The organism is Capnocytophaga sp. oral taxon 902, from assembly GCF_013394735.1.
In the GTDB taxonomy this organism is placed as follows: domain Bacteria; phylum Bacteroidota; class Bacteroidia; order Flavobacteriales; family Flavobacteriaceae; genus Capnocytophaga; species Capnocytophaga ochracea.
The window spans coordinates 1,406,541-1,464,211 of record NZ_CP058261.1 but is presented as its reverse complement, the minus strand read 5'-3'; the positions used below and the strand labels follow the sequence as shown (position 1 = coordinate 1,464,211).

Annotated in this window: 58 protein-coding genes (2 of these 58 cut by a window edge); 36 read left to right on the top strand and 22 right to left on the bottom strand. The window is 41.7% G+C overall.

Features of this window, described 5'->3' with window-relative positions; all coding sequences use genetic code 11:
- From HW278_RS06275 to HW278_RS06255, 5 genes are all read left to right on the top strand, one after another.
- A protein-coding gene (locus HW278_RS06275) for a SusC/RagA family TonB-linked outer membrane protein (RefSeq protein WP_178977286.1) crosses the window boundary here: on the top strand, positions 1-2,456 show its 3' portion. It extends 583 nt beyond the left edge of the window; the window shows 2,456 of its 3,039 coding nt (coding positions 584-3,039); the start codon falls outside the window, past its left edge; the stop codon is at positions 2,454-2,456.
- A gap of 129 nt (positions 2,457-2,585) precedes the next feature.
- Positions 2,586-4,070, top strand: coding sequence for a RagB/SusD family nutrient uptake outer membrane protein (locus HW278_RS06270; RefSeq protein WP_009411426.1), 1,485 nt, complete (start codon positions 2,586-2,588; stop codon positions 4,068-4,070).
- Positions 4,071-4,229: 159 nt separating this feature from the next.
- Positions 4,230-5,669: a SusF/SusE family outer membrane protein gene (locus HW278_RS06265; RefSeq protein WP_178977285.1), complete on the top strand. Its 1,440-nt coding sequence runs from the start codon at positions 4,230-4,232 to the stop codon at positions 5,667-5,669.
- Positions 5,670-5,877: 208 nt separating this feature from the next.
- Positions 5,878-7,617, top strand: coding sequence for a glycoside hydrolase family 66 protein (locus tag HW278_RS06260; RefSeq protein WP_178977284.1), 1,740 nt, complete (start codon positions 5,878-5,880; stop codon positions 7,615-7,617).
- Between the two features lie 141 nt (positions 7,618-7,758).
- Positions 7,759-9,945, top strand: a complete 2,187-nt coding sequence (locus HW278_RS06255; RefSeq protein WP_178977283.1) for a glycoside hydrolase family 97 protein — start codon at positions 7,759-7,761, stop codon at positions 9,943-9,945.
- Between the two features lie 81 nt (positions 9,946-10,026).
- Here HW278_RS06255 and HW278_RS06250 read toward each other — a convergent pair whose 3' ends face one another.
- On the bottom strand, positions 10,027-10,437 hold the full coding sequence (locus HW278_RS06250) for a type II toxin-antitoxin system HicB family antitoxin (protein WP_178977282.1): 411 nt from the start codon (positions 10,435-10,437) through the stop codon (positions 10,027-10,029).
- A gap of 44 nt (positions 10,438-10,481) precedes the next feature.
- Positions 10,482-10,664, bottom strand: a complete 183-nt coding sequence (locus HW278_RS06245; RefSeq protein ID WP_178977281.1) for a type II toxin-antitoxin system HicA family toxin — start codon at positions 10,662-10,664, stop codon at positions 10,482-10,484.
- A 135-nt stretch (positions 10,665-10,799) separates the two neighbouring features.
- Between HW278_RS06245 and HW278_RS06240 the strand changes: the two genes are divergently transcribed.
- The 8 genes from HW278_RS06240 (at position 10,800) to HW278_RS06205 (ending at position 19,307) form a co-directional block, all read left to right on the top strand.
- On the top strand, positions 10,800-12,416 hold the full coding sequence (locus HW278_RS06240) for a DUF6377 domain-containing protein (protein ID WP_178977280.1): 1,617 nt from the start codon (positions 10,800-10,802) through the stop codon (positions 12,414-12,416).
- A 166-nt stretch (positions 12,417-12,582) separates the two neighbouring features.
- On the top strand, positions 12,583-13,542 hold the full coding sequence (locus tag HW278_RS06235) for an IS30 family transposase (RefSeq protein WP_255493530.1): 960 nt from the start codon (positions 12,583-12,585) through the stop codon (positions 13,540-13,542).
- A 103-nt stretch (positions 13,543-13,645) separates the two neighbouring features.
- On the top strand, positions 13,646-13,885 hold the full coding sequence (locus tag HW278_RS06230) for a hypothetical protein (protein ID WP_178977279.1): 240 nt from the start codon (positions 13,646-13,648) through the stop codon (positions 13,883-13,885).
- Positions 13,875-14,252, top strand: a complete 378-nt coding sequence (locus HW278_RS06225) for a hypothetical protein (RefSeq protein ID WP_048747837.1) — start codon at positions 13,875-13,877, stop codon at positions 14,250-14,252. The genes HW278_RS06230 and HW278_RS06225 overlap by 11 nt, the downstream gene beginning before the upstream one ends.
- A gap of 122 nt (positions 14,253-14,374) precedes the next feature.
- A complete protein-coding gene (galE, locus tag HW278_RS06220) occupies positions 14,375-15,436 on the top strand; it encodes a UDP-glucose 4-epimerase GalE (RefSeq protein WP_178977278.1) in 1,062 nt (353 codons plus the stop codon).
- Between the two features lie 598 nt (positions 15,437-16,034).
- Positions 16,035-17,261 carry an IS4 family transposase gene (locus tag HW278_RS06215; RefSeq protein WP_178977050.1) on the top strand — a complete coding sequence of 409 codons (1,227 nt, stop codon included), beginning with the start codon at positions 16,035-16,037 and terminating at the stop codon, positions 17,259-17,261.
- Positions 17,262-17,495: 234 nt separating this feature from the next.
- Complete coding sequence (locus HW278_RS06210) at positions 17,496-18,242, top strand: MgtC/SapB family protein (protein WP_178977277.1); 747 nt, start codon at positions 17,496-17,498, stop codon at positions 18,240-18,242.
- A gap of 12 nt (positions 18,243-18,254) precedes the next feature.
- Positions 18,255-19,307: an NAD(P)/FAD-dependent oxidoreductase gene (locus HW278_RS06205; RefSeq protein ID WP_178977276.1), complete on the top strand. Its 1,053-nt coding sequence runs from the start codon at positions 18,255-18,257 to the stop codon at positions 19,305-19,307.
- Positions 19,308-19,367: 60 nt separating this feature from the next.
- On the opposite strand, the gene purD is transcribed toward HW278_RS06205, so the two are convergent.
- From purD to HW278_RS06170, 7 genes are all read right to left on the bottom strand, one after another.
- Entirely contained in the window at positions 19,368-20,639 is a 1,272-nt protein-coding gene (gene purD, locus HW278_RS06200) for a phosphoribosylamine--glycine ligase (RefSeq protein WP_178977275.1), read from the bottom strand.
- Between the two features lie 100 nt (positions 20,640-20,739).
- Positions 20,740-21,510, bottom strand: a complete 771-nt coding sequence (gene nadE / locus HW278_RS06195) for an NAD(+) synthase (protein WP_178977274.1) — start codon at positions 21,508-21,510, stop codon at positions 20,740-20,742.
- Positions 21,511-21,585: 75 nt separating this feature from the next.
- A complete protein-coding gene (gene radC / locus HW278_RS06190) occupies positions 21,586-22,263 on the bottom strand; it encodes a RadC family protein (RefSeq protein ID WP_178977273.1) in 678 nt (225 codons plus the stop codon).
- Between the two features lie 25 nt (positions 22,264-22,288).
- On the bottom strand, positions 22,289-23,056 hold the full coding sequence (locus tag HW278_RS06185) for a hypothetical protein (protein ID WP_178977272.1): 768 nt from the start codon (positions 23,054-23,056) through the stop codon (positions 22,289-22,291).
- Between the two features lie 137 nt (positions 23,057-23,193).
- Positions 23,194-24,171, bottom strand: coding sequence for a bile acid:sodium symporter family protein (locus HW278_RS06180; protein WP_178977271.1), 978 nt, complete (start codon positions 24,169-24,171; stop codon positions 23,194-23,196).
- Between the two features lie 235 nt (positions 24,172-24,406).
- Positions 24,407-25,579, bottom strand: a complete 1,173-nt coding sequence (locus HW278_RS06175) for a dicarboxylate/amino acid:cation symporter (RefSeq protein ID WP_178977270.1) — start codon at positions 25,577-25,579, stop codon at positions 24,407-24,409.
- Between the two features lie 108 nt (positions 25,580-25,687).
- Positions 25,688-26,425 carry a Fic family protein gene (locus HW278_RS06170; RefSeq protein ID WP_178977269.1) on the bottom strand — a complete coding sequence of 246 codons (738 nt, stop codon included), beginning with the start codon at positions 26,423-26,425 and terminating at the stop codon, positions 25,688-25,690.
- 315 nt (positions 26,426-26,740) lie between these two features.
- Between HW278_RS06170 and atpD the strand changes: the two genes are divergently transcribed.
- The 9 genes from atpD to HW278_RS06125 all read left to right on the top strand — a co-directional run bounded on the left by atpD (position 26,741) and on the right by HW278_RS06125 (position 36,597).
- A complete protein-coding gene (gene atpD, locus HW278_RS06165; protein WP_178977268.1) occupies positions 26,741-28,255 on the top strand; it encodes a F0F1 ATP synthase subunit beta in 1,515 nt (504 codons plus the stop codon).
- 55 nt (positions 28,256-28,310) lie between these two features.
- On the top strand, positions 28,311-28,547 hold the full coding sequence (atpC, locus tag HW278_RS06160) for an ATP synthase F1 subunit epsilon (protein ID WP_002675806.1): 237 nt from the start codon (positions 28,311-28,313) through the stop codon (positions 28,545-28,547).
- 199 nt (positions 28,548-28,746) lie between these two features.
- Positions 28,747-29,559 (top strand): DUF2262 domain-containing protein, encoded by an 813-nt coding sequence (locus HW278_RS06155; protein WP_178977267.1) that lies wholly within the window; start codon positions 28,747-28,749, stop codon positions 29,557-29,559.
- Position 29,560: 1 nt separating this feature from the next.
- Positions 29,561-30,571 carry a virulence RhuM family protein gene (locus tag HW278_RS06150; RefSeq protein WP_178977266.1) on the top strand — a complete coding sequence of 337 codons (1,011 nt, stop codon included), beginning with the start codon at positions 29,561-29,563 and terminating at the stop codon, positions 30,569-30,571.
- A 26-nt stretch (positions 30,572-30,597) separates the two neighbouring features.
- Complete coding sequence (dnaG, locus tag HW278_RS06145; protein ID WP_178977265.1) at positions 30,598-32,568, top strand: DNA primase; 1,971 nt, start codon at positions 30,598-30,600, stop codon at positions 32,566-32,568.
- 224 nt (positions 32,569-32,792) lie between these two features.
- Complete coding sequence (locus tag HW278_RS06140; RefSeq protein WP_002674442.1) at positions 32,793-33,563, top strand: threonine/serine exporter ThrE family protein; 771 nt, start codon at positions 32,793-32,795, stop codon at positions 33,561-33,563.
- On the top strand, positions 33,550-34,131 hold the full coding sequence (locus HW278_RS06135; RefSeq protein ID WP_178977264.1) for a threonine/serine exporter family protein: 582 nt from the start codon (positions 33,550-33,552) through the stop codon (positions 34,129-34,131). Before HW278_RS06140 ends, HW278_RS06135 begins: the two co-directional genes overlap by 14 nt.
- Before the next feature lie 24 nt (positions 34,132-34,155).
- Positions 34,156-34,881, top strand: coding sequence for a YggS family pyridoxal phosphate-dependent enzyme (locus HW278_RS06130; protein WP_178977263.1), 726 nt, complete (start codon positions 34,156-34,158; stop codon positions 34,879-34,881).
- 423 nt (positions 34,882-35,304) lie between these two features.
- Positions 35,305-36,597 carry an MFS transporter gene (locus HW278_RS06125; protein WP_009411503.1) on the top strand — a complete coding sequence of 431 codons (1,293 nt, stop codon included), beginning with the start codon at positions 35,305-35,307 and terminating at the stop codon, positions 36,595-36,597.
- Positions 36,598-36,931: 334 nt separating this feature from the next.
- Here the strand turns inward: HW278_RS06125 and HW278_RS06120 are convergent, their stop codons facing one another.
- Complete coding sequence (locus HW278_RS06120; RefSeq protein WP_178977262.1) at positions 36,932-37,099, bottom strand: phosphinothricin acetyltransferase; 168 nt, start codon at positions 37,097-37,099, stop codon at positions 36,932-36,934.
- 603 nt (positions 37,100-37,702) lie between these two features.
- On the opposite strand from HW278_RS06120, the gene HW278_RS06115 reads away from it, so the two are divergent.
- The gene (locus tag HW278_RS06115; protein ID WP_178977261.1) at positions 37,703-38,914 is read left to right on the top strand and encodes a beta-ketoacyl-[acyl-carrier-protein] synthase family protein; all 1,212 of its coding nucleotides are present in this window, start codon (positions 37,703-37,705) and stop codon (positions 38,912-38,914) included.
- Between the two features lie 79 nt (positions 38,915-38,993).
- On the opposite strand, the gene HW278_RS06110 is transcribed toward HW278_RS06115, so the two are convergent.
- The 4 genes from HW278_RS06110 to HW278_RS06095 all read right to left on the bottom strand — a co-directional run bounded on the left by HW278_RS06110 (position 38,994) and on the right by HW278_RS06095 (position 45,276).
- Entirely contained in the window at positions 38,994-39,353 is a 360-nt protein-coding gene (locus HW278_RS06110; protein ID WP_009420643.1) for a DUF6567 family protein, read from the bottom strand.
- A 22-nt stretch (positions 39,354-39,375) separates the two neighbouring features.
- Entirely contained in the window at positions 39,376-40,020 is a 645-nt protein-coding gene (locus tag HW278_RS06105; protein WP_016478324.1) for a porin family protein, read from the bottom strand.
- A 366-nt stretch (positions 40,021-40,386) separates the two neighbouring features.
- Positions 40,387-42,507: a GH92 family glycosyl hydrolase gene (locus tag HW278_RS06100; protein WP_178977260.1), complete on the bottom strand. Its 2,121-nt coding sequence runs from the start codon at positions 42,505-42,507 to the stop codon at positions 40,387-40,389.
- 546 nt (positions 42,508-43,053) lie between these two features.
- Positions 43,054-45,276 carry an FAD-dependent oxidoreductase gene (locus HW278_RS06095; RefSeq protein ID WP_178977259.1) on the bottom strand — a complete coding sequence of 741 codons (2,223 nt, stop codon included), beginning with the start codon at positions 45,274-45,276 and terminating at the stop codon, positions 43,054-43,056.
- Positions 45,277-45,566: 290 nt separating this feature from the next.
- On the opposite strand from HW278_RS06095, the gene HW278_RS06090 reads away from it, so the two are divergent.
- The 13 genes from HW278_RS06090 (at position 45,567) to HW278_RS06035 (ending at position 52,979) form a co-directional block, all read left to right on the top strand.
- Positions 45,567-46,802 (top strand): site-specific integrase, encoded by a 1,236-nt coding sequence (locus HW278_RS06090; protein WP_178977258.1) that lies wholly within the window; start codon positions 45,567-45,569, stop codon positions 46,800-46,802.
- 589 nt (positions 46,803-47,391) lie between these two features.
- Positions 47,392-47,727 carry a molybdenum ABC transporter ATP-binding protein gene (locus tag HW278_RS06085; RefSeq protein WP_178977257.1) on the top strand — a complete coding sequence of 112 codons (336 nt, stop codon included), beginning with the start codon at positions 47,392-47,394 and terminating at the stop codon, positions 47,725-47,727.
- Between the two features lie 25 nt (positions 47,728-47,752).
- Positions 47,753-48,187, top strand: coding sequence for a single-stranded DNA-binding protein (locus tag HW278_RS06080; RefSeq protein ID WP_009413225.1), 435 nt, complete (start codon positions 47,753-47,755; stop codon positions 48,185-48,187).
- Between the two features lie 29 nt (positions 48,188-48,216).
- Positions 48,217-48,663: a hypothetical protein gene (locus HW278_RS06075; RefSeq protein WP_178977256.1), complete on the top strand. Its 447-nt coding sequence runs from the start codon at positions 48,217-48,219 to the stop codon at positions 48,661-48,663.
- Entirely contained in the window at positions 48,660-48,866 is a 207-nt protein-coding gene (locus HW278_RS06070) for a hypothetical protein (protein ID WP_016421160.1), read from the top strand. The genes HW278_RS06075 and HW278_RS06070 overlap by 4 nt, the downstream gene beginning before the upstream one ends.
- A 69-nt stretch (positions 48,867-48,935) precedes the next feature.
- The gene (locus HW278_RS06065) at positions 48,936-49,106 is read left to right on the top strand and encodes a hypothetical protein (RefSeq protein WP_178977255.1); all 171 of its coding nucleotides are present in this window, start codon (positions 48,936-48,938) and stop codon (positions 49,104-49,106) included.
- A 19-nt stretch (positions 49,107-49,125) separates the two neighbouring features.
- Positions 49,126-49,341: a hypothetical protein gene (locus HW278_RS06060; protein WP_178977254.1), complete on the top strand. Its 216-nt coding sequence runs from the start codon at positions 49,126-49,128 to the stop codon at positions 49,339-49,341.
- A gap of 50 nt (positions 49,342-49,391) precedes the next feature.
- Positions 49,392-49,889, top strand: coding sequence for a PRTRC system protein E (locus HW278_RS06055; protein ID WP_178977253.1), 498 nt, complete (start codon positions 49,392-49,394; stop codon positions 49,887-49,889).
- A 27-nt stretch (positions 49,890-49,916) separates the two neighbouring features.
- Positions 49,917-50,135, top strand: a complete 219-nt coding sequence (locus HW278_RS06050) for a PRTRC system protein C (protein ID WP_009744763.1) — start codon at positions 49,917-49,919, stop codon at positions 50,133-50,135.
- Positions 50,136-50,238: 103 nt separating this feature from the next.
- Positions 50,239-50,412, top strand: coding sequence for a hypothetical protein (locus tag HW278_RS12515; RefSeq protein WP_255493800.1), 174 nt, complete (start codon positions 50,239-50,241; stop codon positions 50,410-50,412).
- A gap of 20 nt (positions 50,413-50,432) precedes the next feature.
- Complete coding sequence (locus tag HW278_RS06045; RefSeq protein ID WP_255493799.1) at positions 50,433-51,398, top strand: hypothetical protein; 966 nt, start codon at positions 50,433-50,435, stop codon at positions 51,396-51,398.
- A gap of 1 nt (position 51,399) precedes the next feature.
- Entirely contained in the window at positions 51,400-52,122 is a 723-nt protein-coding gene (locus HW278_RS06040) for a PRTRC system protein B (RefSeq protein ID WP_178977251.1), read from the top strand.
- 2 nt (positions 52,123-52,124) lie between these two features.
- Complete coding sequence (locus HW278_RS06035; RefSeq protein WP_178977250.1) at positions 52,125-52,979, top strand: PRTRC system ThiF family protein; 855 nt, start codon at positions 52,125-52,127, stop codon at positions 52,977-52,979.
- Between the two features lie 184 nt (positions 52,980-53,163).
- On the opposite strand, the gene HW278_RS06030 is transcribed toward HW278_RS06035, so the two are convergent.
- The 8 genes from HW278_RS06030 to traK form a co-directional block, all read right to left on the bottom strand.
- Positions 53,164-53,445 (bottom strand): helix-turn-helix domain-containing protein, encoded by a 282-nt coding sequence (locus tag HW278_RS06030; RefSeq protein ID WP_178977249.1) that lies wholly within the window; start codon positions 53,443-53,445, stop codon positions 53,164-53,166.
- On the bottom strand, positions 53,442-53,726 hold the full coding sequence (locus HW278_RS06025; protein ID WP_178977248.1) for a helix-turn-helix domain-containing protein: 285 nt from the start codon (positions 53,724-53,726) through the stop codon (positions 53,442-53,444). Before HW278_RS06025 ends, HW278_RS06030 begins: the two co-directional genes overlap by 4 nt.
- A 93-nt stretch (positions 53,727-53,819) precedes the next feature.
- Positions 53,820-54,251: a TraQ conjugal transfer family protein gene (locus tag HW278_RS06020; RefSeq protein ID WP_178977247.1), complete on the bottom strand. Its 432-nt coding sequence runs from the start codon at positions 54,249-54,251 to the stop codon at positions 53,820-53,822.
- A gap of 19 nt (positions 54,252-54,270) precedes the next feature.
- Positions 54,271-54,840, bottom strand: coding sequence for a conjugal transfer protein TraO (locus HW278_RS06015; RefSeq protein WP_255493797.1), 570 nt, complete (start codon positions 54,838-54,840; stop codon positions 54,271-54,273).
- Between the two features lie 5 nt (positions 54,841-54,845).
- A complete protein-coding gene (gene traN, locus HW278_RS06010; RefSeq protein ID WP_178977245.1) occupies positions 54,846-55,757 on the bottom strand; it encodes a conjugative transposon protein TraN in 912 nt (303 codons plus the stop codon).
- 94 nt (positions 55,758-55,851) lie between these two features.
- Entirely contained in the window at positions 55,852-57,258 is a 1,407-nt protein-coding gene (gene traM, locus HW278_RS06005; RefSeq protein ID WP_178977244.1) for a conjugative transposon protein TraM, read from the bottom strand.
- Positions 57,221-57,526: a TraL conjugative transposon family protein gene (locus HW278_RS06000; RefSeq protein WP_095900548.1), complete on the bottom strand. Its 306-nt coding sequence runs from the start codon at positions 57,524-57,526 to the stop codon at positions 57,221-57,223. Before HW278_RS06000 ends, traM begins: the two co-directional genes overlap by 38 nt.
- Positions 57,523-57,671, bottom strand: the 3' portion of a protein-coding gene (gene traK, locus HW278_RS05995; RefSeq protein WP_009389087.1) for a conjugative transposon protein TraK. The gene runs 475 nt beyond the window's last position; 149 of the gene's 624 nt are visible here — the last part of the coding sequence; the start codon falls outside the window, past its right edge; its stop codon occupies positions 57,523-57,525. The genes HW278_RS06000 and traK overlap by 4 nt, the downstream gene beginning before the upstream one ends.

The window sequence follows — 57,671 nt, the reverse complement described above, 5'->3', positions numbered from 1 at the left end:
TCGGTATCAACGCGCTCAACGTAGATGATATAGAAAATATCGATGTGCTAAAAGATGCTTCGGCAACAGCGATTTACGGTTCTCGTGGTGCCAATGGGGTGGTGCTTATCACTACCAAAAAAGGGAAAAATGGCGATGGCAAACTGTCGTTCAGCACCAATGTAGCTCTTCAACAAGCTACCAACTTACCCGTGATGCTCAACGCCCGTGAGTTTGCTTCTTTTCACAACGAAATGATTGCCAACTACAACCGCACCCCTGGGGTAAGTCCGCTTACACAACGCCCTGATTTTGCCAATCCTGAGGACTGGGGGGAAGGCACCAACTGGCTCAAAGCGCTTTTCCGTCCTGCTTTTATGCGTAACTATTCGCTTTCATACTCAGGCGGTAACGACAAGAGCAATTACTACGTATCAGGAGGTGTGTTTGACCAAGATGGGATTATCCTCAACACTTCTTACCGCCGTTATACAGTGCAGTTCAACGGTGAGTCGCGCGTAAAACCGTGGATTAAGTTTGGCAACAACCTCACCCTCAGCCACGACGAAAAGAAATCTGGCGACTACAATATCCGTATGGCGATGGCTTCTTTGCCTACACAACCTATTTACAATGAAGACGGAAGTTATTCAGGTCCTGATTCGCCTGCCCATCAGTACAGCGATATCCGCAACGTGATAGGTACTGCCCTTATCAACGGACAAAACACTACCAAAGGCTATAACATTTTGGGCAATATCTTTGCCGAAATTACTCCTGTAAAACACTTGGTACTCAAAACTACTGGAGGGCTCGATTTTAAATATTGGGACAATCGTAGTTTCTCCCCTAAATACAACTGGAAACCAATACCTAATCCGCTTTCTAACCTCTACCAAGATGCTAACAAGAGTACTACCCTCCTCTGGGATAACACACTCACTTATACCAATACTTTTGCCCAAAAACACTTCCTCAATGTGATGGTGGGCACCAGTGCGCAAAACAACGTGTATAGCAAAATCAATGCGAGTGTGAGCAACTTCTTGAGCGACCAGCAAAACCAACTCAGCAAAGGCTTGGAAAACCCTACGGTAGGCGGTACAATGAACGATTGGGCTATCCTCTCCTTCATCGGGCGACTCAACTATACCTATGCCGATAAGTACTTGCTCACTGCTACGGTGCGTCGCGATGGTTCTTCGCGTTTCTCCAAAGAAAACCGCTGGGGTACTTTCCCTTCTTTCTCTTTGGCGTGGCGTGCATCAAATGAGTCTTTCTTCCCTAAAAACGACTATGTAAACGATGTGAAATTGCGTGTGGGTTACGGTATGACTGGTAACCAAGGCGGTATCGATAACTATGCTTATTTTACCAAATTGCGCACAGGGCAATATGTGTTCAACAATAACCTTGTTTCTACCCTCTATCCTCACGTGATGCCTAACCCTAATGTAAAATGGGAAACGGTAGAGCAATTCAACGGGGGTATTGACCTCGCGCTACTCAAAAACCGCTTAAACCTCACTTTCGATGCCTATATCAAAAACACCAGCGATATGTTGGTACCTATGGCAGTATCAGTAAGTTCTGGTTATTCGGATATCAATGTGCCGAGTATCAATGCTGGTAAAGTAGAAAACAAAGGGGTAGAACTCACGGTGTCATCAGTGAATGTGAATAAAAAGGACTTCCAATGGAATACTGATGTAAACGTATCGTTCAACCGCAACAAAATTGTGAAGATGAACGACGGTGTGCCTTTGTTCACTGGTTTTGAAGCGTTTCTCACCAAATTGCAAATCCTCTCCGAGGGTCACCCTGTGAACTCTTTCTATGGCTATGTAATGAACGGCTTGTTCCAAAACCAAGCTGAGGTAGACAACTATGCTACCCAAGTGGAAAACGGTACCGCCCCTGGTGATGTGAAGTTCCGCGACCTCAACAACGACGGGGTCATCAATGCCGAAGACCGTACTTATATCGGTAATCCATTCCCCGAATGGACGTTCTCTATGAACAACAACTTCAACTACAAAAACATCGATTTACAAATATTTTTACAAGGCGTAGCAGGCAACGATATCTACAATGCCAACCGTATATGGCAAGAGGGAATGTCGGTGCCACAAAACCAAATTGCCAAAGTAAAAGACCGTTGGACTGGCGAGGGCACTAGCAATAGCATTCCGCGTGCTATCTATGGCGACCCCAACCAAAATGCGCGTCACTCTACCCGCTTTGTAGAAGATGGTTCGTATTTGCGCATCAAAAACGTAACTTTGGGGTATACGCTCCCTAAAGAGGTTACTCAAAAATTCCACACCGATATGTTGCGCATATATCTGTCTTGCCAAAATCTCTATACTTTCACCAAATACAGCGGTATGGATCCCGAAGTAGGCACTGGTGGCGTTGATAGCGGTACTTATCCTGTAACCCGCACAGTTAGTTTTGGATTAAACGTGCAGTTTTAGGTGTCAGGTGACAGGCATCAGGTAATAAAATATAACACAATTATAAACAAAAAAAATTACCCCTATGCAGCCTTTGTGGCTTGCCCCCTCTCCTTGGGAGAGGGGGAACGGGGGAGAGGAATTAATATTATGAAAAAGATATTATACATCACCCTATTGGCATTTCCGCTTTTCACGGCTTGTTCTAAGTTTTTAGACAAGACCCCTTACGAAGATTCAAGTGCTGAAAACATAAGCGATGCGGCATCGGCAATTGCCCTTACCAATTCGGCTTATAAACCCTTGCAACGCTCTAACCTCTACAATATGCGCCTCTGGACGCTCGACATCGTAGCAGGTAACAGCATCGTAGGCGCTGGAGGTGGTAACGACGGACTCGAAACTATCACTCTTTCCAACTTCAACGCAACTGCCGATAACCCTTTGGCGCTCGAAATATGGCGCGGTTGTAACCCTGGTATTCTCTATTGCAATACGGCTCTAAAAGCTTTGCCTTCTGCTAATATCCCTGAGGATATCAAAAACCGCTGTATCGGTGAAGCCAAATTTCTCCGCGCGCACTATTATTTCCTTTTAGTGCAACTCTTTGGCGATGTGCCTCTTCAGCTCGACCCTAAAGAGAGTTTGACTAACAAAACGCCTTTCCGCCAAAGCAAAATGAAGATATACAACGAGGTGATTATCCCCGACCTCAGAGAGGCTTTCAACCTATTGCCTACACGCGAGCAATATAGCAATGCCGATAAAGGTCGCGCAACCAAAGGGGCTGCTGCGGGTATGCTCGCCAAAGTATACCTCACCTTGGGCAGATATAGCGAAGCTCTTGAAATGTGTAACGCTGTCGAAAACCTTGGCTATACCCTCAATCCTGATTATTCCGATTGTTTTGGTGCTGCCGAACGCAACAAAAACACTGCCGAGTCTATCTTTGAAATTCAGTATTACGGACTTACCAAAGACGATTTCTGGGGTGAAGAAAACCAAGCCTCTTGGCTCAGTACCTTTATGGGTCCTCGCAACAGTGGTTGGGTAGGTGGTGCTTATGGGTGGAATCAGCCTACACAAGAGTTTGTAGACCAATACGAGGCGGGCGATCTCCGCAAAGATAAGACTATTCTCTACGAGGGTTGTCCTAATTTTGAAGGAAATGTATACCGCGCTTCAATGTCTAACACGGGTTACAACGTGCGCAAGTTTTTAGTGCCACTAAGTCAGTCTCCCGATTTCAATACCAACCCTGCCAACTTTGTAGCGCTCCGCTTTGCCGATGTACTCCTAATGAAAGCGGAAGCCCTCAATGAATTGGGTCGCACCACCGAAGCCGAAGTGCCTTTGTACAAAGTGCGTACCCGTGCTGGGCTCACCAATCGCGCCGATATAGAGAACCTCACCCAAGCGCAAATGCGTGAGAAAATACGCCACGAACGCCGTATAGAACTCGCTTTTGAAGGACATCGTTGGTTTGATATGATTCGCTGGGACAACGGTCAGTATGCGCTCAATTTCTTGCACTCCATAGGCAAAACCAACGCCCGCGAGAAACACCTGCTCTTGCCCGTCCCTCAAAAAGACCGCGACGCCAACCCCAACCTCACCCAAAACCCAGGTTGGTAAGTGCGAGCCGCACGGGCAGTATAGCCCCCGTCCCCCCGAAGGGAGATAATCTGAAAAAGTGAGTATTAACAAATAAAAACAATTTCACCCTTGTCGCTTTTGCGGCTTCCCTCGCCTTCGGAGAGGGTGAGAACGGAGAGGGTGAGGACACAAACTAATATGAAACCATACCATTTATACATCGCCTTCCTCTTACTGCTCCTTACGGGATGTAAAAAAGAGGACTATATGGAGCTCTTCAAAGAGGGAAAACCCTTTGAATTGAAAGTTTCTAAAGAAAATGTAGCCTTAGACGCTGCCAACCCCGAACAAGAAGCCATCAAGTTCACTTGGACGGCAGCTTCCAATCACGGCACCAATGCCGCTATCACCTATACTTTCCAAATGGATGTGCAAGGCAACAACTTTGCGGGAGGTATCAGCGAGAATGTAGGTCGTGAAGCCTATGAGAGAGTGTATAAAAACGAGGAACTCAACAACCTCTTGCTCAACACTTTCAAGGTTGCGGCAGACACCGAAGTTACAATGGAAGTACGCATCATTGCCCAAGTAGCCTCTGGCGAGGGAATGAAACAACATACCAATGTGAAGACGGTGGTTTTCAAAACGCATACCCCTATCAGCAATACGCTCTATATCATCGGTAGTGCCGCCCCTCACGGTTGGAGTGCCGATCAAGCCGAAGAGATGAAACCCGTTGAGGGCACTCCTAAAGCCTTTGCGTGGTCAGGACGATTGTCTGCTGGCGAAATCAAGTTCATTACTACCAAAGGCCAGTTTATACCATCGTATGGCAAAGGTAGTAACAATAGCGAATTGCACTTCCGCAAAACCGATGCTGATACAAGCGATGAGAAATTTACAATTGCCGAAAGTGGTGTCTATACCGTAAAAGTGAACCTCATCAACCTCACCATAAGCATCACCAAAGGCGAAGTGCCTGAATATACCGAGTTGTGGTTCGTAGGTGAACCTACCGGTTGGAGCTTTAAGAAAATGACCGTAGACCCTGCCGACCCATTTGTGTTCCACTACAATGCCGATTTAGGCAATGGGGGTGAGTTCAAAATAGGCACTAAAGAAGGCGATTGGTTAGCAGTTTTCTTCCGTCCTAAAGAAAATAATACTGCTGAGGGTAGCGACCTCCCTGTGAAGAAATGGGCAGGCGACCCCGATAACAAATGGAAAATTTCAGCAGGTACTTACAAGATTACGCTCAACACTCGTACAATGAAGATTGACATTGTGCCTTTCACTCCTTATGCAGGAATGTATATGATTGGTAGTGCTACCGATGCTGGTTGGGATATCAACAATCCTATTGCTATGACTGTCGATAGTAGCAATCCTAATGTCTTTACGTGGGAAGGCGACTTGAAAGCGGGCGAACTCAAATTCTCTTGCGACAAGAAAAGCGATTGGGGTGGCGACTGGTTCTTGGCTGCTAAAGCTGATAAAGCACCTGCTGGTGTAGAAGAACCTATGATTTTCAGCGCTCACGGCTCTAACCCCGATAACAAGTGGAAAATCAGCGAGGCTGGTACCTACAAAATCACCCTCAACCAACTCACCCAAAAGGTGATTATTAAAAAACAGTAAGTTGAAAAGTCTCCACATACCCAGCTGTGTGCACTCGCTGGCTTCCCCCAAGGGGAGGGAGTTTAAGAGAGTCCAATAACAAAACATCTTTATACGTGTTAAACAACCCTCCTTTCCGTTCGCATCTGCGGATTGTCCCTCTCTCCTTGGGAGAGAGGGAACGGGAGAGAGGCATTGTTAATTGTTAATTATTAATTATTAATTGAAAATGAAAGTTTTATATACTCTATTCTTCGCCACTACGCTCAGCCTCTTCTCTTGCGAGAAGAACGATACGCCTAGCAACAACCCTATTACCTATGGCGAAACTTATTTGAAAATAGATATCAGCACCGATAAGGCGGTCTATAACCCTGGTAGCACGGTGCGCTTCACATTGGCGAGTATGCCCTCTGGTACTTACAAAGTGCGTTACTCTCACTTAGGCGAAATCATTAAAGAAGAACCTCTTACCTCCACCTCTTGGCAATGGGTAACCCCTGCCGATGACTATCGAGGTTATTTGGTGGAAATATACCAAGAAGCAGGCGGTAAACAAAATACTTACGGCAGTATCGCTGTGGATGTATCTTCCGATTGGACAAAATTCCCTCGCTACGGCTTCTTGTCCTCTTACGGCAAAAACGAACCTATCGAGAAGAATATCAACTTTATGAATCGCTGTCACATCAATGGCATCCAGTTCTACGATTGGATGTACGACCATCACAAACCGCTGGCTGGCACCCCTCAAAACCCTGCTAATGAGTGGCCAGACCTCTTCAAACGTCCCACTTTCCTATCTACCGTACGTGGCTATATCAGTGCTGCTCATAGCAAGGGTATGAAAGCGATGTTCTACAATTTGGCTTTTGGGGCGCTCAAAAATGCGGAAGCCGATGGTGTTTCCAAAGAGTGGTTTCTCTACAAAGATAACCAGCACAAAGAGAAAGATGCACACCTATTAGGCGACTTTGCTCGCAGTAGTATCTACCTCACCAACCCTGGTAATGCGCACTGGCAAAACTACTTAGCAGGACGTAACAGCGATGTCTATGCCGTTTTTGGTTTCGATGGCTATCATATCGACCAACTCGGAGGGCGTGGCACGGTATACGATTACAATGGCAATAGTGTAGATCTCTTGCCTCAATACGCTTCGTTTATCAATGCGATGAAAAGCGCACACCCTGATAAACGCCTTGTGATGAACGCGGTAGGGCAATACGGTCAAACCGAAATTGCAGGTACCAATAAAGTGGATTTTCTTTATACCGAAGTATGGGACGAAAAAACCTACGACCAATTGGCAAAAATTATCCTCGATAACTACAATCGTAGCAATAACCAACTCAAAACGGTGTTGGCTGCCTATATGGACTATGAAAAATCTAAGAATGCAGGTTTTGTAAACGAACCTGGCATATTGCTCTCCAATGCCGTGATTTTTGCCTTCGGAGGGGCTCATTTAGAGATAGGCGAACACTACCTCGTTAATGAGTATTTCCCTAACAAAAACCTTCAAATGAAAGCCGACCTCAAAAAAGCGCTCATCACCTACTACGATTTCTTGGTGGCTTACCAAAACCTCTTGCGCGACGGCGGTAGTTATACCTCTGCGCAGGTAACTGCCGAAAATGCTACAATAGCGGCTTGGCCTGCTGCCAAAGACCAAATTGCTTGTGTGAGCAAAAAGGTAAATAACAAAGAAGTAATACACCTCATCAATTTCAACGGGGTAACCTCTATGGACTGGCGTGATACCAACGGTACTCAAAAGAAACCTACCACAGTAACCGACCTTAAAACTACTGTTGCTGTAACTGCACAACCCAAAAAAGTGTGGTTCGCTACCCCCGACCTCTTTGGCGGTGCTCCCCGTGTGGTAGAATTTACCTATAACAACAACCAAATCACCTTCACCCTCCCCTCCCTCAGCTATTGGGATATGGTAGTGATAGAGTATTAATCCCCTCCCCAACCCCTCCCCCAAGGGGAGGGGCTTGTAGGACAGTATTTTAACTAATAAAATAAATTTTAATAAAAACCCCCTTTCTACATCTTGCCCCCCTCTCTTTCGGAGAGGGGGAACGGGGGTGAGGATTTTAATATGAGATTTCTTACTTTCATAACAATAACTATCCTCTCCTGTGCTACAGCAGTAGCACAGAAGTTATTTTCGCCTAACAAAGCGCTGAAACTCTCTTTTTCACTCAACGCGGAAGGCACTCCTACCTATTCGCTTTTTTACAAGGGAAAAGAAGTGATTAAACCGAGTAGATTAGGTATTGAACTATTTAGCTCCAACGAAGTGAAATTTGGCACTGAAATCACCAAAAAAGAGGGGGCAAACACCTCTCTCTACCATAACTTTGAAGTGGTGAATACCCAAAATACAACCGTTGATGAAACTTGGCAACCCGTATGGGGCGAAAGCCAAAACATTCGCAACCACTACAACGAGCTATTGGTGAGCCTCAAACAGAAGGACACCCACCGAGAAATGAACCTGCGTTTTAGATTGTTTGATGACGGATTGGGCTTCCGCTATGAGTTCCCCGAACAAAAGCAAATGCCTTACTTTGTGATTAAAGAAGAACGCACCGAGTTTGCAATGACGGGTAATCACCAAGCGTGGTGGATACCTGGCGATTACGATACCCAAGAGTACGACTATCAGCAATCACGCCTCTCCGAAATACGCGCTATCAACCAAAAAGGACGTCAGGCAAATTTAGCACAAACAGGCTTTTCGGATACGGGCGTACAAACCGCTTTAATGCTCAAAACTGACGATGGTTTGTACATCAACCTGCACGAAGCTGCTTTGGTGAACTACGGGGCGATGCACCTCAATCTCAACGATAAGACCTTCGTTTTCCAATCGTGGATTACCCCCGATGCCAATGGTGCCAAAGGTTATATGCAAACCCCTGCCCAAACGCCTTGGCGTACAGTAATTGTAAGCGATGATGCCCGCGATATTTTGGCTTCGGATATCACTCTCAACCTCAACGAACCTTGCGCCTTGGCTGATACTTCGTGGATTCACCCGATGAAGTACGTAGGGGTATGGTGGGAAATGATTACCGGTATGAAAGAATGGTCGTATACTTACGATGTGCCCAGTGTGCATATCGGTAAAACCGATTACACCACCCTCAAACCCCACGGCAAGCACGGGGCTACTACCGAAAATGTGAAGAAATACATCGACTTTGCCGCCGAAAACGGTTTTGATGGCGTACTGGTAGAAGGTTGGAACATAGGATGGGAAGATTGGTTTGGACATTCCAAAGATTTGGTATTCGACTTCCAAACACCTTACCCCGATTTTGATATCGAAGCAATTCACCAATACGCCAAAAGCAAGGGAATTAAGATGATTATGCACCACGAAACCTCCTCGTCTATCCGCAACTACGAGCGTTTTATGGACAAAGCCTATCAGCTGATGAACAAATACGAATACCCTGCTGTAAAAAGCGGTTATGTAGGGAATATCATTCCGCGAGGCGAAAACCATTACAGTCAGTGGGTGAACAATCACTACCTTTATGCTATTAAAAAAGCTGCCGACTACCGCATTATGGTGAATGCGCACGAGGCAGTGCGCCCTACGGGTTTGTGTCGTACCTATCCTAACCTCATAGGCAACGAGTCAGCGCGCGGAGGTGAATACCAAGCCTTTGGCGGTAGCAAGCCTAATCACGTGTGTGTGTTGCCCTTCACCCGCCTTATTGGCGGACCAATGGACTATACCCCAGGGGTGTTTGAAATGGACATCAGCAAGAACAACCCCAACAACCATTCACACTGCAATGCCACTTTGGCAAACCAATTGGCATTGTATGTAACGATGAGCAGTCCGCTACAAATGGCTTCCGACCTTCCAGAGAACTACCGCCGTTTTCCCGATGCTTTTCAGTTTATCAAAGAGGTTGCCCTCGATTGGAGCGAAAGCCACTATTTAGAAGCCGAACCAGGGGCTTACATCACTGTGGCACGCAAAGCCAAAGGCACTCGCAATTGGTTTGTAGGCAATACAGCCGGCAAGGATTTTACCTCCAAGATTCATTTCAGTTTCTTAGAGCCCAAAACTACTTATGTAGCCACTATCTACGCCGATACCAAAGATGCCAACTATCAAACCAATCCCCAAGCCTATACCATTCAAAAAGTATTGGTAACCAATAAGAGCAAACTCACCCTACACTCAGTAGCAGGCGGAGGCTATGCCATTAGTTTGTTCCCCCTCACCGATAAGGCACAAGCCAAAGGATTAAAAAAACGATAGCAATTACAGTAATATAATAGTAAAAAAAAGCTGCTTAGCGAAGTGCTTAGCAGCTTTTTGTTTGCTAATTTGCCAATTATTTCAGAGCAATGTAATTTGAGAAAGCTCATTTCCTATAGTTCTAATACCATTTTGTATTTCTAACAATCGTTTTTCTGAAGCTTTACTTTTTCCAGAGGCGTATTTTCGCATCATTACAGGACTAATAGAAATTCTACGAGCTAACTCACTCATATTGAGCTCTGGTAATTGCTGACTAATACCGTCTAATGCTATTTCATAAACAAAATCAACTCCTTTTTTATAGCGATTAACAAAATCCCAATCCTTATCTTTTTCACATTCTTCCAAGTGAAAAGCAAAGGCTTCTTGCATATTTTTTTTAAGTTCTTCAAGGTTTTTGCCTTCGGCTACAACTATGCCTTCGATGTTTTCGGTATTTCCCCAAAACACACCATTTTCTTTACGTACAGTTACTTTTATTTTTTTCATTTTCTTATTATTTTCTCATCAAGAAACCCACTTAAAGCAGGGGGTTATTTCACCCCCATTTGCTTTAAGATGGAGTTCACTGTACCTTGTGGGAGGTCTTTTTTGGGATGCGGTACAGTTACTTTTCCTTTTTTTGTTGGGTGTTTAAAATGATGATGACTACCCTTTACATTATATAAGTACCACCCGTCATCTGTCAACAACCTGATAACATCTGTGCTACTCATTGTTATATCATTTTAACGATGCAAAATTAGGTAACTTTTTTGTAACCACCAAACAAATTTACCAATTTACTAATTCACTAATTTGCTAATTCCCTAATTTTTCTTACTTTTGCCTCTGAAAATTAATGTTTGAAAATGAAGTACAAAAGCCTTATCATAACCCTCCTACTACTCCCCTACTGTGCTTTGGCGCAAATGGGGCAAAATCAAAAGCTCATTCACAACCTCACTGCACTTATCAAACAGAAAGATAAATACACCCAGCAGAAAGAACGCAAAATAAAGGAAGCTATCGACTTGTTACGAGTGCCCAATGCCTCTGCTGAGCAACGTTATGCTATCAACCAACGCCTCTTCGACGAGTTTAAAACTTATATATCCGACTCGGCGGTGTACTACGTGAAAGAGAATATCCGCATCGCTGAAGAACTCCAAAAACCCGACCTCCAAAACGATTCCCGCCTTTCCCTCGCCTCTCTCTACATCATTTCGGGCAACTACTTAGATGCTGCCGACCTGCTCAGGGCTATTGATAAAGAGCAACTGCAAAAACCTCAGCTCATTCAGTACTACAACTGCTACCTCAACCTCTACAACAACTACGCTTTCAACAACCCCGATGCCAAAACCTATATCGCCAAAAGCAATGCTTACCGCGACCTCCTTCTCAATTTAGTCGATAAGAATTCCACTCACTATATCCTCCTCTATGCCGGTGTGCTTACCGATGCCGGCAGGTATGACGAAGCCGAAAAACTGCTCCTCGACCGCTTCGCCCTAATGCACACCGATGAACACGAAAAAGCCGTATTAGGCTATGTGCTCGGCACGCTCTACAAAAAGAAAAAGAATGTCCCTAAACAAATAGAATACTTTGCTATTTCGGCGAGTTGCGACATCAAAGATGCTATTAAAGAAAACGCCTCGATGCTCGAACTTGCCTCAGCACTCTTTCAATTAGGCGAAGTAGAAAACGCTTACACTTGCATCAAATCGGCGATGGAAGACGCTACTTTTTGTAACGCTCAACTGCGTTCCGACGAGGTGATGAAGATTTTCCCTATCATCGAAAAAGCCTATCAGGAACGCATTCACAGTCAGAATACCAAACTGCGCAACGCCTTGCTGTTAGTAGGATTGTTTGCCGTTTTCCTCATTATTGCCGTAGTATTGGTTACCCGCCAAATGAAGCGCATCGCCAAAATACGCAAGGAACTCTACCACAAAAACCAAGATTTAGAGCAACTCAACGAACACCTGCGCGAGGTAGTAACCCAACTGAACGAAAGCAACGAAGTAAAAGAAGCCTATATAGGCGAGTTTTTCAACTTGTGCTCGGTGTACATCAGCAAATTAGAAAAATATCAAAAAATGCTTACCAAAAAGGCAAAAGACCGCAATTGGGAGGAACTCAACAAAGTGCTCCGCTCTACCGAGATGATAGAGCAAGAGCTGAAAGAGTTCTACAAGCTGTTCGACGATATTTTCTTACATCTATTCCCACACTTTATCACTGAGTTCAACGTTCTATTAGCCGAAGACGAGCGTTTTGCCCCCAAACCTCACGAAATGACCCCCGAGTTGCGTATCTTTGCCCTTATCCGCTTAGGCATCACCGATAGTTCTAAAATAGCCACTTTCTTACATTATTCTACTAATACCATCTACAACTATCGCACCCGCGTGCGCAACAAAGCTATCGTACCGAGAGAAACTTTTGAAGAAATGGTAATGAAAATAGGCAAGAAATAATGTAAGTTCCACTAATAATTGCAATTTTAAGTAGTAATTTTTAGTAAAACTTTTATTTTTCAGATGGTTTTGCCTCTAAGGGGCAACCCTTTGAGAAATAAAAAAAGAGAAAAAACTATAAAAGTCTTTTCTCTTTCAAAATAAATGCTTTTCTTTGTAAATGACAATGAAAGAATATAAGCATTTAAATTTGGTGCAAAGGTCAGTAATTTCTGCTTTAAAAGCAAGCGGAATCAAACAAAAAGATATTGCTCTTTATGCAGAGTGTAATCCCTCTACCGTCAGTCGAGAGCTGTCAAGAAACAAAACAAAGACAGGAAAATACAGTCCAAAAGTAGCTCAAGAAATCTCAGAAGAGCGTAAAGAACGTTTTAGGAAAGAACGTAAATTTACTAAAGAAATGAAAGTTTTTGTTATTAAGCATATCACTGAAGAACAGTGGTCTGTTGAGCAAATTGTAGGGTATTGTAAAAAAAATAGAATACCAATGGTTGGAAAAACAACTATCTATAATTTCATTCACCAAGACAAAGAAAACGGAGGCGAACTATACAAACACACTCGTCATCAGCTTAAGCATAGAAGTAGAGCATTGTACACTTGTAAAAAGAAAGTAGAAGATAAAAAGTCTATTGAAGAACGTCCTGAGGTTATAAGTCAGAAAACAGAGTTTGGACACTGGGAAATAGATTTAATTGTAGGAGCAGGAAATAAAGGAGCGATACTTACATTGGTTGAAATGACTACTAAAATGTTATTTATGAAAAAGTTAAAAGAAGGAAAGAAAGCTAAATCATTAGCAGATGAACTTATAGATATGACCTTGCCTTACAAAAACTATATAAAGACAATTACTGCTGACAATGGTAATGAATTTTCTGATTTTAAGCGAGTTGAAAAGAAATTGAACCTACAATTTTTCTTTGCTCATCCTTATAGTTCTTGGGAGCGAGGTCTTAGTGAACACACCAATGGTCTTGTACGGCAATACATACCTAAAAATACTGATTTTAAAAATATTACAGATAAAGAAATTAAAGAATATCAATATAAAATTAATAATAGACCAAGAAAAGTATTAGATTTTGAAAAACCTAAAGATTTATTCTATCAGAAAGTAATCTGAAAAATTGCACTTGATGGTGGAATGGGCGTAACACAAAAAATAAGCTACTTTATTGCTAATCATTTCTTTTTTTGTACCTTTGTGGCGATAAAATAAAAACAATATGACTTACACAATCACCATAGACAATAGTCCGCAAGCTTTATCATTTATAGAATTCGTTAAGAATCTTGATTTTGTGTCGATTACTAAAACTAAAGAAAATAGTACAAAATCAAATGTTGTACTTAATGAACAAAAAGAACTCAAAAAACGTTTTTTTAAAGCGTTAAAAGAGGCTGAAGACATACGTACTGGCAAAAAAGAAGCTATTGATTTAGACGAATTGCTCAATGAACTATAAATTTAAAGCAACTCCTAATTTTGCTAAAGAATTAAAAACTTTAGCTAAAAAGTACAAGAGCCTCAAACAAGATATTGAGGGACTTAAAAAAGAATATGAAGAAAATCCACTTTTAGGGAATAGTTTAGGAGGTGGATATAGGAAGATACGCCTTAAAATATCATCTAAAAAACAAGGGAAAAGAGGAGGAGCAAGAGTGATTACTCACGAAGTTATTCTCAATATAGCAACAGATGAAGAAACTACATCTGTCCTTTTTATTTCTATTTATGATAAATCAGATTTTTCAACTATCGATATTACCCCTTTTAAAGATTTTGTAAAAGAATATCGAGAACAAGAACAGAAGAACCTTAAAAACAAATAAACGATGAAAATGTACGCCTTAGATGAAATAAAAGGCAAGAAAGGTACTAAGGAACGTGATAAGGTTGAGAAAAAAGTGCGCTAAGTAATAAAGAAATACAACCAAAAGAAATTAATAAACAAATGAAAAAAATAGTAGTAACTGGCGGGTTGGGCTTTATTGGCTCTCATACCGTTGTAGAATTACAAAATGCAGGCTTTGATGTGGTTATCATTGATAACCTTTCCAATGCCCAAGAAAATGTAAAAGACCACATTGCGAAAATTACAGGTAAAATGCCGGTGTTCGAGAAATTTGACCTGCGTGATAAAGCTGACGTACAAGATTTCTTCAAGCGTCATCGCGATGTGCAAGGGGTGATTCACTTTGCTGCCTCTAAAGCGGTAGGTGAGAGCGTGGAGAAACCGCTTTTGTATTACGAAAATAACCTTACCAGCCTTGTATACCTCTTGCAAGAACTGAGCAAGTTGCCCAAAGCACACTTCATTTTCAGTTCGTCTTGCACCGTGTACGGTCAGGCAGATGAGTTGCCTATCACTGAGAATGCTCCTGTGAAGAAAGCCGAATCACCTTATGGTAATACCAAACAAATCAGTGAGGAGATTATCGGTGATACTTGCAAGGTTACTCCTTCGCTCAATGCGATTGCCTTACGCTACTTTAACCCTATTGGGGCACACCCTTCGGCTGAAATAGGCGAATTGCCCTTAGGCGTACCTCAAAACTTGGTGCCTTATATCACCCAAACGGCTCTAGGTTTGCGCGAGAAACTCTCGGTTTTCGGTGGCGACTACCCTACCCCTGATGGCACTTGCATTCGCGATTATATTCACGTAGTGGATTTGGCGAAAGCTCACGTGATTGCGCTTCAACGTTTGTTAGAAAGCAAGAATACTGAAAACTATGAGGTTTTCAATATAGGAACAGGTAAAGGTAGTACTGTTTTGGAAGTAATCCAAAGCTTTGAACGGGTATCGGGCAAGAAATTGAACTACCAAATTGTAGGTAGACGTGCTGGTGATATCACCGCTGCTTATGCTAACACTGATAAGGCTAATAACGTACTCGGTTGGAAAGCCCAAAGCACTTTAGACGATGCGATGCGCTCGGCTTGGCAATGGGAACAGAAGGTACGAGGTAGGTCGGTGCGAGCCGCACAGGCAGGAGAAAAATTAGCAAATTAGGGAATTAGGTGTGAACCACACGGGCAGTCGTAGCACGACAGGCAGTAATGGAGTTCTCGGACGATTTGGGCTTGTCGGACAGAAGTAAGACGAGATAGAAGGCTTTATTGGGAAGAGTTAAGGAGATAGAAAGATATCGGAGAGATTCGGAAGGGAGAATTTAGATAAAAGGTAAAAGATGAGCTGTAAGATGGGTGGGGTTAGCTTATAGAGAGCTTATAGGAAGCTTATACGAATCTTGGACGATTGGTATAGAAAGGGTATATAAGTAGTTGATTCATACTGTGATACGACAAGGGTAAAAATGTTAAAAACGGGGTTTCGAGGCGAAAGAAAGAGAAATAGGCACTAGGGAATAACATCTCTTTATTCACTTACTTGGCTATCGTGAACAACCTTTTAAAGGGGAATGTGGTGACGGGAAGGTAGTACGAACCACATAGGCAGGTATGAGGTTGTAGCACGACGGGCGATTTATTACTATTAACTTTGCCAAAGTTTGAAACCAAAACTGTAAGGAAGATTTATAAAGCACTGATTTTTAACTATGTTTTTTTGTAGGAATACTGTGTAAGTATTATCTTTGCAAAAAAAAGTTATGACCACTATAATAAAGAATAGAAAAAGAATTTCAAATATCTTTTCTAAGATAGAAGATAAAGAGTTAGAATTTCTTGTAAAAGAAACAGGAGTCGATAAATATAGCAAAAAACTTAAAGGAATAGAAATATTTAAGTTGCTAATTTTCGGTGCTTTGACAGATGATAGAGCTAGTCTAAGAACCTTTGAAAACTTTTATATCACAAATTTCTTTAAAATGATTGCTAAGATATCACTTACTAAAGTCATATCACACAGTAGCATTGCAGAAAGGATTGCTAAAATAAATGTAGTTTTCTTTGAAAGACTTTTTGCTTATTGCGTAAAGAAGTATGCACCTTTTTTAGAAGAAGGAATTACTTCTAAAATAAGTAGTTATGATTCTACAATAGTGAGTATCTCATCCAAACTACTCCATTTAGGAATGCAAAATGGACAGAAGAATAAAAAAGATGAGCAAGGAAAGCTAAGCTTAAAATTCACCATTGGATTTTCAAACTTACCATTCAAGTGTAAAATTCATCACCAGCAAGAAATGATAAGTGAAGATTTAGCACTTGGTGATATTCTCAAGGAACATACTGCTAATAAGGAAGATATAGCAGTGTTCGACAGAGGAATGAAAGACAGAAAGGTAATGGATGAGCTTTCAGATGAGCAGACTCAATATTTTGTCACCCGAATTTACAAAGACTCAAAGTATATTTTAGCAGAAGGGAGTCAAGTAAAGAAATTAGCTGAGCAAGATGAGCATCTGCGCTTAATTAGCAGTCAGAAAGTACATCTTTTCACTAAAAGTCAAAGGAGGACAAAAAATACCTTTCGTTTGATAGAGGGTAGACTGCTAAAGAAGGATGAGAAGAGAGGAGAAATTAAAGAAGAGAAGATACTGTTTTTAAGTAACTTAACCGATGATTTTAGTGATGAGCAAATAGCCGGAATTTATAGAAATCGTTGGAAGATAGAGCAGTATTTTCGTTTCATAAAACAAGAGCTTAACTTTAAACATTTCTTTTCAAGAAATCTCAATGGTATACAAGTGATGATGTATGTAATATTAATAGCATCAATATTACTATTGACATACATAAAAGAAGAAGGATTGAAAGGCTATAAAATCCCTAAAAGGCGATTTTGTTATGGTTTACAAGATGAAATAATTAAAGAAATTGTAATCCATTGCGGAGGAGATCCTTCAAAAATGTATTCTTATTCAGATAGTTAAAAATGTTCCTTACAACCTTAGTTTCAAACTTTGGCAAAGTGTTATGACGCATAGGCACTAGGGGATAACATCTCTTTATTCACTTACTTGGCTATCGCGGACAACCTTTTAAAAGGGGAATGTGGTGAAGGGGCAAAGATAAAAAAGTTAATAACAATTTTTGGATTAAGAAAGGGAAGGGACTGACTGAGGAAACTCAGATAGTCCCTTTACCGCTCATTATATGATTAGATTATGAACGAGCTTTTAAACGATTTTTCTAATACACACTTCATAGGAGAACTCTCCCTTGGGGTAGTGTGCTTCCGCTTGCTTTTAGCAATAGTCTTTGGCGGATTGGTAGGCTTTGAACGAGAACGCAAGCACAAGCCCGCTGGTTTTCGCACGTATATACTCGTGTGCTTTGGCTCTGCGGTAGTTTCGATGATTCAAGACCAATTACGCGTTAGTCTTATTGACTTTAACGTACATTTTCCTGAACTGGCAGCTCTTTTCAAAAGCGATTTAGGGCGTTTGGGTGCGCAGGTGATTAGCGGGATAGGCTTTTTGGGGGCTGGTAGCATTATTAAAGAACGCGGAGAAAGTATTGCCGGAATGACTACCGCAGCGGGTATCTGGGCTACGGGTTGCGTAGGCTTGGGTATTGGCTGGGGTTTTTACAATATCGCTGTGGTGGCTATCGTTTTTATGCTTATCATTATGATATTCCTCAAAAGAGTGGAATCACAGCTCATTAAGAGAAATTTTGTAGGAGTTTTTCAGGTTACTTATGAGGAAGAAGAATTAAATGTGGCTGAAACCATAGAAATCTGCTCGGCTATCTTCCGACGCAAGTCAATGAGCATAACAAAAGTAGAAAAAGACACCGAAAATCACACACTTACCTTTACGATTGCTACCGCTGATGTTTTGAGTATAGGCAGCGTGGTGAGTTTGCTTTCGGCTAAAGAAGGGATTGCGGCAGTTTCGCAAATACAGTAAGAGCACATCGGTATGTACGATTTTATTATTATAGGCGGAGGCTTAGCAGGTGTTACTTTTGCTAACTTTTTGGAAAAACACGGCAAGAGCTTTTGTTTGATAGCCGACCGCTCACAAGTAGCTAGTTTGATTGCGGGAGGAGTGTATAATCCGGTAGTTTTAAAGCGATTTACTCCCATATGGCGAGCCGAAGAAGTAATGAATATGATTGAGCCGTTTTATACTGAAATAGAGGCTAAAACGGGTGTTTCTTTTCATATATCAATGCCTGTGCTCCGAAAGTTTGCTTCGGTAGAAGAACAAAACAACTGGTTCACTGCTGCTGACCAACCTTTGCTTTCGGGTTACCTCAGCACTGCATTAGTGCCCGAAACCAATCCCGCAGTACCAGCTCCTTTTCTTTTTGGAGAAGTAATGCGTACTGGGAGAGTGGAAGTGAAGAAGTACTTATCGGAATGCCTTAGGCATTGGCAGGAAGAAGGAGTTTATCACGCTAAGACTTTCGATTATGAAGCACTTGAGATTTGCGATACACACGTGGTATATCGGGGAGTGGAAGCCCGCAACATCGTGTTTTGTGAGGGCTGTGGCATTAGTAAAAATCCTTATTTCAGTTCTTTGCCAATGCGCCCTTGTAAAGGTGAGACCCTTACCTTTTACGCTCCCGATTTACAGTTGCACACTATCCTAAAAAGTGATGGTAGTATCATTCCGTTAGGGGGAGATACTTATATTATGGGAGCAACTTATGACCCCGAAGACCTTACAGATACTATTACGGAGCGGGCTCGCACAGAACTATTAGAGAAACTGCGCAAGATGGTGCGTTGTTCTTTTGAAATTATCTCACACCAAGCGGCTTTACGCCCCACGGTAGCTGATAGGAGACCTTTAATAGGGAACCACCCGTTGTATCCTCATCTTTGGGTGCTGAACGGGTTAGGGACAAGGGGAGTGCTCAATGCACCCTTCTGTGCTAAGACACTTTATGAAGCGGTGTACGAAGAGAAAGAGATTCCTAAAGAGATGAACATAGCGCGTTTCGCTAAACGACTTAGAAGATAAAAAATAGGGAAGAGTTGCAGAACACAACTCTTCCCTATTTTTTCTTAATACTTAACCTATTTAAAGGTCTTTCCCAATGTCTTTCCGCCAGTAAGCACCTTCAAACTGTATCTTACTGATATTATCGTAGGAGCGTTGTAAGGCTTCTTTGAAATCATCACCAAGCGAAGTAATGGCGAGTACACGACCCCCAGCGGTGAGAAGTTTGCCATCCTTCAAAGCAGTGCCTGCGTGATATACAGTGCTACCAATAGCTTTTTCAGTGCCTGTAATCTCTTTTCCTTTCTGGTAATCCTCAGGATATCCACCCGATACCATTACCACCGTAGTAGCGCTCTGTGGGGTTACTTTCAGCTCTTGTGAAGCCAAAGTACCGTTGTACAACGACTGGAAAAGCGGAATGAGGTCGCTTTCTATACGGGGGAGAACAGCTTCGGTTTCGGGATCTCCCATACGCACATTGTATTCTATCACGTAAGGCTCACCGTCTACTTTTATGAGTCCGATAAACACAAAGCCTTTATATACAATGCCCTCCTTATGCAATCCTGCAATAGTAGGCTTTACGATGCGCTCTTCTATCTTCTGCATAAAAGCTGCATCGGCGAAAGGTACGGGCGAAACAGCCCCCATACCGCCCGTGTTGAGTCCTGTATCACCTTCGCCTATGCGCTTATAGTCTTTGGCGGTAGGCAATATCTTATAGTCTACCCCATCGGTGAGGACAAAGCAACTGAGCTCAATACCTTTTAGGAATTCTTCAATCACCACCTTAGTACTTGCTTTTCCAAATTTCTCGTTGATGAGCATACGGCGCAATTCGGCTTGGGCTTCTGTTAAGTTATCTAAGATAACAACTCCTTTACCAGCAGCCAAACCATCGGCTTTCAATACATAAGGGGCTTTCATCGTGTTGAGGAAAGCACAACCTTCTTCCACTGTATCCTTGGTAAAGCTCGCATATTTAGCTGTGGGAATGTGGTGACGTACCATAAACTCTTTGGCGAACTCTTTACTTCCTTCGAGGGTAGCACCTTGCTGTGAGGGACCTATCACTTGCACGTGGGCAAGGGCAGGGTCGGCAGTAAAGAAATCGTACACTCCTTGCACTAAGGGGTCTTCGGGACCTACCACTACCATTGCAATCTGTCTTTCGAGTACAAAGGCTTTCAGCGCTGGAAAGTCAGTTGGGCTAATAGCTACATTGGTAGCTACGGTGTGAGTACCCCCATTACCAGAGGCGATATACAAGGTGTCGCATAGTGGACTTTGGTGTAATTTTACGGCAAAAGCGTGTTCACGACCGCCAGAGCCTAAGATAAGTATATTCATTTTGTTAATTTGGTGCGAGCCGCACAGGCATTTAATCTATCAATGTGTCAATGTGTCGATTTGTCAATTAAATAGCACCGCTACTCATTTGCTAATTTTCTCATTTGCTAATTTTACAATACGGTATGGGTTGCATTTTGTGTTGGTTAGCACGGTTGAGGCGGGTATATATCTCGAATACTTCACGCTCTCTACCCCTAAATTCCTCAGCTTTTTTGCCTTGCTCAGTTTGGAGCATTGCCCATTCCAGCTCATCATAAGTAGCTTTGAGCTGATCTTCATCACTGCGGTCGTCGCCAAAGAGACCATCAGAAGGTTTTGCTTTGAGAATGCTTTTTGGGATATGCAGATACTCACCGAGTTTGTATACTTCACTCTTCATCAGGTCGGCTATGGGGCTGATGTCTACCCCACCGTCGCCGTATTTGGTAAAGAACCCTACTCCAAAATCTTCAATCTTATTGCCCGTGCCTACTACTATATAGCCTTCGAGTCCTGCAAAATAGTAAAGAGTCGTCATTCTTAGGCGTGCACGAGTGTTGGCAAGTGCCATTTCGTAAGTAGATTTATCAGTAGGGGGTATTTGTGCCACAAATTGGTCGAATACAGGAGTGAGGTCTACCCGCAGATTGTTCACATTAGGATAATGTGCTTTGAGGAACTCTATATGCTCCTCAGCGCGGCTCACGTGGCTTTCAGCTTGGTGAATAGGCATTTCGAGGCAGAGAGTAGGTAAGCCTGTACGCGCACAAAGGGTAGAGACGACTGCCGAGTCTACTCCTCCCGATACGCCTATCACTAACCCTTTTACACAAGCGTTCTCGGCGTAGGTCTTTATCCAATTAATTATTTGAGAAGCTATTTTTTCCATTATATTGAAGTGTTTAACTCTTATGGCGACAAAAATACTACATAATTACCAAATCAGCAAATTTATCATTCACCATTAGAAAAGCCTTTCGTCCAAAAGACTCAAATACTCTTTCTCGGTAACGATTACGTGGTCTAAGAGTTTGATGTCTAACATATCACCTGCTGTTTTTACTCTCTGGGTGAGTTCGATATCTTCCTTGCTGGGAGTGGTGCTACCCGAAGGGTGGTTGTGTACTAATATCAACGCAATAGCACCTTGCTCCAACGCTGTTTTGAAGAGCAGTCGCACGTCTACGGTAGTATGGGTAATCCCTCCTGAAAAAAGTCGTGCTTTGTGTATCACACGATTGGTGCTATTGAGGTAGAGTACCCAAAATTCCTCGTGGGGCAACTCGCCTATGAGAGGTTGCATTAGGGTAAAAACGTTATGAGCTACCTCTATTTTGGGCTGTGGTTCGGGGGTTTCGGCAGCGCGTCGTCTGCCCATTTCGGTAGCGGCGAGAATGGTAATCGCTTTTGCCTGCCCAATACCTTTGAAGGCTTGTAGTTGTTGCAAACTCTGTTTGCCCAAAGCCGTCAAGCTATTATTCACCGAAGCCAAAATGCGCCTACTCAGCTCCACAGCACTCTCATCCGCCGACCCCGAGCCTAATAGTATCGCCAAAAGCTCGGCATTACTAAGGGCTGTTTTACCCTGCGAAATCATCTTCTCACGCGGTTTATCGGTATCCGCCCAGTTTTTAATCGTCATAATTTAGTGGTTTGGGTTGGGGGTGTTAATAATACTCTATGATTCTCTTTTTTGTGGTTGTGAGTTTACCGTCTTCGTATTCCTTGACGACAGTGGCACTGCCTTGGGCATCGTATTCATACTCGTAAGTGGTAGTAACCGAATAAGTAGCATACTTCTGTTCACGTTTTTCTAAATAGCCCTTGCTGTTGTAGGTATATGTAGAGGTTAAAAAAAGCTCATTTTCGCTGCCTATGTAAAACTCTCCTTTAATGACTTGTCCTTTTTTGTTATAGGTTAGTACATTTTTCTGTTTATTTCCGTCCTTGTGTTCAATATTTATTTCAGTCTTTAGATTGGTATGGTCATAAGTGTAGTTCATTACAATCTTTTCGTCATCTTTTTTATAAACATCTGTTCGGGTAAGCTCTAAGCCTTCTGGGTTTAGCTTACTTATGCTTTGGTATAGGATATCTCCTTCGCTGTTGTAAGCGGTTGTTTTCACTTCGTCAGCAGAGCGAGTAACATATATATTTCTGGGCGTCTGTTCAGCCTCGTTATCATCAGGAGGGGTTAAGTGAACCGCTTCAGTATAATAGCCTTTTTCATCAAAAGTATACAATACTGAATCAGAGGCTTTGGTTTTCTCTTCAAAATAAACTCTATCAACATTGCCGTAGTAATAGGTTAGTTCGAGCATTTGTTTTACTTTGCCGTGCAATTGGTTTTCTTCTAAATCTGTAGAAGGTTTAATGTGTGTTTTACAGCCTACAAAGGCTATTAAAATCATTGAGATAATTACTGTCCTTCTCATAAGGGTTAGTTTTTAGTTATTAGAGAGTATTGGATAAACTTCGGGTATAGTTCATTTCTTGATATTTCTTGTTGTTACTCACATACCCAGCTGCACCAACTCCCTCGCTTTACCTGAGACCTGAAACCTGTTACTTGTTACCTATTACCTATCCTATTCGCCAGCCAGCTCACATAAAACAGCTGAAAGCTGTGATAAAGCATTATCGGCAAGAGGAACATCACTTTGTTATCGTCGGGAATACCCAATACCATCATAAATAAACTCCCGTGTACTAACGATTTCTTCGAGCCACAAAAAGTAGTAGTAATTGTATCTTCGCGGTTAAAGTGCAAACGGTACGACGCCCATTGCAAGAGATAGTATACAATGAAAAACATACCCACCACTGCTACTGCGATAATCGCAAAAGTAATCGGTGGGACACTGCCAAATATACGGTTTACAAAAGCCGTCGAAAAGCTCTCGTAGACAATCAGCAGGATAATGAGCCTATCAAACTTGCCTATCAGTTTGCCGTAACGCTCTATAAACTTCTTGCACAGCGGATTGAGCAAGAGCCCTAATACTATCGGCAACAGTACTTTTAATAATAATTGCTGTATAATTGCTACTTGGTCTACCGCCCCACCACTACTGCTTTCCATAAAAGGGTGCATTAGCATAGGGGTAGCAAAAATACCTATGAGCCCCGAGATAGAAGCGTTAAAAATCGCTGAGGGCACGTTCCCTTTTGCGATAGACACCATCACTACCGATGACGATACGGTAGACGGCAAGCAAGCCAAAAAGTATATCGAAAGCCACAACACATAGAACTCAGTCCCCTGTGCCATCTTGTAAAAAGGCATTACCAAGAGCGGAAACAGCACAAAGGTAGCTATTTGTACCAGCAAGTGTAGCTTCCAGTTCTTAACGTCGTTCAGCACTTCTCGCAAGTTCAGTTTGAGTCCGTAGAGCAGGAAGATAATCACAATCCCCCAATCGATAAAGGTTCCTAAATTAAAGTATGCGTTATAGCTTTCTCGATAAGGAATAAGGTAGCCCATAAGTACCATTAGTACCAAGAACCACAAAAACGCGTTTTTAACAAAAAATTTATGTAAGTTTGTCATTTGCTTTCGTTTTAACTATTGTTTTAGTTCCCGTAAAAAACTGATATTTAAATATTTATATACCTTTTCTATACCCATCGTCCAAGATTCGTATAAGCTTCCTATAAGCTTTCTATAAGCTAAGACCACTCTTCCTATACCCTTCCAAGTGTTCTGAACCTTTTCGTTTCTTTTCGTCTCCGCCTACCAATCTGTTAATTTTCTCATTCTCTCATTCTCTCATTCTCTCATTTTCTCATTTGCTAATTTTCTCATTTTCCCCGCATTTATCAACTATCAAAGCTACAGCACCGTCACCCGTTACATTACAAGCCGTGCCAAAGCTATCCATCGCTATATAAAGTGCAATCATCAGTCCCTGTTGCGCCTCATTAAAACCAAGAATACTGTTCAGCACTCCCAAAGCAGCCATAATAGCCCCTCCCGGTACCCCAGGGGCAGCAATCATCACCACCCCCAGCATCATTATAAAACCAGCAAACAGCGAAAAGTCATAAGGCATTCCTTGAAGCATCATCAGGGCAAGCGCACAAGCCGTAATCTTCATCGTACTGCCCGAAAGGTGAATCGTAGCACAAAGCGGAATCACAAATCCCGCTATCCGTTGCGAAATGCCTAATTTCAGTGCCTGTCTCAACGTTACAGGAATGGTAGCAGCCGACGATTGTGTACCCAAAGCCGTCGCATAAGCCGGTAGCATCGTAGCCAGTGCCTTAAACGGATTCTTACCTGCAATACTTCCCGCAATCAGGTATTGGATAATGAGCAAAGCAATGTGCATCACAAAAAGAACCAAAATCAGTTTAAAGAACACCTTCATTATTGCCATTACCTGTCCGTTAAAGGTAATTTCAGCAAAAATACACATAATATAAATAGGCAATATCGGTATAATAGCCCTAACGATAAGCCATTTCACAATATCGCCAAACTCTTTAATCACCTCTGTAAGTTTCGATTCTTCTCTAAACGACAACCCAATCCCGATGATAAAAGAAAACAGCAAAGCACTCATCACATCAGCCAAAGGAGGCATCTCAATGGTAAAATAAGGAGGCAAACTCTTTCCTTTATCTACAATGGCACCCAATTGTTCACCCTGCAATAGCGAAGGAAAAAGAGATTCGCCTACCAAGTAAGTAGAAAAACCCGAGAAAAGCGTAAAAGCATACGCAATTCCTATGGTAATAAGCAGTAACTTACCTGCATTTTTACCCAAATCACTAATCGAAGGCATAATGAGCCCCATCAAAATCAGCGGTATTGCAAACTTTAAAAAGTTGCTAAACAACACCTGAAAAGTAATAAGAATGCGGTACAACCATTCAGGTGCATAATAGCCCAACGCTATCCCAAACAGGATACCACAAACCACCTTAAACAAAAGATTATTAAAAATATTTTTCATTTTCTATATATTAAAATTATGCTTAAAATAAATCTTCTACAACTATCTGCCTCGTACGACTCACTCTGCTTGTTGTGCTACAACTCGTGCTACGACTTGTGCTACGACCTACGACTTCTGCAGAAACTCCCATTTCTTTTGTAGAAAATAATCGGCATATTCACTGTAATCACTCGTTTCATAAAAAGAAAGCAAAGCCTTACGGTAGGTATTGATATCCTCTAAGCGAGTCGTGTGAATCGGTACGATATCGTTATTCATCAGCACAATACTCTCAACCAAGCGCGAAGTGCGCTTATTGCCGTCAATAAAAGGTTGCAAGCGCGCAATATTGCAATGCAAAAACACCGCTTTCTCTAAAGGATTTTCTATTTCAGCCTGTTCCTCCATTATCTGGTCTAAGGCTTTTTCAATAAGGTGCTCCCCAGTAGGAGGTGTATAATCCGTTCCAGTAATCCGCACAGCGCGTTTGCGGATAATACCCCTCTCGCGGTTATCTATCAAATCAGCAATCAAGCGAGAGTGTAGCTCAAAAAGCAATCGTTTGTTAATCTCTTCGGTATTCCCTTTTTTGATATACTCTACTTCCGAAATAAAAGTGTTGTAAAGGTTTTTGAGCATTTTAGCCTCTTCATAGCGCCTGGGTGAAGTAATACCATCTTTCAAGAGCGTTTCCGTCTCCACAAAAGTATAAGTATTGCCTTCTATCTTCCCAGAGTAAAACGACCATATCACCGCCAAGTCTTGTATTTCCGAAGAATACAACTCACTTAGGGGTGAAAAATGATTATGCTCCAAAATACGAGTTGCCAACGCTTGCTGTTTTGTTGTAAAGATGTGTTTCATTTAACTTTTAGGTTTTAAGTGGCAAATATACAATATTTTCACCTTCCTTTGCTAAAACAAGTTCTGAAATTCAATAAGAAAAAGAAAATCCAAACCCTATATCTGTTGATAATCAACATTATAAAAACCTACAATAAAATATTTTTCTAAAAAAGAATTACAAAGATTTGTCCCTTTTTAAAAAAGTCCCTACATTTGCACAATATTTAGGTTTCTGCCCATAGGTCTCAGTTTTCAGACCTCAGCTTCTAAAACCATAACACCTACAACCTATGGCTTAACGCCTATGGTCTAAACAACTAAAAATAAAAAATAATGTTACAAAAAGGAAAAGTAGCACAAGTAATTGGACCTGTGGTCGATGTAGAGTTCGCTTCTGATAATGAACTCCCACGCATTTATGATTCCTTAGAAATCACAAGACCCGACGGTACCAAACTTATATTAGAAGTACAATCGCATATAGGCGAAGACGTAGTGCGCGCCATCTCTATGGACTCCACCGAAGGACTTAGCCGCTACACCGAAGTGATTGCCACAGGAAGTCCTATCAAAATGCCCGTAGGGCACGACATCTACGGTCGCCTCTTCAACGTAATTGGTGACGGGGTCGACGGACTCGGCAACCTGCCCAAAGACGGCGACAATGGCTTGCCTATCCACCGCGAAGCTCCCAAGTTCGAAGAACTCTCCACCACTACCGAAGTACTCTTCACCGGTATCAAAGTAATCGACCTTATCGAACCTTATGCCAAAGGAGGTAAAATCGGTCTCTTTGGCGGTGCGGGTGTAGGTAAAACGGTGCTCATTCAAGAATTGATTAATAACATCGCCAAAGGACACGGCGGTCTATCAGTATTCGCTGGGGTAGGAGAACGTACTCGTGAAGGAAACGACCTGCTACGCGAGATGCTCGAATCGGGCATTATCAAATATGGCGAAGGTTTTATGGAATCGATGGAAAAAGGCGGTTGGGATTTGAGTAAAGTAGACCGCAAGGCACTTAAAGAATCAAAAGCTACCTTCGTATTTGGGCAAATGAACGAACCTCCTGGAGCACGTGCGCGTGTAGCCCTCTCAGGGCTCACCATTGCCGAGTACTTCCGCGATGGCGCTGGCGAAGGTCACGGTAAAGACGTGCTTTTCTTCGTCGATAATATCTTCCGTTTCACCCAAGCAGGTTCTGAGGTATCCGCCCTTTTAGGTCGTATGCCATCAGCGGTGGGTTACCAACCTACGTTGGCTACCGAAATGGGTGCGATGCAAGAGCGCATCACCTCTACCAAGCACGGTTCTATCACCTCAGTACAAGCGGTATATGTACCTGCCGACGACCTTACTGACCCCGCTCCGGCAACTACCTTTGCCCACCTCGATGCGACCACCGTATTATCGCGTAAAATCGCCGAGCTCGGTATCTACCCTGCGGTAGACCCTCTCGACTCTACTTCGCGTATCCTTACCCCCGAAATTTTGGGTAAAGAGCACTACGAATGTGCACAACGCGTAAAAGAGCTCTTACAACGTTACAAACAATTGCAAGACATTATCGCTATCCTCGGTATGGAAGAACTTTCAGAAGACGATAAAGTAGCCGTTGCTCGTGCGCGTCGCGTACAGCGTTTCTTGTCACAGCCTTTCCACGTAGCCGAGCAGTTTACCGGATTACCAGGAGCTTATGTAGATATCAAAGATACTATCAAAGGCTTTAATATGATTCTCGACGGCGAACTCGACCACCTTCCAGAAGCTGCCTTCAACCTTAAAGGCACCATCGAAGAAGTAATCGAAGCAGGTGAAAAAATGCTTGCCGAAGCACAAGCTAGTTAATAAAAAAATTAGCTAATGTTAAATAACAACAAAAAAGCCCGTATGGCTCGCTCTTATGTTAGTAGAAATCTTTACTCCTGAAGCCCTTTTGTTTAAAGGTGAAGTAACCTCGGTGAAGGTGCCTGGGGCTAAAGGACCATTTGTAATATTAAATCACCACGCCCCTATCATCTCATTGCTTACGGAAGGCGAGGTAAAGCTCTTTGAGGGCAAAAAAGAACTGCAACATTTCACTATTACAGGAGGTACCTTGGAGTGCAACCAAAACAAAGTAGTGATTTTAGCAGACTAAAAGAAAGTTTTTTTTGTTTCATTGTAATTAAAAATTAAATGTAAATAACCGACTCTTGTAAATAAAGCAGTCGGTTATTTGTTTTTTGCTTTTCTGAAAAGAATGTTATATCTTTGCATTGTCAAATCTATAATCAAATACACTTAATTAAAAATAATAAATATAACACAACTTTCTTGTCTCTTAACTAAGTATCTTTATGAGCCCACAAACTGTACAGAAATTCTCTGATGAGTTCCTTCCCGAAGAAAAGGAGCTTATCGTGCTCATTGAAAGTCCTACCAATGGAGCAACTTATTATAATGGAGCTTGGGTACCTTCTAACAACCCTTTGGCATATATTGATGTAGAAACAGGTGAACTTTACGAAGGGAATATCCGTTTGGAATGGTTGGCAGCTGATGAAAGTAACTGGCAGTATTACTTCGCTCCGTTAGAAGCTTTCCGCATCAAAGTGCGCCCTAAGAAACCTGAATTCTCACACCCTGAGCAACGTTGCTTTTTGTTGGTAGCAGTCTTGGAAGAGAACGTAACCGAACCTCGTTTCGACCCTATTATTGAGGAATACAACACCGAAGTTACTTATGAAGATGAAGATTTTAGTTTAGAACTCAACCGAGAATACGATTGGTTTGAGGGTGAAATCCTCTACACCGATGAAGAAGTGCAGTTCACTGTAGAAACTACCGAACTAAGTGAGCTACAAGATATCTTAAAATCTTTCAAAAATGCTACTAAGGGCAAATTCGACAGATGGGTAGCAACCCTCAAAACCTTTGCCTCTGAAAAGCTTACTCCCTTAGCTAACAAATGGCAAAAAGAAGCAGATGCTACTGCCCCTGAGATTACTCCCGAGCGTTTTGTTCAGCGTATGAGTATCACAAGTATCATTCTTTTTGAGGACAAGCGTTTCTGTATCTATTTTGATGACGACGATATGTTCTGGGAGCACGCCATTGCCGTATACGGGAACCTCAACGGCGAGCTCGAAGAGGCTACTATCGAGGGGTAAAATGATTGACAAACAAATAAACCCTATGGACTCACAGTTTCTTATATACCAAAATCAAGAAGGGAATATCAAGATAGACGTACGCTTCCAAGATGAAACGATATGGCTTTCATTAGACCAAATGGCTACTCTTTTTAGCCGTGACAAATCTACTATATCACGACATATTAAAAACATTTTTGAAGAAGGGGAACTATACAGAAACTCAGTTGTTGCAAAATTTGCAACAACTGCGACCGATGGTAAAAACTATCAGGTAGAATATTACAATCTCGATGTGATCATCTCAGTAGGTTATCGAGTAAAATCACAACAAGGAACACGATTTCGTATTTGGGCAACTCAGCAACTCAAAGAGTATTTAATCAAAGGCTTTGTATTAAATGATGAGCGTTTTAAGCAAGGTACTGCGATGAACTACTTCGACCAGCTCCAAGAACGCCTCCGCGAAATACGAATCTCTGAACGGTTCTTCTACCAGAAGATTAAAGATATATACAAAACCAGTATAGACTACAATCCTCAAGATGAGCAAACCATAATGTTCTTTAAAGTAGTGCAAAACAAACTCTTATGGGCGATTAGTCAGCAAACAGCAGCCGAGATAGTCTATAATCGTGCTGATGCCTCTTTACCCCTTCTGGGTATGCAATCCTACGACAAAACAGCTACTGCCACTATTAAAAAAAGTGAAGTAAGCATCGCCAAGAATTATCTCAACGAAGAAGAAATAAAGCTTTTGGGCTTGCTTGTAGAACAATATTTAGCTTTCGCCGAAACTATGGCACAACAGCAAACGCCTATGTATATGAAAGACTGGATAGCCCGCTTGGATATTATCCTGCAACTCAATGGCAGAGAGCTCTTACAACACGCTGGTAAGATTTCACACCAAATGGCTATAGAGAAATCTGCCCAAGAGTATGAAAAATACCAAACTAAGCAACGCCAAATAGAACGTAAAAACAGCCTTAAAGAATTAGAGGACGACCTGAAACAATTAACAAATTAATCCTTTCTTCCTTAATCTAAAAAACAGTGATTTCAAAAAATACCATAGATAAAGTATACGACCAAATGCGGGTGGAGGAAGTTATTGGCGACTTCGTCCAACTGAAGCGTGCAGGCTCTAATTACAAAGGGCTGAGTCCGTTCTCCAACGAACGGACACCCAGCTTTATGGTCTCGCCCGTAAAGCAAATATGGAAAGACTTCAGTAGTGGCAAAGGCGGGAATGCTATTGCCTTCTTAATGGAGCACGAGCATTTCACCTACCCCGAAGCCATTCGCTATTTGGCTAAAAAATACCATATCGACATTGAAGAAACCCAGCAATCTTCCGAAGAAAAAGCACAAGCCGATGAGCGCGAGAGTCTCTATATCGTCTCAGAATACGCCCAACAATATTTTCAGAACACCCTTTTCAATACCGAAGCCGGTAAGGCTATCGGTATGACCTATTTCAAAGAGCGCGGTTTTACCGAGGAAACAATCCAAAAATTCCGCTTAGGCTTCTCCCCCGACGAGTGGACTGCCTTCACCGATAACGCCCTTGCCAAAGGCTATCAGTTGGAGTTCTTAGAAAAAACGGGGCTCACCATCGTCAATGCCGATCGTAAGTTCGACCGCTTCAAAGGGCGCGTAATGTTTCCCATTCACTCTATGAGCGGACGCGTACTGGGCTTTGGGGGGCGCATCCTCACCAACGACAAGAAACAAGCTAAATACCTCAACTCTCCCGAAAGCGAGATTTACCATAAAAGCAAAGTGCTGTACGGCATCTTCTTTGCCAAACAAGCCATCGCCAAAGCCGATAACTGCTATTTGGTTGAAGGCTATACCGATGTGATTCAAATGCACCAAAAGGGTATCGAAAATGTGGTAGCATCAAGCGGAACAGCGCTTACGCAAGACCAAATCCGCCTCATTCACCGTCTCACACCCAACATCACGGTGCTGTACGACGGTGATGCCGCTGGCTTACGCGCTTCCATTCGCGGGGTAGACCTCATCTTGGAACAGGGTATGAATGTGAAGGTCTGTACCTTCCCCGAGGGAGACGACCCCGATAGCTTTGCTCGCAAAACTGCCTACGAAGACCTCGTGCTATACCTCGAAAACAACGCCACCGATTTTATTCGCTTCAAAGCCTCCCTCCTAATGCAAGAGGCGCAGAACGACCCTATTAAAAAAGCCGAAACCATACGCGATATGGTAGAGAGTATCTCTAAAATCCCTGACCTTATCAAGCGGGAAGTATATGTGCGCGAGTGCGCTACCATTATGGATATCTCGGAACAAGTGCTCTTCTCTACTTTGGCGCAAATTCTCAAAAAGGACTTTTATGAAGGACAAAAAGTAGAGCGCAAACAATCTACTATGCAAGTGGTACAAACGCCAGAAGAGACTCAAAAACGCACAATAAACCGTTTGGAGGTGTTAGAACACGATTTAATAAAGATTCTTCTTTCCAAAGGGAATGAAGACTGTGTTTTCACCGATACTATTCTGGTAGAAGAAGAAAACGGCGCCCTCAAAGAAAAACAAGTACAGCAAACCCTCAAAGTTTATGAAAAAGTATTCCTTGAACTTCAAGAAGACGAAATAGAGTTCGCTAACCCCGATTTCAAGCAGATATATGACCAACTAATGACAATGTTCCAAGAAGATGCTTCCTATGATGTGAGTAGGTTTGCAAACGAACTTCCTGTGGAACTCAGTGCTAAGGTATCCGATTTGGAAATGGAAGACGAGTTTAGACATTTAGACAATTGGTTAAAACGAGATATTGTCGCAAAGGAGAAAGACAGAGACCTCAACAGAATTATCTCGGATATCATTCTAAATATTCGTTTGCTATTAATAATGCACCTCATCAACAATTTAGCAGAGAAAACACGTACTGAAATAACAGATGAAGAACGCAAAAGCATTATGGAAGAGGTCATAGGATATAACCAACTAAAAACAATATTAGGCAAGCGCTTAAATGTGATAGTAAATTATTAAATCTTCACCTTTTTGCCATTCTTGATTATTTTTGTACTTTTGCACTTTGTAACGAAAACTATAATATTTAGAAATTATTTGCTTTATGTTACTTGCAATTTACTTTTGCTTGCAAGAAAGACATTCTTTTAGAAGAAAACAGCAAGGAATACTAAAAGCTATTCGTCCGAACAGTCTGACAAGCCCTATAACTAACCTCTTAAGAACTAACGTCTAAAATATATATGAAGCCCATTGAACGAGCGGCACGCCTTTTTGCCGATATCAACGAACTGCTAATTTCCAGCGGTGCCAATACCCGTAGGGTAGAACGCAATGTAGAACGCATTTCTAATGCGCTGAACTACCATTGCGAGAACTTCTATTCGCATTCGGCTATCGTGCTAACAATACAGGACAAAAGCACAGGCGAAAAAGAAACTATCGTGCGTTCTATCCCGCATCACGGAGTGAACTTCAGTGCGATTTCCGATATTAGTATTCTATCGTGGGAGGCTATCGAAAAGAAACTCCCTATTGAGGAAATCGAAGAGCAGGTAGCTACCATCAAGGCACGTCCGCATTACAATATGTATGTAATGTGGTTTTTTGTATCGATAGCAGGAGGCTCATTAGCCTACGTATTTGGCAAAGAAAACGCAAGTTATGCCGAGTTCGCTATGTCGTTTCTCGCTACTTTATTAGGGTTAGCAGGCAGACGTATTTTGCAGTTGCGCAAGTTCAATGTGTATATCTGTTGGGGTTGGGCTGCATTCGTATCGGTTGCTGTGATGAGCATCTTCCGCTTGCTTGGCGTACAAGACTATCACAATGCTTTGGCTGCTTGTGTATTGTGGTTAGTGCCTGGAGTACCTCTTATCAATGGCTTTATCGATATGCTCTCAGGCTGTATTGTAGCAGGAATTGCTAAACTCACTCACGCTGCTATTTTAGTGTTTATGATTTCATTAGGTTTTTATTTAGCTTTACTATTATTCGGTTATGAACTTCCTTGATATATTTTTAGGTTTAGCAGAACGCATCTTTTGGTCGATGTGGATTTCTATCGGTTTTGCTTTATTGTTTAACACTCCACGTCGTGCTTTATGGATAACAGGTGTATTAGGCGGTATAGGGTGGGGTATTAAGTTTATTCTATTAGCAACCTTAATGCCCGAACAAATCGTGATTACTTCTTTTCTGGGGGCTTGTGTGGTAGGGCTCTTAGCAGTGTATTTCGCCCACCGTGTACACACACCTCCTATTGTGTTTACCATTCCCGCCGTAATTAATATGATTCCTGGTAAATACGGCTATGAGTTTATGATGAAAATCATACAAATAGTAACCGTTGAAACCCCACAAGACGAAACATTAGATTTACTCTACCAAACCTTCAAACTCGGTTTACAAACAGGCTTTATTACTATGTGCTTAGCCTTTGGGGTGATTGCTCCTATGCTGTTATTTAACACCTATTCGGTAAAAGGTAAAGACCTAAACAACCTCATCAAACGTCGCCTCTTGCGCAAGAAAGCTGAAGGCAATTTACCAAAGGAAGAAGTGGAGAATGAACCGATATAGTTAATTAATAATTGACAATTAAAAATGGAAAATATATTACAAAACATCGCCTTAGTACAACAACGTATTACCAACACTTGTGAGCGGGTAGGTCGCAAGCCGGAGGAAGTAAAGCTCCTCTTGGCTACTAAAACGGTAACTCCTGAGCGCATCAAAGTAGCATTAAATGCAGGATATACGCTCATCGCCGAAAACAAAGTGCAAGAGCTCAAAGAGAAGTATGAAGCACTGAAAGATACCCCACATACCAATCATTTTATCGGTCATTTACAAACGAATAAGATAAAAGATATTTTGCGTTACGAGGTGAGTTGTGTAGAATCGGTAGACCGCCTCGATTTAGCCCAAAAACTCCACAACCGTTTGGAGAGTGAAGGTAAAGAACTCGATATCTTTATCCAAGTAAACACCTCTAACGAAGAAAGCAAGTTTGGTGCCGACCCCTCTGAGGTGCTCAATCTTGTAAAGCAAGTGGCTACACTGCCTACCCTACATATCAAAGGACTGATGACTATCGGTCTGTTTAGTGCCGAAAACGAAAAGGTGCGCGCCTGCTTTAAACTCCTTAAACATCTCCAACAAGAGATTATTGCTCTCAACCTCCCTAATGTAGACCCCCGAGAGCTCTCAATGGGAATGAGTGGCGACCTCGAAACCGCTATTGAAGAAGGTGCCACTATCGTGCGCGTTGGTACCGCTATCTTCGGTAAGCGCATCTACCCCGATAGCTACTATTGGAATGAAAAATAGTCGTTAGCCGTTAATGATTATTCTTTAAGCCGTTAGCTATCGGTATCGAACACATTCGAATAGTCCGACTCGTCCGTATCAAAACTTTGGCAAAGTTTCAACTGTCCTTCGTGCTACGACCCTCCCTCCATTTTCTAACTTTTCTTCCTTTTTTCTTCTTCCACTGGCGTGAGCTTTTAACTCGCGTCTCTATTTATTAATTTCTTAATTTTCTGATTTTTAACTTCTAACACCTAACATCTAATATATTTCATAAATAAACCTTAAAAAAGTTTTCGTTTTTGTTGTGTTTTATATTTTCTTTATTTACTTTTGCCCCACTATTTACTAAATACAGTAGTTAATAGGAGAAATAAGTAATTTCTAACAACTAATTTCTATCTCCTATTCCCTATTTTCTAAAATAATAAATAACTAAAAATAATGGAACACCAAAATCAACAAAACAAAAGTTACGCATTACCCATTGCGATGATGTTCGCCTTATTCTTTATGATATCATTCGTAACGGGCTTACAAAACCCTTTCGGGGTAATTGTAAAAAACCAATTTATGGCAAGCAACCTCGAATCACAATTGGGGAACTTAGCCAATTTTATCGCTTATGCCTTTATGGGGATTCCCGCAGGGCTAATGCTACAACGCATCGGTTATAAGAAAACTGCTTTAACAGCTATTGCCGTAGGCTTCGTTGGCGTTTGTATTACTTTCCTTTCAGGTAATATGGGTAGCTTTGGAGTATACCTCACTGGGGCATTTATCTCAGGCTTCTCTATGTGTATGCTGAACGTGGTAGTAAACCCAATGCTCAACACCCTCGGTGGTGGTGGCAAACGCGGTAACCAACTCTTGCAATTCGGAGGCGCTATCAACTCTATTGGGGCAACTATCGTGCCCGTATTAGTAGGGTACCTCATCGGTACTATCAGCGCCGGTACTTCTATTGCCGATGCCAATCCTGCCCTCTTCTTAGCAATGGGTATCTTCGCTTTGGCATTTATTGTACTTGCCCTAATGCAAATACCCGAACCTCACGCAGCGGTAAAACAAAAAGATGTAACCGATAAACACAGTCCACTATCTTTCCGTCACTTTATATTAGGAGCGATAGCTATCTTCCTTTACGTAGGGATTGAAGTAGGAATTCCCAACATCGCAAACCTTTTTATGACCAGTAGTCCAGAAATGAACGGCTTAGCAATAGATACCACTATTGCAGGTTCAGTAGTAGGTACCTATTGGTTCCTGATGTTCATCGGTCGTCTTACCGGGGGTTCATTAGGAGCGAAGTTTTCAAGCAAAGGAATGCTTACTTTTGTATCTTCCTTAGGAATTCTTTTTGTTATCTTAGCTATATTAATACCCGAAACACAAATGGTAAATATGCCTGTGTTCAAATCTGATATTTCTTTTGGGTTAGCCGAAGTGCCAATAAGCATAATGTTCCTCATTCTTTGTGGCTTGTGTACCTCAGTAATGTGGGGAGGTATTTTTAACCTCGCTACCGAAGGTTTGGGTAAATATACAGCCGCTGCCTCAGGTATCTTTATGGCGATGGTATGCGGGGGTGGTATTTTGCCAGCTATCCAAGGTTGGGCTGCCGATGCTTTTGGTTATATCCAAAGTTACTGGGTAATTGTATTAGCATTGCTATTCCTCTTGTATTATGCCCTCGTAGGTAGTAAAAATGTAAATACCGATATCAACGTAGATTAATAATCAAATTTCCCTAAGTTAGAAGAAAGACTGTTTCCACTAAAAGTGGGAGCAGTCTTTCCTATTTTCTCTCCTAAAAATTCTTTAAGCTTCTCTCATACAGCAAATTTTCCCTTCGTTCTATCTTCACTCAAAGCCCGTCATTCGCAATTTGCCATTGATTGAGTATTATTGGCATTTCTAATATTGTAGCGTTAAATACGTTTTGTCTTTCCTTGTTACAATACTTTGCCAAAGTTTTAAATTGCCTATGTGGCTCGCACCTTTGGCAAAGTTATACTGCGTCTCGTATTACGACCTCCCATTACCTTCGTCATTCGTCATTCGCCCCTCGTTATTTCTTTCCTTTTCCATCACTACATTCCCCTTCGAAGGTAGCCAGCGACAGCTGGGTATGTGCCCCGCGAGAGCGGAGTATGTGTAAAGGGGGAGGTTTATCACCTTTTTCAGCTTGTCCCCCTTCGGGGGTTCGGGGGCTTACCGAATAAATGACTCGCCACATTCCCCCTCATTGAGAGGGCTAGGGGGGAGGTTTCTCCCCTACTGCCTATTGCCTAAGACCTCATACTTCCCCATTTACTAATTTTTTAATTTGCTAATTTCCTAATTATCCCTTCTCTTTTCCGTCATACTCCCCCTATTGCCTGTGGCCTAAGGCCTATCACCTCTTCTCTTTTCTTTCGCCTCGAAACCCTCTTTTTACCATTTTTTACATCACTGTATTATATTATGAGTCAATCATTTATATACCCTTTCTATACCAATCGTCCAAGATTCGTATAAGCTTCCTATAAGCTCTCTATAAGCTAACCCCACCCATCTTACACCCTTTTTTCATCAAAAATCCTCCCTCCCCTCTTCCGAACTCCTCCGATATCTTCCGAACCCCTCAACCCTCTACATTTGCTAATTTCTCCACTTGCTAATTTGCTAATTTAACAGCCCCCACATACCCAACTGTGAGCTCTCGCTGGCTTTGGCTCGCACCTTTGGCAAAGTTAATTATCAGCATTACTTGCCATTTCTGGCATTATTTGGCATTATCAGTATTATTTCTTACCTTTGCCCCACTTTGTTAATTATCAATTGTCAACTGTCAATTATTATGAGAGTAGTTATCACCGGAATGGGTATTTATTCCTGTATAGGCACTTCACTGGGCGAAGTGCGCGATTCGTTATACCAAGGAAAATCGGGTATTGTTTTCTTGCCCGAACGCAAAGAATACGGCTATCGCTCTGCCCTCACAGGATTTGTAGAAAACCCCGACCTAAAAGGACTCTTAGGGCGTCGCGAGCGTATTTCTATGGGGCAAGAAAGCGAGTTCGCCTATATGGCAACCCTCGAAGCGCTTAAAAATGCCGGTATCGATAGCGATTTCTTACAACAAAACGAAGTGGGAATCCTCTACGGCAACGACAGTGTAGCCGAGTCGGTAATTCTTACAAACGATAAGATAAGAGAGAAGAAAGATACTACCCTCGTAGGCTCTGGAGCGGTGTTCCGCACGATGAACTCTACCGTAACGATGAACCTCTCTACTCTCTTCCAATTGCGAGGGGTAAATATGAGTATCAGCGCAGCTTGTGCCAGTGGGTCGCATTCGGTAGGCTTAGGCTACTTGCTTATCCAAAGTGGTATGCAAGACTGCGTAATATGTGGCGGAGCTCAGGAAATCAATAAGTACAGTATGGGCAGTTTTGATGGTCTTGGGGTCTTCTCAATGCGTGAGGACGAACCCACTTTGGCTTCTCGTCCCTTCGATGCCAGTAGAGACGGCTTAGTACCCAGTGGAGGGGCAGCTACTTTGGTGTTGGAGAGTTACGAGTCGGCGATGAAGCGTGGGGCAACCCCAATTGCTGAGGTGGTAGGCTACGGCTTTTCGTCTAATGGCGGACATATCTCTACACCCAATGTAGAAGGTCCTGCCCGTGCTATGGCGCGCGCCCTCAAAAATGCAGGAATACAAGCCAGTGAAATCGACTATATCAATGCGCACGCCACTTCTACCCCCATAGGCGATGCCAACGAAGCAAAGGCTATTTATGAGATTTTTGGTAGTAATATTCCTGTGAGTTCTACCAAATCAATGACCGGACACGAGTGCTGGATGGCAGGAGCCAGCGAAGTGATATACTCAGTGCTGATGATGCAAAACAGTTTTATAGCTCCTAATATCAATTTTGAAACCCCCGATGAGGCTTCTGCCAAGCTAAATATTATTCCCGAAACTGTAGAACGCCCTATTAAAGCCTTTTTGAGCAACTCTTTTGGCTTCGGAGGTACTAATTCTGCTTTAGTTGTGAAGAGCATTTAGAATAAGCCTCACAAACAATTAAAAAATATTAGAAGCCCCCTTTGTACAAAGGGGGCTTCTGATATTACGAAAATCACTATTATTCTTCTGTAAATTCTATTACATCAGCCGAAACAGTAACAGTGTATTTTGTCCCTATAAAAAATAGGAAAGAATGCGCTTCTACCGTTTCATTAATAACAGCTCTTGAAGTTCCTACCAAATTAGCATTTTTGAGCATTTCGGCACGGGCTTTCTCTATAAGAGCTTTTCTACCTCCTCCAAAAAACAAAAAATAATCATTAGTAGCTTCTCCTTTCACGTGTTCCACTACTTTAAAATTGTTTTTAGATAATACTACTTGTGTAGTGTGACTATTTTGGTTGTATGTCAGTCCATTACTTACACCACAACTCACTAATAATAGTGCTAAAGTACCAAATAAAATTACTTTCTTCATATAATGATTTGATTATTGATTATTAAAACTTGTAACCTATACCTAATTGAATAATGCGTTTGTTTAAGCCCAAAAAACGAGCTCCTCCTTCATAATAAGATTTTGTACTTTCCAAACTTGTTAAACCATATTTAAAGTTTGCATCAACAAAAAGACCCATAAGAAAATGATATTCACAACCTATTCCCAATGAAGCACCAAAAATACTTTCAGCTGACCTACTTAAATAGAAAGGTACATCTCTAATGTGATAATAGCTATAATCTAAACTTATGCCTAATTTAGGACGAAAGTTGTTGATGTCATACTTTAACCATAAAGGTAGGCTTATTTCAGACATTCTAATTTTAAAAGAGTCGTTGTGTTTCCCACTCTCTTTAATCTTACTTGTTTGAGTAGAAAACATTAAACCCGCATCTAAGAAGAAGTTTTCATAAAACTGATATTCCTCAAATCCTCCTAAGTGAAAACCAGTTCCAACTGCTGATTTTACATCTACTGAGTGCCTTTCAGCAGGATAATACGTGGTGTATTCAAAATGTTTATTCTCCAAGGAGTAAGTAGAGACATTTACACCTCCTCTAATACCCCATTTTACTGCTTGGGCTTTCAGTAAAGTAATAGAAGTAAGAGCTACCAATGTGAATAATAGAAGTTTTTTATTCATAAGATAATTTGAAATTAATAGGTTAGTTCACCAAGCCCTAAAAGTGAAGATATTATTAGAAAAGAAAAAGCGAGGACTTTTAGCTTTCATTTATACTTTTAAGAAGCCTCTGGTATGGCTGAAATACTATATAAATAAAAGAAAAGCCCACGCCTAAGCGTGAGCGTTCTCGTCATTTATCCTAAGTACTTCGTGAATTTACCAGATTCTCTTAAAAATAGAATAAAAAACTAACGCTTTTTATGTTTTATGTAAATTGTCTTGTTGGTCGTCTATATCATTAGACGATGCAAAATTAGTTATTACTTTTATATTAGCAAAATGAAATTGTGTTTATTTTTATGTAAGCGACTAAATCAAGGTTCTTTACTTCTTAAACTCTAAACGTCCTCCTGCAATAATTTCTTCATAAGTAATATATCCTCTGCTCAGTAGTTTGTCGTTGAGTAGTGTTTTTGCTTTGCTGTCTTTTCTTTTTTTAATCGTAAAAGTCTTGCCGTTCTCTAAATGCAAAGTAGCTTTATCGAATAGCGGTTCACTTAGATAATACCTACTGTCGGCGGGGTTGAGAGGATACAAACCTAAGGCGGAAAGCGCATACCAACTGCTCATTTGTCCGCAGTCCTCATTACCACAATGTCCGTCGGGGGTGTTTTTGTATTGAGTGTTCAATATTTCGGTAACGCGCTGGGTAGCTTTCTCGGGGTGAGCTGTAAAATGATAGAGGTAAGCCACGTGATGACTCGGTTCGTTACCGTGCACATACTGTCCTATCATACCAGTACTGAAAATAGGCAGTTTCTCATCGGGGGTAACTGCCAAAGTGAACATCGAGTCGAGTTTTTGTTCAAAAGCCTTAATGCCTCCCATTGCATTGCGCAATCCTTCGATATTTTGTGGCACAAACCAACGATAATGCCAAGCGTTGCTTTCGCAGAAGTATTTACTATAATCTTTGGGGTTAAAAGGTTTGATAAATTGCCCTTTGCTATCCTTAGGGCGGAAGAAAGTAGTTTTTTCGTCAAAGAGATTACGCCAGTTTTCAGCGCGTTTGGCAAAGTAAGCCTCATCTTCTTTTTTATTCAAAGCTTTGGCGAATTGCGCAATACACCAATCGTCGTAAGCGTACTCTAAGGTTTTGGACACCGACCAGTTTTCATCGGATTTATCTAAATCGTAAGGCACATAGCCGTATTGTTTATATAAGTCTATTTCACGTTCGTTTACCATTGCACTTTGCTTGCAAGCCTCGTAAGCCAAAGGAATATCCATTGGGATTTTCTTAAAATACGCATCTACGATAATAGGCACAGCGTGATAGCCTATCATCATATTGGTTTCACCTCCTTGCATACTCCACACCGGTAGCGCGCCATTTTCGCGGTAGTGTGCTAAAAAACTCTTGATAAAATCGGCGGAGGCTTCGCGGTGTAACAAGGTATAAAGCGGATGAGCCACACGGAAAGTATCCCAAAGAGAAAAAGTATCATAACGCTTTTTGGGAGCATCGACATCGCTGAAAAGATTAGGCGCCAACATCGATTGGTAGAGCATTGTATAGAAAACCGTTTTTTGCTCCTCATTACCGCCTTCTACCGTAATCTTCTGCAACTGCTTCTCCCATAAATTGCGAGCTGTCTCGCGATAGTCGTCGAAAGCAAAATGAGGCGCTTCAACTTCCATATTTTTATACGCTTCTGCAATGCTGTGCATAGAGAGAGCTGTTTTCACTACAATGGCTTCATTATCGGCGGTAGCATAGTGGAGTACAATTTTAGAACGGTTGCTCTTGCCATTTTCTCTTTCTTCTGTAAACTCCTTATCAGCAAAGGGCTTGGAGAGTTTGATAACGAAATAGACCTTTTGGTTACGTGCCCAACCGGTAGAAAAGCGATAGCCTTCCAAAGTTGTATTATCCACCACTTTTAGATAGGTTTCGGTAGGTTTATCCCAGTTGATGCTATAACCTAAATCTATTGTAATTTTAGACTGTTCGTCTTTAGGAAAAGTATAGCGTTGTACTCCTACACGAGGAGTGGCGGTAAGTTCAGCTTTGATACCATAACTCAGCAAATCGACACTGTAATAGCCAGCCGTAGCAGTTTCGTGTTTGTGAGAGAAGACCGAGAAAGGCAAGTGGTTGTTTGCTTCTATGCGCTCGTTAAACCTGCTATTGGTAGGCATTATCAGCACATCGTAGAGGTCGCCCGCTCCCGTACCTGAGAGGTGGGTGTGTGAAAAGCCGGTAATGATGCTATCGGGATAGAAGTAACCCGAAATTCTGTCCCAACCTGGGATACCAATATCCGGACTGAGTTGCACCATTCCGAAGGGAGTCATCGCTCCTGGGTAGGTGTTACCCGTACCATCGGTACCGATAAACGGATTTACGTAATTGGTGAGTTGCTTTTTAGGCAACTCTTTTTGTTCTGATGCGTTGTGGCAAGCCGTAAGGGCAAATGCCAAAAGGTAAAAGTATGGTTTCATATAGGATTGAGAGTTATGAGTTGCAAAGATAGGAAATAATACTGATAATGCCAAAAAATGCCAATAATGCCAGAAAATACTAGAAATACTGATAATTAACTTTGCCAAAGGTGCGAGCCGCACAGGTAGCCGTAGCACGGCAGGCAGAGAAAATTAGCAGATTAGAGAATTAGAAAATGGTGGAGGTTTGAGGAGTTCGGAAGGAAACGGAAAAGTTCGGAAGAGAGGAGGGAGGGTTTTTGGTGAAAAAAGGGTGTAAGGAGGGTGGGGTTAGCTTATAGAGAGCTTATAGGAAGCTTATACGAATCTTGGAAGATTGGTATAGAAAGGGTGTATAAGTGGTTGATTTGTAATGTGATACAACAATACAAAAAATGTTAAAAACGGGGTTTCGAGGCGAAAGAAAAGGAATCCTCACCCCGTCCCTCTCCAAAGGAGAGGGGAATGTGGTGACGGAAAAGTAATGCGAGTTATACAGGCAGGTGCGAGGTCGTGGCACGACAGGCGAGTAGAGACTTTGCCAAAGTTTTTTATGTAACTATAAATTTACCCTCCGAAATCATCTTTAAAAATAAACTCTGCAGGGACTTTTTCGTTGAGAAGGAGTTCCTGCATTGCTTTGGTAAAGCTATTGGTTCCCACGATGTAATACTCACAATCGGTGAGGATGTGGAGATGCTCCTTTAAGAAATCAGCGTTGAGGCGCTTTTGGGTGGCGGTGAACACAGGCAGATAGGTATAATTAGCTAAAGTGCTGTGTTGTAAATCGCTGTGAAAAGCGGCTGAGGCTTTGGTTTTATTGGAGTAAAACACTACTACTTCACCTGCAAATTGCTGTTGTGCTAAAGTTTTGAGCATCGGGAGTACGGGGGTAATGCCAATGCCTGAGGCGAGGAACACGATGCGCTTATTTTTCGCTTTAAGAGTGAAATTACCCATAGGGGCGAATATCGTAGCTGTTTCGCCTATCGCCATTGCGGCAACACTTTTCTTAAAACTGCTATCGCTGAGGTGCATTGCGAACTGCAAAGTGTCATCTTTAGGATGAGAGACCATTGAAAGCGGACGCAAAGGTATATCCAATGCGGTATAACGAGGGTTATCGAGGCGCAAAACGGCATACTGCCCTGCTTTATATTCCAAATCTTTAGGTTTTTCAAAAGTGAGCAAGATAGTATTATCAGCGATGAAGTCTTTGGCTAAGAGTTTTACGCAGCGTTCATCGGTGAGAGTTGAGGGTGCGTAGTCACGCCATTTCACTTGGGTTTTCATCTTGTTTGCCGTCATAAAACCGCTGTAAATCGCCCCTGAATACCCCCCACCTGAAGGCGCCCAAGCTGAGGCAAAGTACAAGTTTTTCAGCGGTGAAGTGGTGAGCTTATCGCGTTTAGGGTAAATTTGTTTCACCGATTGCACATAACCATAGGGGGTACCTTGTGGGTTTAAAGTGTATCTTTTTATCGTTTTGGCAGTCGCTACCTCATAATACTCCAAGTAATCAAGAATAGTGGGGAATTCAGCTTCTAAACGCGCTAAAAACAACTGTGCGACTCTTTCCTTCTTCTGCTGATATTCTGCTTCGCTGAGTCCTTCCCATTCTTTGAGGTAATCAATGGTACAAATTACACCTACCGTCTTTCCCTCAGGAGCTAACTGGGCATCTACCATTCCGTAATTCACAAAAGTAAATGATTTTTGAGCCCAATCACCTTGCGAATCGGCTTTTACATCTTTCAGTTTATAGTTTTTTTGACCTTGAATGATGGTAGAATAGTGGTTTACGCCGAGTTTTTTCAAATCGGTATTGAAACCCAAATAAATGGTGAGCAGGGAACAGGCGAGTTCTAAAGGTGCTACCTTTTGTGCTAATTTAGAGCGATAAGGCTCGGGGAGCATCTGGGCGACTATAGGTTGGGCAGCATTGGCGACCACACTATCGGCATAGAGCGATTGTTTAGCTGCCGAACTGTTGAACGTATCGCGATAGCTCACCCCCACCGCTTGGTTGTTTTCCACCAAAATCTCTTCTACGAATTTACCTGTAAGCACTTGTCCGCCACGTTTTTCAATAAAGCGCACCAAGTAGTTAGACAGCGATTGCGAACCCCCTTTCACGAAGTTGCCCCCTCCGTTTAGATAGCTACCTTGTGCCATCAGGAAGTACATCAGCGAGAGGTTATAAGGGTCATCAGTATAATAACCCAAATTAGCCGTGAGCACGTTTTTGAGCGCTTCATTTTTGATATTTGTATCCAGCCAATCACCTGTGTTCATTGTAGAAGTTTTGATGATCGTGGGAATCAAGAAAGGCATCAGCGGGTAGAGCAATATATTGAGCCATTTGTTGCGGGGGAGCCGGCGCATTTCGGCGTAAAGCCTATTGATGAGTCCAAAAAAGCGTTCGATTTCGGCTTTGCTATCGGGAAAATCGGCGATGAGTTTTTCTTTGGCTTCTGCCCCGTGATGCAAAGTACACTGGAAGTTTTGCTTCTTCAAATGGTAGAATTCGGGTACTTTTAGAAATTCTACTTCATCAAACACCCCTAAAAGTTCTAAGATAGGACGTTTAGGGTCGGTTTCGTGGAGTCCGTCGATTTCGTGCAACCCTACTTCCATCAAGTAATCTTTGCGTTTAAAAGCGGTGGCACAACCGCCAGCGATATAGTGTTGTTCGAGCACAATTACCTTCTTGCCCCAGAGTGCCAAAGTAGCTCCGGCGATGAGTCCGCCCAAGCCACTACCTATAATAATACTGTTGTAATTTTTCATCTTTGAGAAATAATTATTAATTTTTGCGCAAAATTGAATTTAAAATGCAAAACTACAAAAAATAATGTAATTAGCTTATACAAAGAGGATTATTTTTTTGATAGGAAAATAAGAGAAGACAGAGTCTCAGATGATTTAGACAGGCTTTTTCAAAATTAGGTTTCTAAATCGTTACCTAATACCTTGAAAAATAATTTTTATTAGTAAGTTATATTTCAGTGTTTTACACCTTTTTTCATATTGTACAGTAACTTGATAAAAAGTACTTTCGCAAATTAAAAAATTAGAGTATGAAAAAAGTAAAACGCTCAACCTTTAAGGTATTGTTCTACCTTAAAAAGAATGCCCCAAAGAAGAATGGTAAGGTTGCTATTATGGGGCGTATTACCATTGACAATCAGGTAGCTCAGTTTAGTACCAAACTTGAAATCCTCCCACAGAAATGGGATTTGAAATATGGAAGGGTAACAGGTAAAACAGAGGAAGCTACCCAGCTTAACCGCAAGTTGGAAGAAATCCGCTCACGTATGGTTACCCACTACGACGAGCTGATGAAGTACGAAGGTGTAGTTACTGCTCAGAAGCTAAAAGCTACTTTCTTGGGTATAGGAGTAATGGAAGACTCCTTACTAAAAGTCTATGAAAAGTTTAAAGAGGACTTTGCCCTAATGGTAGAAAAAGGAGTTAGAAGCTGGAGAACCCTCAACAAATATGAGAATGTATATACTCATTTATGTGAGTTTATCCAGCACAAATACCACAGAAGCGACATCTCCTTCAAGGAGCTTACCGAAGACTTTATCAACGATTTTGACTTTTACCTTAGAGTTAATAAAAGTCTTACTCACAACACAATATGGGTTTATATGATGCCCCTTTGTAAAATGGTAGAAATAGCTATAGACAAGGGTATCATCTATCGCAATCCTTTTAAGAATTATATAAGTTCTATGGAGGAGAAAGATAGAGGCTATTTGCTTAGAGAAGAAGTAGAAGCCCTTCTGCAATATCATCCTAAGAGTGCTTCTGTTGAATTAGTACGAGACCTATTTGTGTTTAGTTGCTTTACAGGCTTCTCTTACATAGACATCAAACAACTTAAAAGAAGTCACTTACAATCGTTCTTTGACGGTAACAAATGGCTTATCAAACGCCGTCAGAAATCCGATGTACCCTGTAATGTACGTTTGTTGGATATAGCCGAGAAAATTATTGAAAAATATGAGGGTACAACTCGTACAGAGGCACTGTTTCCTACGCCCTCCAATGCTAATTGCAACCTCCTGATTAAAAAGATGATGAAAGATTGTAATATCATTCGTGAAAAACCCATTTCATTTCACTGGGCACGCCATACCTTTGGTACTCTGTTCTTAACAGAAGGAGTTCCCTTGGAAAGTGTTAGTAAGATGATGGGACATAAGAATATCAAAACCACCCAGATTTATGCTAAAATCACCAATGAGAAAATTAGCAAGGATATGGAAATTGCTGCCGAACGATTAAAAAGCTTAAAGATAGGATAACTAACAAATTTCTTCTTAGAATTAAAATCCATTGATAACATTTCAAAAAGAGATGTGTCAATGGATTTTTTTGTTGCCTTACAGAAAGCTATTAGAAGAGAAAAAGACTTCAACAAATAAGGAAAAGGGTATTCGTTTGTCACAAATAGAAATACGTCATTAAGACTTACCTATTTTCCCTGTTTTAAACACTTAAGGCACGTAATGGCGGTTCGTTGTTCGAGTGCAAAGGTATTTCTGTGTTCTTAACGCTTCTTGCAAGGTCAAGCCCGATGGGTTTTCAAAAAAATCTCCAGCCCTTGTCCGTTGTCCTGCGGGTAGTATTTTTTTGAAAAACCTTGCAGAAGCTAAACACAGACCTTTTATGGCACTCGAAACGAAACCAGCTCATTCCGACCTTTAAGCGAATAAAAAAAATGTCAAATATGAGAAAAATGCCGCTTCTTACAGATTGTTTTTTGAAACGAATACCGCTTTTCCTCCCATTGTCGAATAAAAAATTTCAAAAGGACAACCCAAAAGCCGAAAATCGTGCGTATCGTGTCCAAACAAGCCGTAAAGCCGTATAAAACTCCTAAAATGTAACAAGATGAAAAAAGAACCCTGTATCGCAACTAAATTCGTTTCTCACGAAATAAGTCCCTTAGAGCATCTGAAAGACTGCCAAGTCTATCAGCTCCGTGTAAAGCTCAATAGCGGTGAGAAACTCACCCGAACAGAGAAAAATTGGATTACCCAAGCGGTCAATAGTAACTGCTTTTTCAGAAATGCTATCCCCTTATTGGGCTACCGATTTGACTTTTCCGATGTACTGAGAAAGTTCATTGTAAAGCAGTATAATAGTTGGTATGAATACTATGCTATCGACCGCACCAGCCTCCGTGCCTATCTTTATGGGCGCATAGACCAAATAGTAGAAATTTAGTAACCTAATAACAAATAGAACGCTTATGAATATCGTAGGAAGACTTACCGAAAATGCACAAGTGCAAACCCTATCAAATGGCAAACAAGTAGTTAATTTCTCTGTAGCAGTGAACGACAACTACCGAAACAAAGCAGGTGAAAACGTACAACAGACCTCCTTTTTTGACTGTGCTTATTGGCTCAGTACGGGAGTTGCTCCGTACCTTACCAAAGGCACATTGGTTGAATTGGAAGGACGAGTATCGGCAAGAGCGTGGCTCAATCGTGAGGGAGAGCCTCAAGCAGGCTTGAACTTTCACACCTCCAAAATCAAATTCCACTTTAGCAAGAAAGCAGAAGTAACACCTAATACCTCTGCAAGTGAAACAAATAACGCAAATGCCATAACACCTTTGCCAAAGCCCCAAGTCACAGCAGGGCAAGTCGCAGAGGAAGACGAGGATGATTTGCCTTTCTAAATGTATAACCCTTTAAAATTGAACAGAAAATGAATATCAGCAAAACACCTACAACACACCTTTTGGTGCGTGCCTATACCAATAGCGAATGGGATAGTTGCTACTTTTCCCTTATCACCCTTACCGAGCAATGGCTTGAGAAAGTGAAAAAAGTAGCCCAACAAGTGGCTACCCTAAAGAGCGACCCCGATTTTGTGAACCTTAGTTTCTATGAGGCAAGAACCGATTTTTATACCCTCAGCGATGAGGAACAGCCCGATTTATCCTTTTTGGAAGAACGTACTTGGGCTTTTGTGGAACTCACTGAGGAGGAATTAGCCTCTTTCAATGCGCCTGAAAGCCGTTTGGATATTTACCGAAGCGTATTTACTCGATACGATGATTTCTATATAAAAGCCTATGGAAAATACTCCTCCGATGAGTATTGGACGGACGACATCCGTTTTGAAGAACTTTTTAAAACCTTTGAAAAATGATAATAACAGACCTCAATGGTGCACCTATAGAGGTAACCGACCTTGATAAAGCCTTAGCGCAAGCCGATAGCTTTAGAGGCTATAAGCATACTGACAACACTCACAAGGCGTTAGATAAGAGGCTAAAAGCCTATTGGCAGGATTTATATATTAAACTAAAGCAACTCAAAGAAGCCCAAAACTCAACCCTTAATAAAACCTAACAGCCTATGGAAAGCGTTTAATTAGTCTATAAAACTGATAGCTGGCACTATATGAGTAGCCGTGTCCTTATGCAAGTATGCACAAGCAAATACAAAGCAATCGAAGTGATAAAAGCCTATTGCAAGCGGTACAAGCTACCCTTTACCCAAGACGACCTAACCAACTTGCAATGGTACGACCAAACTCAATGTAGCAAAAGAAGCATTGAGTTTGAGATAGAACCCCAAGAAGTAGTTTAACCTAAAAAAGTGTATCTCAATGAAACCACTCAAACAACCCTTAGCAACCGACACCCAAGCCCTATCCTATATAGGGATAATTATCCGAACTTTTGAACCACTGCACTTTATGAACCTTAGTGACCAAGACCGAGAGGCAACCCTTAAAGCCCGACAAGCCTTAGAAGCTATCGTAAAGGCAAACGGCTACACAGTGAGTTATCGCACTGAAAACACTATTAAAAAAGCCCCTTAAAAGATAAGGATATAAAAAACAGAAGTATCAATTTAAAAACGAAGTATCCAATGGAAACCCATTTTTTCAATCAAATTGCTCAGTTAGCCATACAAGGTAAACTGCACTTAGTCATAACCCAAGAAGCAAATAGCCAGCTTGTTGTATCTGTATTGCTTGAGAATGAACAATGTTCAGACCCTGCCAAGTACCTTTTGCCTCCCTTAGTACTTAGAGGCACTGCCAAAGAATTAGATGCAGGCTTTTTTCAAAGCATCACCCAACCCTTAGAAGAAACCTCGTCTCTTCTTGTGAATATGGAGCAGTACATCGAGGCGCAAAAGCAAGCCCAAAGGCAATCAGCTATGGAGAAAGAAAAAGCCGAGAAACAACAAAAGAAATACGATGAGGCTATGAAAAAAGTAGCTGATTTAGAAGCGCAGGGCAAGTACCGAGAAGCGTGGTCAAAACTACCTCCTCCCGATGAGTTCCCTAACTATGCCGATAAAATCCGCAAAAAAAGGTCAGAACTATCCACACACTTTGCCCCTACCTTGTTTGAAGAATAAGTATTAACCCCTAAAAAAAGTATTGTTATGCTCATAGCTACCCAACTGAAAAGAATGTTTGTCTTTGAAGAAAACCGACAAACTATTCATCTTGCCGACCCTAATCCATCGTGGTCAGTAGAGCAAGTCAAGAATTTTTACAGCACCCATTACCCCCTGCTCACCAATGCCAAAGCAGGCACACCTTACGTAGAGGGAGACAGCGTTGTCTATCCCCTACAAATCACAATGGGTACGAAAGGCTAAATCTCTATTAATTCTAAAGCTATGAGCCTTGTAAAACAGCTTAAAACAAGGCTTATAGCTAAAATTACAAACATTATCAAAAACTAAAAAAAACTAAAAATGTATGCAACAGCAATCCCAACAAACCCTCGCACCCATACAAAGCGAAGCACAGAGAGAACTCTACCGCAGGTTAAGAGAGTTTTCCAAAGCAGTCCAACGCTCCAAAGACCGCTCACAGATACGTCAAGAACAGCAACAAGTAGCCCCAAAAACTCTTTTGCCAATGGTTTTCTAAAAACGACCTTTCCTCCTAAAGTGTATCACTCAAGCAAACACATCATTTTTAGTGGAGAGGAGCAAGCACAGCTAAAAACCACTCTCAAGTGTTCCCTTGCTCAAATGGCAGACCATTACGGCTTTACTCCCTTTCCCATAGAGCGGTACGACCTTTCTTGTGGGATTGCCTTAGCCCTTTCTTACAGCCAAGAGCAAATCAAAAAGAGAGATACCAAAGGTACTTTCTGTGAACTAAAAGTATTGAAAGCCCCCAATAGCGATGTTTTTTTCTCTTGCGAAGAACGTTTTTATTTGCCCAACGAAGTGTTTTTTGTCCCTCTGCAACCACTTTATAGACTTCTGAAAGTACATAAAAACAAACCACTTTATGAACTATTTTTATCGGTATATGCCTACCTAAACCAACGTGCTTTTATAGCAAACTATGTACAAGAAGATTGTTTTGTGGCTTATGCCTATGAAATGTTGCAGGATTGTATTAGCCAAGACTATGAAGAAATAGCGGAAAGAGACCACCTCCTGCACCTTTTAAAGCAGGCACAACAAATAGGTACTATTCTTTCCAAAAAGATACGCAACCCTTGCCATTTAGACTTTTTTCAAAGGCGTATAGACCGCTTTATTCCTAAGAATGATTTGGAAGCCGAATGCCTTGCTCTTTCTCAAGCCTTTTATACCTTGTGGCAGGATTTTCCTAACCACTCTATCTATACCCATTTGCACAGAGCAGAGTGCTATGAGCAAGGTGAAGAGGAACTTTTTGAGGTAGAGAAATACCTATCTTTTGTCTATGAAGACCAAAGCGACCTATTCCATACCTATCTTTTAGATTGGCTCAATGGAGAATACTCCCAATGTAGTGAGATAGAACTCCCTACCATTTACAAACATTTCAACAGCACAACACCCCTTGCTAACTTTGATTTTGAACAGCGTTTCTTTCCTCTCTTAACCGAACTTATAACCCTTTTAAACCGCATTTAAAATGAAATACACAGACCTCACCCCAGAAGTAGGGGAAGTATATCGCCCTACATCAGCACTTGTTTTTTACGAAGATAGTAACCGCTACAACCCACAGAGTTATGTAGAGTACTTACACCTTGATAGCAATGGTAACCCTACAAGCGCACAACCGCTTACCCTCGACCAAGCGCAAGCACTTGCCAAAACACTCACCTGCCAAAAAGAGCAAGCACAAGCCTTTTTAGTCCCCAAAGGTATTATTCCTCGCAGGGTGCTCCATCTATCCCATAAAGGCGAGGGGCAGGCTGTTTGGTACTCTAAAACACAAAAAAAGCAGTTATTTTTTGCCTCCTCCCTCGCTATAGAAAGCAAAGAAGTAAATCTACCTCCTCTGTTGTGGAAAGCTACCCCCAAGAGCCTTTGGATATATGCCTTAGCCAAAAACCAAAAGCCACACCTTAATACACCTCTGTGCTATGCGCCTTTTTTCAACGTTTATGAAAATGGCAATGTGTGTATGGGGTCAGTGCAGGTAAATGAGCGTAAAGCCTCTTGCTTAGAAGACTTTATCACCCAATGGGAAGATTATTTTTTCAATAGCTATTTTTCTCATCAATTAGGCTCATATCCTATAACCAAAATACCCTTAATAAGCCTTTGGCAGGAACTCACTCAAAGTAATAAGCCTTTCCCTTACGAACTGCTCAATCCCAATCATCTCACCTTACAACAAATCCTATAACAATGAAACAGACCCTAAACACCTCAAACACCCTCAACCCTTTCAATACCTCTGTCCAAGCACACAAAGAGCGGGTACATTTTACTGATACTACTTTGCTCAACGCTACCAATCCTATTAAAGTACATCTGATAGGAGCAGGAGGCACAGGCTCTCAAGTAGCCACTGCTTTAGCACGTATCAACCACGCTTTGGTTGCTTTAGGACACGCAGGGTTATCGGTAACCCTTTGGGACAACGACCTTGTAAGCCCTGTCAATCTCGGCAGACAACTTTTTTCGGCTTGTGAGTTAGGAATGTACAAATCCACTGCTCTAATAAGCCGTATCAATCGCTTTTTTGGTACAGATTGGAGAGCGCAAACACAGCTATTCAACACTGAGACCTTTTCCTCTGAAGAAGAAACAATGAGAGGAAGCATTTACCTTTCGTGTGTAGATAGCGCAAAGGCACGCTTTGACATTGGGGAAGTACTCACTCATTTAGAGCGAGCCCATCACTACCACAACAACCCTAAGTATTGGTTAGATTTTGGTAACAACACTCATTCAGGGCAAGTGATTTTAGGTACTTTACAAGCCATTGAGCAACCTCATAGCGATACTTTTACTCCCATAGACACCCTGCCTACTATTACCCAAGCCTTTGGAGAACTATTAACACAATCTGAGCAGAATGACAATACCCCAAGTTGCTCCCTTGCCGAAGCCTTAACCAAGCAAGATTTGTTCATTAACGCCACTCTCTCACAAATGGGAAGCACCCTACTTTGGAACTTATTCAGAGAAGGACTCACTCCTTACAGAGGCTTTTTCCTCAACCTCAAAGATTTTCGTACACAATCCTTAGCTGTATAAACAACAACACTGACAAGCAGTTATAAAAAATGCTTGTCAGTGCTACTAACTGCCTGCTGGTGCTACCAGCCTTCTTTTCTTTGAGAAAGAAAAGAAGCAAAAGAAAGACCTTACAGATAGATTTTTTGTTAGTTTAGGATAAAGAGAAGTCTTATAAGATAGCTATTAAAGATAAAAAGAGGAGCTATTTCTTATAGTTAGCCTCCAAAATCTTTAGAATATCACTTTGTTTAAAGAGAATTTTACCACCAATTTGGATATAAGGAAATAGCCCATCATCACGGTATTGCTGTAGGGTTCTTTTGGTGATATGTAGCAGCTCACAGACCTCCTTCCCTGATAGAAATACCTCGCCGTCAAATACAGGACGGAAGTTTTTAAGGATAAAGTCCATTTGTTCTTTTAGGTTTTGAAGCTGACTTAGGTAAGAGCTTAGTTCCTGGTGTGTTTCTGTGAGTAAGTTCATTGGGTTTGAAGGTTAGAGGTTAAAAGCCGTTCTACATCACTACGCTTAAAATAGTTCTTGCGGTGGATGCACGAGAAAGGTAACAGTTTTTGGTCTTTATAATACTGCAAGGCACGCTTGCTAATGCCCAAAAGCAGACAAACCTCCTGAGAGTCCAACCACTTTTCTTTTTGCCAAATACCTTTGTAAGTATCCATTACCACTTGCAGAGAATTGTTGAGTTGCTGTACGTCTTTTTGTATCTGTTCAAAAACAGATTTTTCTATAACTACTACTTCCATTTGCATTATTTTGCGCAAAGGTAAAACAAAACAAGCCCACTTTTAGAAGTAGGCTTGTTTTGGAAGAGAAAGGAGGATTTTGGCTTTATATCTTTACTCTTTCTTCACATTAAACTCAAAATCAAGTTTTTGTTCATTGCCGAAGGAGTCGCTTATCCAAACGGAGAAAGACTGGTTAGCTTCTGAGGCAGAAGTGTAGTAAAGTCTAAACGCTCCTTTGGAGGTAAGTGGATAAACATCATTAACAAGTAAGACTTCTCCTTGTGGAGAGGTACGCAAACTTCCTTTTCCCTCATACTGAAAGTAACGAATAAAATAGCGGTTCTCATCGTACTGGTAAGGAGAGCGCAACTCACAGCGTATTTCTACCATATCGGTTTTACCTATACTTTTAGGCACAGGCAGTACCTTTACCTCAAAAGGAAAGTTTTGTTGTACATGCAACTCTTTTTTACAAGAGGTGAATAGGCTCACACATAGCATTGCGATGAGTCCTATTACAATTTTCTGATTTACTTTCTTCATTGTATTGTCTTTTTAAAGGTTAAAACATATAGCGCAGTCCTACAGTAGCACAGGGACGCAGTAGCTCAAAGGAACTTCCCCACAGAGCTGCTACTTTGCCAGAGCAAAGCACTAAAAAGTGATCACTTAGGTAAGTCTCTATCTGCAAACCTACCTGTGTGCCATAGAGAAAATGGTTTTCATTCTTTAGTAAAGCCCCATCAGGAAGGAGACTTTTGCTGTGATTGACTACCTCATAGCCCAAAAGAGCTTCTGCTCCCAAGTTCAAAGCTACCGTTTTACTGCTGTCACTGACTAAGGCAAAGCTATAGCCTCCTGCACCTATATACCTCTCAACAGGTATATTCAGACTCTTGTAAGGGTACAATCGCCTTTGATATTCAAGGGCAAAATGCTTGTAGTTACCCCTTTTAGCATTGATACTATAGCCTAACTGCACCCCAAAATCATCAGAAAAAGAGGAAGTAAAAGCCTCTGCGGGTGCGACCCAAGAGAGCGAAATACCTTTTTGTTTGGGTAACAATCGCTGTGCCTGGGCAATGGAGCCTCCTAAAAAGCACAGACAAATACAAGTGATAATTCTTAGCATTGGCATTAGAATTTAAGGTTAAACTGTTCTATAGGGCGAGCGGCTATAATCTCCTCGTTGGTGATGAGGAACGATTGGTAACGAGAGCCGTTCTTTTCAAAGATTTCTACCCGCAAAACCTTGTCATCAGAGAGGGTGAGTTGGTCTAACATATACACCGAGCGGGCTTCTTTATGAGCCTTTAACAGGGATATAGGTTGGTATACGCGCAAGGGATCAACGGGCACTTCTTGTACAATGCTCTTTTTGGTGGTCTTCTTATCAATGATTTTAAAAGTGATAAAATCTACTTCAAAAGGCAGGTTAGAGCGATTGGACAATTGCACATCTACATAGAGTTTGCTATTGTGTACATAGATGCCTTTTAGTAGCCATTGTATACCTGCATTCTCTGAACCTATATGCTTAATATAATTCTTCTTTTGATGATAGATAGATGACATAATAATTTGTGCTACCGCAGGTGATTCCCAGCCTGTATCGGAGAAGAGAATATCCGATTTCACATTATTGCCTTGGGGCATTCCTCTACCAAAATCAATGGTAAGAGGCTGTGGTGTGGTGTGATAACTCACCTCAAAGCTATAAAAGCCTCCGTCTTGAGTGATGACCGATAGGTTGGTGCTATCGGTAAAGTCTGTTTTAGCTACCTTTACCCTTAGTACATTCTCGGCATCTTTCACCTTGTCGGCTACTAAGTTTTCACTGCCTAAATCTACATAGCGGATAGAAGCAGGAAAGATAAGATGGGTTGTTTGGTCATAAGCCACCTGCAAAGGATAAGGCACTACTTTTCCTGATTGTGCTAAAAGTTCCTTTTTCTCAGTACTGAGGGCTGTGTTTTCCTTTGCCTCATTCTGGGCTTGCACGGTAATAGTAAGCATTGTTACCGATAAAAATAAGTGTAATTTACGCATAAATAAAATGATATTAAGTGTGTTTAATAGGTTGAAAAATAAATAATTGTGTTGTTTTGTGCTTTGTTGTGTGTTTATAAGTTTGTCTGAAAGGCTATTTTTTAGAGATGAGTAGGAGCTGATAACCTGCTTTAACCCTTATGGAAGGCTGTGCAATCTTTTTAGAAAGATAAGACGTACCTCCTTGTACGACCCCTTTGCTCAGCTCCGAGACAATTTGGTCTTTGGCGGAAGAGCTAAAGGTAAAGCTACTCCCTGAACTTTTGCTCATTCCTGCTGCTATTTCTCTAAAGGCATTGGCATCGGAAGAAGCGGGCAGGTATAACCCTTGTTGCCCATCGATGTCGTAGGCAGCTATAGAGACAGGAATTACCTTGCCCTTGTATTCTAAGGATTTTACGGTGAGTAACAATCTATCACCACTCACTTTAGCAGAGGCTGTAAGCAGTTCTCCTTTAGGAATGAGTATGCCTGCTACTCGTATAGGCTCTAAAAGTCTTAGCTGCACCCTTGAGTTTTCTCCTAATAGCTGTTCGATATGTGTACAAGCGCGAATGCTATTCTTTAGGATACTGCCTTGTGGCTTGAAGCTCTCGCCATCGAAAAAAGCGGTCTGTTGCTCCTTCACCCATTCTTGCAGAGCCTCCTTCTCGGACTGCTTGCGGGGCAAACGACTGACTACCTTTTCCTCTGGGGTATAGACAGGAGCAATGTTTTTACTCTGTTCTGCATTGTCAGCTTCGCTACTATTGTTTCCCTCGCCCTCTTGCGAGCCTGCACCCCCCATCATTGAAGGGTTTTGTTGTCCTTTAGGCAAATATCTTGAAGCCATTTCATAAGACTTTTCCATCAATGCCATTTGGGCATCTATAGAGGTAGGATCTTGCTTGTTGGAGAGTTGAGACTTGAGTGAGGCTATCTCTTCTTTGAGTCGTTGTTGCTCCTCGTAAGCACTATTGTCTTGGTAGAAACTGCCTAAAGTCTGGTGAATATCGCGATAAGACTGAGCAGAACGCTCAAAGGCATTAGGGGTAGCCTTGCGATAACGTGGAGTGGGTTCCTCTTCCTCCTCGATAGCTTCAGGATATTCCTCGCCTTCGTCTTCTTGCCAATAGTCCGACAGCGCATTGAGAGAGGCTTTTTTATCAGCTTCTTTTTCTTCTAAGAGGGCTTCTTCATAGGCTTTTTCCTTGTCAGAAGGCAAGAGGGTTTCGGTAGCTTGTGGTATTGCCTCATTGATACCTACTTGTGTTTGCTCTTGCTCACTTCCGCCACCAAAAAGCAGATACATACAAGCGAGGAAGATTATCCCCATTAGGGCATAGATGACAATTTTCTTGAGTTGTTGTTTTTTAGCAAGGGCTTTTTCCTCATTGCGCTCTTGGAGGGCTTTTTCCTCTTCTTCACTGACCAAGAAACTCGGTGTAGAAGAAGGAGTGTTAGCCTTATCTGAGGCAGGGATATTACCGTTTTGCTCTGGAAGGGGTGTGTTCTTTTCCATTATTAAGTTGTTTAAAAATTAACGAATCCTTTTTTGGGGTATTTCCCTCTGTAGGTACAATAGCCTTGTTGTCAATATGCTGTATGGCAGGGGCTTCGCCTTGGTGGTACTCTTGGTAAGCGTGCCATAGTATAAAAAGAGTAAGTAGCGAGTAGACTGCAAAGGCTAAGAGTACCAAGCGTTTTCTTTGTGAGGGTGAAAGTCCCTGGCAATAACTTCGGGTTTGCTTTTTTAGAGAATGTATCTCTCTTTGGATTTTGGCTATCATCTCTCTACGGTTCTAAGGTCTTTGTTTTCTATTACATTGAACTGTTCGATGATAAATCCCTGAGGGTTGTTATCAGAACGCACGGAGTTAATCAACCTGCAGGAGGTAATAAGACTCCTTTCGGTGATGTTGCTGGCACGAGTGA

Bases quoted from the DNA above. Each gene is read 5' to 3' on its own strand.
- HW278_RS06270 (WP_009411426.1), top strand. From the start codon at position 2,586: ATGAAAAAGATATTATACATCACCCTATTGGCATTTCCGCTTTTCACG.
- HW278_RS06265 (WP_178977285.1), top strand. From the start codon at position 4,230: ATGAAACCATACCATTTATACATCGCCTTCCTCTTACTGCTCCTTACG.
- HW278_RS06260 (WP_178977284.1), top strand. From the start codon at position 5,878: ATGAAAGTTTTATATACTCTATTCTTCGCCACTACGCTCAGCCTCTTC.
- HW278_RS06255 (WP_178977283.1), top strand. From the start codon at position 7,759: ATGAGATTTCTTACTTTCATAACAATAACTATCCTCTCCTGTGCTACA.
- HW278_RS06250 (WP_178977282.1), bottom strand. From the start codon at position 10,437: ATGAAAAAAATAAAAGTAACTGTACGTAAAGAAAATGGTGTGTTTTGG.
- HW278_RS06245 (WP_178977281.1), bottom strand. From the start codon at position 10,664: ATGAGTAGCACAGATGTTATCAGGTTGTTGACAGATGACGGGTGGTAC.
- HW278_RS06240 (WP_178977280.1), top strand. From the start codon at position 10,800: ATGAAGTACAAAAGCCTTATCATAACCCTCCTACTACTCCCCTACTGT.
- HW278_RS06235 (WP_255493530.1), top strand. From the start codon at position 12,583: ATGAAAGAATATAAGCATTTAAATTTGGTGCAAAGGTCAGTAATTTCT.
- HW278_RS06230 (WP_178977279.1), top strand. From the start codon at position 13,646: ATGACTTACACAATCACCATAGACAATAGTCCGCAAGCTTTATCATTT.
- HW278_RS06225 (WP_048747837.1), top strand. From the start codon at position 13,875: ATGAACTATAAATTTAAAGCAACTCCTAATTTTGCTAAAGAATTAAAA.
- galE (WP_178977278.1), top strand. From the start codon at position 14,375: ATGAAAAAAATAGTAGTAACTGGCGGGTTGGGCTTTATTGGCTCTCAT.
- HW278_RS06215 (WP_178977050.1), top strand. From the start codon at position 16,035: ATGACCACTATAATAAAGAATAGAAAAAGAATTTCAAATATCTTTTCT.
- HW278_RS06210 (WP_178977277.1), top strand. From the start codon at position 17,496: ATGAACGAGCTTTTAAACGATTTTTCTAATACACACTTCATAGGAGAA.
- HW278_RS06205 (WP_178977276.1), top strand. From the start codon at position 18,255: ATGTACGATTTTATTATTATAGGCGGAGGCTTAGCAGGTGTTACTTTT.
- purD (WP_178977275.1), bottom strand. From the start codon at position 20,639: ATGAATATACTTATCTTAGGCTCTGGCGGTCGTGAACACGCTTTTGCC.
- nadE (WP_178977274.1), bottom strand. From the start codon at position 21,510: ATGGAAAAAATAGCTTCTCAAATAATTAATTGGATAAAGACCTACGCC.
- radC (WP_178977273.1), bottom strand. From the start codon at position 22,263: ATGACGATTAAAAACTGGGCGGATACCGATAAACCGCGTGAGAAGATG.
- HW278_RS06185 (WP_178977272.1), bottom strand. From the start codon at position 23,056: ATGAGAAGGACAGTAATTATCTCAATGATTTTAATAGCCTTTGTAGGC.
- HW278_RS06180 (WP_178977271.1), bottom strand. From the start codon at position 24,171: ATGACAAACTTACATAAATTTTTTGTTAAAAACGCGTTTTTGTGGTTC.
- HW278_RS06175 (WP_178977270.1), bottom strand. From the start codon at position 25,579: ATGAAAAATATTTTTAATAATCTTTTGTTTAAGGTGGTTTGTGGTATC.
- HW278_RS06170 (WP_178977269.1), bottom strand. From the start codon at position 26,425: ATGAAACACATCTTTACAACAAAACAGCAAGCGTTGGCAACTCGTATT.
- atpD (WP_178977268.1), top strand. From the start codon at position 26,741: ATGTTACAAAAAGGAAAAGTAGCACAAGTAATTGGACCTGTGGTCGAT.
- atpC (WP_002675806.1), top strand. From the start codon at position 28,311: ATGTTAGTAGAAATCTTTACTCCTGAAGCCCTTTTGTTTAAAGGTGAA.
- HW278_RS06155 (WP_178977267.1), top strand. From the start codon at position 28,747: ATGAGCCCACAAACTGTACAGAAATTCTCTGATGAGTTCCTTCCCGAA.
- HW278_RS06150 (WP_178977266.1), top strand. From the start codon at position 29,561: ATGATTGACAAACAAATAAACCCTATGGACTCACAGTTTCTTATATAC.
- HW278_RS06140 (WP_002674442.1), top strand. From the start codon at position 32,793: ATGAAGCCCATTGAACGAGCGGCACGCCTTTTTGCCGATATCAACGAA.
- HW278_RS06135 (WP_178977264.1), top strand. From the start codon at position 33,550: ATGAACTTCCTTGATATATTTTTAGGTTTAGCAGAACGCATCTTTTGG.
- HW278_RS06130 (WP_178977263.1), top strand. From the start codon at position 34,156: ATGGAAAATATATTACAAAACATCGCCTTAGTACAACAACGTATTACC.
- HW278_RS06125 (WP_009411503.1), top strand. From the start codon at position 35,305: ATGGAACACCAAAATCAACAAAACAAAAGTTACGCATTACCCATTGCG.
- HW278_RS06120 (WP_178977262.1), bottom strand. From the start codon at position 37,099: ATGTGGCGAGTCATTTATTCGGTAAGCCCCCGAACCCCCGAAGGGGGA.
- HW278_RS06115 (WP_178977261.1), top strand. From the start codon at position 37,703: ATGAGAGTAGTTATCACCGGAATGGGTATTTATTCCTGTATAGGCACT.
- HW278_RS06110 (WP_009420643.1), bottom strand. From the start codon at position 39,353: ATGAAGAAAGTAATTTTATTTGGTACTTTAGCACTATTATTAGTGAGT.
- HW278_RS06105 (WP_016478324.1), bottom strand. From the start codon at position 40,020: ATGAATAAAAAACTTCTATTATTCACATTGGTAGCTCTTACTTCTATT.
- HW278_RS06100 (WP_178977260.1), bottom strand. From the start codon at position 42,507: ATGAAACCATACTTTTACCTTTTGGCATTTGCCCTTACGGCTTGCCAC.
- HW278_RS06095 (WP_178977259.1), bottom strand. From the start codon at position 45,276: ATGAAAAATTACAACAGTATTATTATAGGTAGTGGCTTGGGCGGACTC.
- HW278_RS06090 (WP_178977258.1), top strand. From the start codon at position 45,567: ATGAAAAAAGTAAAACGCTCAACCTTTAAGGTATTGTTCTACCTTAAA.
- HW278_RS06085 (WP_178977257.1), top strand. From the start codon at position 47,392: ATGAAAAAAGAACCCTGTATCGCAACTAAATTCGTTTCTCACGAAATA.
- HW278_RS06080 (WP_009413225.1), top strand. From the start codon at position 47,753: ATGAATATCGTAGGAAGACTTACCGAAAATGCACAAGTGCAAACCCTA.
- HW278_RS06075 (WP_178977256.1), top strand. From the start codon at position 48,217: ATGAATATCAGCAAAACACCTACAACACACCTTTTGGTGCGTGCCTAT.
- HW278_RS06070 (WP_016421160.1), top strand. From the start codon at position 48,660: ATGATAATAACAGACCTCAATGGTGCACCTATAGAGGTAACCGACCTT.
- HW278_RS06065 (WP_178977255.1), top strand. From the start codon at position 48,936: ATGCAAGTATGCACAAGCAAATACAAAGCAATCGAAGTGATAAAAGCC.
- HW278_RS06060 (WP_178977254.1), top strand. From the start codon at position 49,126: ATGAAACCACTCAAACAACCCTTAGCAACCGACACCCAAGCCCTATCC.
- HW278_RS06055 (WP_178977253.1), top strand. From the start codon at position 49,392: ATGGAAACCCATTTTTTCAATCAAATTGCTCAGTTAGCCATACAAGGT.
- HW278_RS06050 (WP_009744763.1), top strand. From the start codon at position 49,917: ATGCTCATAGCTACCCAACTGAAAAGAATGTTTGTCTTTGAAGAAAAC.
- HW278_RS12515 (WP_255493800.1), top strand. From the start codon at position 50,239: ATGCAACAGCAATCCCAACAAACCCTCGCACCCATACAAAGCGAAGCA.
- HW278_RS06040 (WP_178977251.1), top strand. From the start codon at position 51,400: ATGAAATACACAGACCTCACCCCAGAAGTAGGGGAAGTATATCGCCCT.
- HW278_RS06035 (WP_178977250.1), top strand. From the start codon at position 52,125: ATGAAACAGACCCTAAACACCTCAAACACCCTCAACCCTTTCAATACC.
- HW278_RS06030 (WP_178977249.1), bottom strand. From the start codon at position 53,445: ATGAACTTACTCACAGAAACACACCAGGAACTAAGCTCTTACCTAAGT.
- HW278_RS06025 (WP_178977248.1), bottom strand. From the start codon at position 53,726: ATGGAAGTAGTAGTTATAGAAAAATCTGTTTTTGAACAGATACAAAAA.
- HW278_RS06020 (WP_178977247.1), bottom strand. From the start codon at position 54,251: ATGAAGAAAGTAAATCAGAAAATTGTAATAGGACTCATCGCAATGCTA.
- HW278_RS06015 (WP_255493797.1), bottom strand. From the start codon at position 54,840: ATGCTAAGAATTATCACTTGTATTTGTCTGTGCTTTTTAGGAGGCTCC.
- traN (WP_178977245.1), bottom strand. From the start codon at position 55,757: ATGCGTAAATTACACTTATTTTTATCGGTAACAATGCTTACTATTACC.
- traM (WP_178977244.1), bottom strand. From the start codon at position 57,258: ATGGAAAAGAACACACCCCTTCCAGAGCAAAACGGTAATATCCCTGCC.
- HW278_RS06000 (WP_095900548.1), bottom strand. From the start codon at position 57,526: ATGATAGCCAAAATCCAAAGAGAGATACATTCTCTAAAAAAGCAAACC.